The 57028-nt window shown below is 72.4% G+C and carries 51 protein-coding genes (1 of these 51 cut by a window edge); 19 read left to right on the top strand and 32 right to left on the bottom strand.

The window, feature by feature from the left end:
* Window positions 1-237: the beginning of an ABC transporter permease gene (locus tag AB0A65_RS19910; RefSeq protein WP_359953141.1), read on the bottom strand. 591 nt of this gene lie to the left of the window's left edge; the window shows 237 of its 828 coding nt (coding positions 1-237); its start codon is at window positions 235-237; its stop codon lies off the left edge, out of view.
* Window positions 234-1187, bottom strand: coding sequence for an ABC transporter ATP-binding protein (locus tag AB0A65_RS19905; protein ID WP_359953139.1), 954 nt, complete (start codon window positions 1185-1187; stop codon window positions 234-236). The genes AB0A65_RS19910 and AB0A65_RS19905 overlap by 4 nt, the downstream gene beginning before the upstream one ends.
* Before the next feature lie 324 nt (window positions 1188-1511).
* Between AB0A65_RS19905 and AB0A65_RS19900 the strand changes: the two genes are divergently transcribed.
* Window positions 1512-2471: an acyl-CoA desaturase gene (locus AB0A65_RS19900; RefSeq protein WP_359953137.1), complete on the top strand. Its 960-nt coding sequence runs from the start codon at window positions 1512-1514 to the stop codon at window positions 2469-2471.
* A gap of 45 nt (window positions 2472-2516) precedes the next feature.
* Here the strand turns inward: AB0A65_RS19900 and dnaG are convergent, their stop codons facing one another.
* Window positions 2517-4382 (bottom strand): DNA primase, encoded by a 1866-nt coding sequence (gene dnaG / locus AB0A65_RS19895; RefSeq protein WP_359953135.1) that lies wholly within the window; start codon window positions 4380-4382, stop codon window positions 2517-2519.
* A 342-nt stretch (window positions 4383-4724) separates the two neighbouring features.
* Between dnaG and AB0A65_RS19890 the strand changes: the two genes are divergently transcribed.
* The gene (locus AB0A65_RS19890; RefSeq protein WP_359953133.1) at window positions 4725-7370 is read left to right on the top strand and encodes a hypothetical protein; all 2646 of its coding nucleotides are present in this window, start codon (window positions 4725-4727) and stop codon (window positions 7368-7370) included.
* A gap of 215 nt (window positions 7371-7585) precedes the next feature.
* Window positions 7586-8749: a tRNA dihydrouridine synthase DusB gene (gene dusB / locus AB0A65_RS19885; protein WP_359953131.1), complete on the top strand. Its 1164-nt coding sequence runs from the start codon at window positions 7586-7588 to the stop codon at window positions 8747-8749.
* Between the two features lie 72 nt (window positions 8750-8821).
* Here dusB and AB0A65_RS19880 read toward each other — a convergent pair whose 3' ends face one another.
* A complete protein-coding gene (locus AB0A65_RS19880) occupies window positions 8822-9073 on the bottom strand; it encodes a type B 50S ribosomal protein L31 (protein WP_359953129.1) in 252 nt (83 codons plus the stop codon).
* Complete coding sequence (locus tag AB0A65_RS19875) at window positions 9070-10371, bottom strand: GTP-binding protein (protein ID WP_359953127.1); 1302 nt, start codon at window positions 10369-10371, stop codon at window positions 9070-9072. Before AB0A65_RS19875 ends, AB0A65_RS19880 begins: the two co-directional genes overlap by 4 nt.
* Window positions 10372-10434: 63 nt before the next feature.
* Here AB0A65_RS19875 and rpmB point away from each other — a divergent pair, with 63 nt between their 5' ends.
* The 3 genes from rpmB (at window position 10435) to AB0A65_RS19860 (ending at window position 11374) form a co-directional block, all read left to right on the top strand.
* On the top strand, window positions 10435-10671 hold the full coding sequence (gene rpmB, locus AB0A65_RS19870) for a 50S ribosomal protein L28 (protein ID WP_359953125.1): 237 nt from the start codon (window positions 10435-10437) through the stop codon (window positions 10669-10671).
* A gap of 1 nt (window position 10672) precedes the next feature.
* Window positions 10673-10978, top strand: a complete 306-nt coding sequence (gene rpsN / locus AB0A65_RS19865; protein ID WP_359953123.1) for a 30S ribosomal protein S14 — start codon at window positions 10673-10675, stop codon at window positions 10976-10978.
* Window positions 10979-11167: 189 nt separating this feature from the next.
* On the top strand, window positions 11168-11374 hold the full coding sequence (locus AB0A65_RS19860) for a hypothetical protein (RefSeq protein WP_359953122.1): 207 nt from the start codon (window positions 11168-11170) through the stop codon (window positions 11372-11374).
* Between the two features lie 57 nt (window positions 11375-11431).
* Here the strand turns inward: AB0A65_RS19860 and AB0A65_RS19855 are convergent, their stop codons facing one another.
* The gene (locus AB0A65_RS19855) at window positions 11432-12598 is read right to left on the bottom strand and encodes a hypothetical protein (protein ID WP_359953120.1); all 1167 of its coding nucleotides are present in this window, start codon (window positions 12596-12598) and stop codon (window positions 11432-11434) included.
* Between the two features lie 60 nt (window positions 12599-12658).
* Between AB0A65_RS19855 and AB0A65_RS19850 the strand changes: the two genes are divergently transcribed.
* Window positions 12659-13558, top strand: a complete 900-nt coding sequence (locus AB0A65_RS19850; protein ID WP_359953118.1) for a hypothetical protein — start codon at window positions 12659-12661, stop codon at window positions 13556-13558.
* Here the strand turns inward: AB0A65_RS19850 and AB0A65_RS19845 are convergent.
* The 3 genes from AB0A65_RS19845 to AB0A65_RS19835 all read right to left on the bottom strand — a co-directional run bounded on the left by AB0A65_RS19845 (window position 13555) and on the right by AB0A65_RS19835 (window position 19946).
* Entirely contained in the window at window positions 13555-14931 is a 1377-nt protein-coding gene (locus tag AB0A65_RS19845; RefSeq protein WP_359953116.1) for a glycine--tRNA ligase, read from the bottom strand. The genes AB0A65_RS19850 and AB0A65_RS19845 overlap by 4 nt on opposite strands.
* 217 nt (window positions 14932-15148) lie before the next feature.
* Window positions 15149-18040, bottom strand: coding sequence for a hypothetical protein (locus AB0A65_RS19840; RefSeq protein WP_359953114.1), 2892 nt, complete (start codon window positions 18038-18040; stop codon window positions 15149-15151).
* A 34-nt stretch (window positions 18041-18074) separates the two neighbouring features.
* Entirely contained in the window at window positions 18075-19946 is a 1872-nt protein-coding gene (locus tag AB0A65_RS19835; RefSeq protein WP_359953112.1) for an HSP90 family protein, read from the bottom strand.
* 133 nt (window positions 19947-20079) lie between these two features.
* Between AB0A65_RS19835 and AB0A65_RS19830 the strand changes: the two genes are divergently transcribed.
* Window positions 20080-21327 (top strand): hypothetical protein, encoded by a 1248-nt coding sequence (locus AB0A65_RS19830; RefSeq protein WP_359953110.1) that lies wholly within the window; start codon window positions 20080-20082, stop codon window positions 21325-21327.
* On the opposite strand, the gene AB0A65_RS19825 is transcribed toward AB0A65_RS19830, so the two are convergent.
* The 9 genes from AB0A65_RS19825 to AB0A65_RS19785 form a co-directional block, all read right to left on the bottom strand.
* On the bottom strand, window positions 21324-22316 hold the full coding sequence (locus tag AB0A65_RS19825; RefSeq protein ID WP_359953109.1) for a hypothetical protein: 993 nt from the start codon (window positions 22314-22316) through the stop codon (window positions 21324-21326). The genes AB0A65_RS19830 and AB0A65_RS19825 overlap by 4 nt on opposite strands.
* Window positions 22313-22684: an antibiotic biosynthesis monooxygenase gene (locus tag AB0A65_RS19820; protein WP_359953107.1), complete on the bottom strand. Its 372-nt coding sequence runs from the start codon at window positions 22682-22684 to the stop codon at window positions 22313-22315. The genes AB0A65_RS19825 and AB0A65_RS19820 overlap by 4 nt, the downstream gene beginning before the upstream one ends.
* Before the next feature lie 10 nt (window positions 22685-22694).
* A complete protein-coding gene (locus AB0A65_RS19815; RefSeq protein ID WP_359953489.1) occupies window positions 22695-23093 on the bottom strand; it encodes a Fur family transcriptional regulator in 399 nt (132 codons plus the stop codon).
* A 26-nt stretch (window positions 23094-23119) separates the two neighbouring features.
* Window positions 23120-23437, bottom strand: coding sequence for a metalloregulator ArsR/SmtB family transcription factor (locus AB0A65_RS19810; protein WP_219926487.1), 318 nt, complete (start codon window positions 23435-23437; stop codon window positions 23120-23122).
* 53 nt (window positions 23438-23490) lie between these two features.
* Window positions 23491-24375 carry a metal ABC transporter permease gene (locus AB0A65_RS19805; RefSeq protein WP_359953105.1) on the bottom strand — a complete coding sequence of 295 codons (885 nt, stop codon included), beginning with the start codon at window positions 24373-24375 and terminating at the stop codon, window positions 23491-23493.
* Window positions 24372-25136, bottom strand: a complete 765-nt coding sequence (locus AB0A65_RS19800) for a metal ABC transporter ATP-binding protein (RefSeq protein WP_359953104.1) — start codon at window positions 25134-25136, stop codon at window positions 24372-24374. The genes AB0A65_RS19805 and AB0A65_RS19800 overlap by 4 nt, the downstream gene beginning before the upstream one ends.
* Before the next feature lie 15 nt (window positions 25137-25151).
* The gene (locus AB0A65_RS19795) at window positions 25152-26135 is read right to left on the bottom strand and encodes a zinc ABC transporter substrate-binding protein (protein ID WP_359953102.1); all 984 of its coding nucleotides are present in this window, start codon (window positions 26133-26135) and stop codon (window positions 25152-25154) included.
* Window positions 26136-26285: 150 nt separating this feature from the next.
* Window positions 26286-26993 (bottom strand): TIGR03943 family protein, encoded by a 708-nt coding sequence (locus AB0A65_RS19790; RefSeq protein ID WP_359953100.1) that lies wholly within the window; start codon window positions 26991-26993, stop codon window positions 26286-26288.
* A complete protein-coding gene (locus AB0A65_RS19785; RefSeq protein WP_359953099.1) occupies window positions 26990-27994 on the bottom strand; it encodes a permease in 1005 nt (334 codons plus the stop codon). Before AB0A65_RS19785 ends, AB0A65_RS19790 begins: the two co-directional genes overlap by 4 nt.
* 92 nt (window positions 27995-28086) lie before the next feature.
* On the opposite strand from AB0A65_RS19785, the gene AB0A65_RS19780 reads away from it, so the two are divergent.
* A complete protein-coding gene (locus tag AB0A65_RS19780; protein ID WP_359953097.1) occupies window positions 28087-28938 on the top strand; it encodes an ion transporter in 852 nt (283 codons plus the stop codon).
* Here the strand turns inward: AB0A65_RS19780 and AB0A65_RS19775 are convergent.
* Together AB0A65_RS19775 and recO are read right to left on the bottom strand one after the other, a co-directional pair.
* Entirely contained in the window at window positions 28931-29719 is a 789-nt protein-coding gene (locus tag AB0A65_RS19775; RefSeq protein ID WP_359953095.1) for an isoprenyl transferase, read from the bottom strand. The two genes, AB0A65_RS19780 and AB0A65_RS19775, sit on opposite strands and share 8 nt — an antisense overlap.
* A 75-nt stretch (window positions 29720-29794) precedes the next feature.
* Window positions 29795-30550, bottom strand: coding sequence for a DNA repair protein RecO (gene recO / locus AB0A65_RS19770; protein ID WP_359953094.1), 756 nt, complete (start codon window positions 30548-30550; stop codon window positions 29795-29797).
* An 82-nt stretch (window positions 30551-30632) separates the two neighbouring features.
* Here recO and AB0A65_RS19765 point away from each other — a divergent pair, with 82 nt between their 5' ends.
* The gene (locus AB0A65_RS19765; protein WP_359953092.1) at window positions 30633-31274 is read left to right on the top strand and encodes an MOSC domain-containing protein; all 642 of its coding nucleotides are present in this window, start codon (window positions 30633-30635) and stop codon (window positions 31272-31274) included.
* Here the strand turns inward: AB0A65_RS19765 and AB0A65_RS19760 are convergent.
* From AB0A65_RS19760 to AB0A65_RS19750, 3 genes are all read right to left on the bottom strand, one after another.
* Window positions 31271-31723 carry a hypothetical protein gene (locus tag AB0A65_RS19760; protein ID WP_359953091.1) on the bottom strand — a complete coding sequence of 151 codons (453 nt, stop codon included), beginning with the start codon at window positions 31721-31723 and terminating at the stop codon, window positions 31271-31273. The two genes, AB0A65_RS19765 and AB0A65_RS19760, sit on opposite strands and share 4 nt — an antisense overlap.
* 71 nt (window positions 31724-31794) lie before the next feature.
* Window positions 31795-32448 (bottom strand): endonuclease V, encoded by a 654-nt coding sequence (locus AB0A65_RS19755; protein WP_359953487.1) that lies wholly within the window; start codon window positions 32446-32448, stop codon window positions 31795-31797.
* A 266-nt stretch (window positions 32449-32714) separates the two neighbouring features.
* The gene (locus AB0A65_RS19750; RefSeq protein WP_359953090.1) at window positions 32715-32987 is read right to left on the bottom strand and encodes a hypothetical protein; all 273 of its coding nucleotides are present in this window, start codon (window positions 32985-32987) and stop codon (window positions 32715-32717) included.
* A gap of 168 nt (window positions 32988-33155) precedes the next feature.
* Here AB0A65_RS19750 and AB0A65_RS19745 point away from each other — a divergent pair, with 168 nt between their 5' ends.
* Window positions 33156-34238, top strand: a complete 1083-nt coding sequence (locus AB0A65_RS19745) for an NAD-dependent epimerase/dehydratase family protein (RefSeq protein ID WP_359953088.1) — start codon at window positions 33156-33158, stop codon at window positions 34236-34238.
* Between the two features lie 74 nt (window positions 34239-34312).
* Here the strand turns inward: AB0A65_RS19745 and AB0A65_RS19740 are convergent, their stop codons facing one another.
* The 5 genes from AB0A65_RS19740 to AB0A65_RS19720 all read right to left on the bottom strand — a co-directional run bounded on the left by AB0A65_RS19740 (window position 34313) and on the right by AB0A65_RS19720 (window position 40480).
* Entirely contained in the window at window positions 34313-35005 is a 693-nt protein-coding gene (locus tag AB0A65_RS19740) for a hypothetical protein (protein WP_359953086.1), read from the bottom strand.
* A 78-nt stretch (window positions 35006-35083) separates the two neighbouring features.
* Window positions 35084-36232, bottom strand: coding sequence for a uroporphyrinogen-III synthase (locus AB0A65_RS19735; RefSeq protein ID WP_359953084.1), 1149 nt, complete (start codon window positions 36230-36232; stop codon window positions 35084-35086).
* The gene (nirD, locus tag AB0A65_RS19730) at window positions 36232-36573 is read right to left on the bottom strand and encodes a nitrite reductase small subunit NirD (RefSeq protein WP_359953082.1); all 342 of its coding nucleotides are present in this window, start codon (window positions 36571-36573) and stop codon (window positions 36232-36234) included. Before nirD ends, AB0A65_RS19735 begins: the two co-directional genes overlap by 1 nt.
* A 5-nt stretch (window positions 36574-36578) precedes the next feature.
* A complete protein-coding gene (gene nirB / locus AB0A65_RS19725; protein ID WP_359953080.1) occupies window positions 36579-39062 on the bottom strand; it encodes a nitrite reductase large subunit NirB in 2484 nt (827 codons plus the stop codon).
* Window positions 39059-40480: an FAD-dependent oxidoreductase gene (locus AB0A65_RS19720; protein WP_359953078.1), complete on the bottom strand. Its 1422-nt coding sequence runs from the start codon at window positions 40478-40480 to the stop codon at window positions 39059-39061. Before AB0A65_RS19720 ends, nirB begins: the two co-directional genes overlap by 4 nt.
* 318 nt (window positions 40481-40798) lie before the next feature.
* Here AB0A65_RS19720 and AB0A65_RS19715 point away from each other — a divergent pair, with 318 nt between their 5' ends.
* From AB0A65_RS19715 to ispH, 5 genes are all read left to right on the top strand, one after another.
* Window positions 40799-43267 carry a germacradienol/geosmin synthase gene (locus tag AB0A65_RS19715; RefSeq protein WP_359953486.1) on the top strand — a complete coding sequence of 823 codons (2469 nt, stop codon included), beginning with the start codon at window positions 40799-40801 and terminating at the stop codon, window positions 43265-43267.
* A gap of 466 nt (window positions 43268-43733) precedes the next feature.
* Window positions 43734-44528, top strand: coding sequence for a hypothetical protein (locus AB0A65_RS19710; protein WP_359953076.1), 795 nt, complete (start codon window positions 43734-43736; stop codon window positions 44526-44528).
* 97 nt (window positions 44529-44625) lie between these two features.
* Window positions 44626-46047 carry a family 2B encapsulin nanocompartment shell protein gene (locus AB0A65_RS19705; RefSeq protein ID WP_359953075.1) on the top strand — a complete coding sequence of 474 codons (1422 nt, stop codon included), beginning with the start codon at window positions 44626-44628 and terminating at the stop codon, window positions 46045-46047.
* 74 nt (window positions 46048-46121) lie between these two features.
* Window positions 46122-47135, top strand: a complete 1014-nt coding sequence (locus AB0A65_RS19700) for a polyprenyl synthetase family protein (protein ID WP_359953073.1) — start codon at window positions 46122-46124, stop codon at window positions 47133-47135.
* Entirely contained in the window at window positions 47132-48070 is a 939-nt protein-coding gene (ispH, locus tag AB0A65_RS19695) for a 4-hydroxy-3-methylbut-2-enyl diphosphate reductase (protein ID WP_359953071.1), read from the top strand. Before AB0A65_RS19700 ends, ispH begins: the two co-directional genes overlap by 4 nt.
* A gap of 71 nt (window positions 48071-48141) precedes the next feature.
* Here the strand turns inward: ispH and AB0A65_RS19690 are convergent, their stop codons facing one another.
* From AB0A65_RS19690 to AB0A65_RS19680, 3 genes are all read right to left on the bottom strand, one after another.
* Complete coding sequence (locus tag AB0A65_RS19690; RefSeq protein WP_359953069.1) at window positions 48142-49245, bottom strand: alpha/beta hydrolase; 1104 nt, start codon at window positions 49243-49245, stop codon at window positions 48142-48144.
* Window positions 49246-49366: 121 nt separating this feature from the next.
* On the bottom strand, window positions 49367-51415 hold the full coding sequence (locus AB0A65_RS19685; RefSeq protein WP_359953067.1) for a molybdopterin oxidoreductase family protein: 2049 nt from the start codon (window positions 51413-51415) through the stop codon (window positions 49367-49369).
* Window positions 51416-51594: 179 nt separating this feature from the next.
* Entirely contained in the window at window positions 51595-53004 is a 1410-nt protein-coding gene (locus tag AB0A65_RS19680; protein ID WP_359953065.1) for an MFS transporter, read from the bottom strand.
* A 144-nt stretch (window positions 53005-53148) separates the two neighbouring features.
* Here AB0A65_RS19680 and AB0A65_RS19675 point away from each other — a divergent pair, with 144 nt between their 5' ends.
* Both AB0A65_RS19675 and AB0A65_RS19670 read left to right on the top strand, forming a co-directional pair.
* Entirely contained in the window at window positions 53149-54066 is a 918-nt protein-coding gene (locus AB0A65_RS19675; protein WP_359953064.1) for an ABC transporter ATP-binding protein, read from the top strand.
* The gene (locus AB0A65_RS19670; protein WP_359953062.1) at window positions 54063-55169 is read left to right on the top strand and encodes an ABC transporter permease; all 1107 of its coding nucleotides are present in this window, start codon (window positions 54063-54065) and stop codon (window positions 55167-55169) included. The genes AB0A65_RS19675 and AB0A65_RS19670 overlap by 4 nt, the downstream gene beginning before the upstream one ends.
* Here AB0A65_RS19670 and rsmI read toward each other — a convergent pair.
* A complete protein-coding gene (gene rsmI, locus AB0A65_RS19665) occupies window positions 55150-56007 on the bottom strand; it encodes a 16S rRNA (cytidine(1402)-2'-O)-methyltransferase (protein WP_359953060.1) in 858 nt (285 codons plus the stop codon). The genes AB0A65_RS19670 and rsmI overlap by 20 nt on opposite strands.
* Window positions 56008-56340: 333 nt before the next feature.
* On the opposite strand from rsmI, the gene AB0A65_RS19660 reads away from it, so the two are divergent.
* Window positions 56341-56898 (top strand): restriction endonuclease, encoded by a 558-nt coding sequence (locus AB0A65_RS19660; protein ID WP_359953058.1) that lies wholly within the window; start codon window positions 56341-56343, stop codon window positions 56896-56898.
* Window positions 56899-57028: the final 130 nt, after the last annotated feature.

The raw sequence follows: 57028 nt of genomic DNA, 5'->3' as shown, positions 1-57028 counted from the left end.
GATGAACTGGGCGTATTCGAGGCCGCCGAGGGAGGACGGGTCGATGTAGGCGCCGACGCCGATGCCGATGGAGACCATGTAGAGGATCGGCAGGAGCACGGACGTGAAGATGGTGCCGTGCCAGACGTGCTTGAAGAGGGCGAGCTGGAGGGTGAAGGCGCGCCAGGCGCCTTCGAGGGCGGTGGGGGCCTCGCGGTCGGCGGTCGCCTCGGCGGTGGTGGCTGCGGTGGTGGTCACGCCTCGTCCTCCACGAGGGCGCGGCCGGTGAGGCGGAGGAAGACGTCTTCGAGGGTGGCGCGGCGGGCGAGGACCGAGGACGGGTGGATGTCGCGGGCTTCGAGGGCGGCGCTGGTGTCGTCGGCGTCGTCGGTGTAGACGAGGATCTTGTCGGGGAGGGGCTCGATCTGGGCGCCGACGCCGTCGAGGGTGTGGGCGAGGGCGGCGAGCTCGGCGGTGTGGGCGGTGCCGAAGCGCAGTTCGACGACCTCTTTGGTGACGTGGGTGTCGATGAGCTCGCGGGGGGAGCCGGAGGCGATGATGCGGCCTTCGTCCATGACGACGAGGCGGTCGCAGAGCTGCTCGGCCTCGTCCATGTAGTGGGTGGTGAGGAGGATGGAGACGCCGCGGTGCTTGAGCTGGAAGAGGCGCTCCCAGACGAGGTGGCGGGCCTGGGGGTCGAGGCCGGTGGTGGGCTCGTCGAGGATGACCAGTTCGGGGTCGTTGATGAGGGACCTGGCGATGGCGAGGCGGCGCTGCATGCCGCCGGAGAGGTCGGAGACCTGGTCCTTGGCGCGGGCGGTGAGCTGCACGAAGTCGAGGAGTTCGGCGGCCTTCTCGCGGGCGGCCTTCTTCCTGATGCCGAAGTACCCGGCGTAGACGACGAGGTTCTCGAAGACGGTGAGCATGTCGTCGAGGGTGTTGTCCTGGGGGACGACGCCGAGGCGGGCGCGGATGGCGGCGCCGTCGGTGTGCGGGTCGCGGCCGAAGACCTCCAGGGTGCCGCCGGTGGGTTGCGAGACGCAGCCGATCATCCGCATGGTGGTGGACTTCCCGGCCCCGTTGGCGCCGAGGAAGCCGAACGCCTCCCCGCGGCGGATGGCGAAGTCGACGCCGCGGACGGCCTCGTGCTCGCCGTAGCTCTTCCGCAGGTCGGCGGCGCTGACCAGGATCTCGTTGTCATCAGGCATGCCTTCGAGCCTAGATCCCTCATGTGACATCGTTCCACTCCTTACTCTTCGTGCGGTCCCTTACGCGATCCGGAGTCGGCCCTTACGCTGCGCTGACCGAAGCTGGGAGGGAGCTGGGAAAGGTAGGGCAAGCACTACCCCTATTGACGGGTCAGCGGTAGCGACTTGCGGGCGCCGAACCGGGAGGCTTAGAGGGTCGTGAACGACCCCGACAGAACGGAAGCTCCCATGACGATGACCCTGCCCGTGGCCGAGGCCCCGGCTCCCAAGCGGAGCGGTAGCGACTTCGCCGAACTCGGACGGCGTATCAACGAGGCAGGGTTGATGCAGCGTCGCCCGGCGTACTACGTGATCCGGTTCGCGGCGATGACCGCGGTCTACGTCGGCACATGGGTGGCCTTCGTCATGATCGGCGACACCTGGCTCCAGATGTTCACGGCGGCCTTCCTGGCGCTGGTGAGCACCCAGGTCGCGTTCATCGGCCACGACCTGGCGCACCGCCAGGTGATCCGCAGCCGCGCCACTTCCGAGCGCCTGGGCTGGTTCACCGGCAACCTCGCCAACGGCATGGGCTACGGCTGGTGGAACGACAAGCACAACCGCCACCACGCCAACCCCAACCACGAGGAGCTCGACCCCGACGTCGCCCCTGGCCTGTTCGTGTGGTCGAAGCGCCAGGCGGGCTTCGCGCAGGGCATCGCCACCTGGTTCGGCAAGTACCAGGCGCAGCTGTTCTTCCCGATCCTGCTCCTTGAGGGCCTCAACCTGAACTGGTCGGGCGTCAAGTCGGTCCTGAAGCCGGGCCTGAAGAACCGCGGCTGGGAGGCCCTGTTCCTCGGCCTCCACTGGGCCGCCTACCTGAGCGCCCTGTTCATCGTGCTCTCCCCCGGCAAGGCCGTCGTCTTCCTCCTGGTGCACAAGGCCGTGTGGGGCCTGTACATGGGCTCGGTCTTCGCGCCGAACCACAAGGGCATGCCGACGCTGGTCGGCGAGACCGAACTCGACTTCCTGCGCAAGCAGGTCCTGACCTCCCGCAACGTCAACGGCGGCTGGTTCACGAACTTCGCCCTCGGCGGCCTGAACTACCAGATCGAGCACCACCTCTTCCCGGCCATGCCGTCGGTGAACCTGAGCAAGGCGCAGCCGATCGTGGAGCAGTTCTGCAACGAGAAGGACATCCCCTACCACTCGACGGGCCTGATCGCGTCGTGGAAGGAAGTCCTCGCCGAGCTGCACGCCCACGGCGAGCCGCTGCGCAATCCGCAGCCCGCACCCGCGGCGTAGACCGAATCTTCTAGGCCGCTCCCGGCGACGGGGGCGGCCTTTCGGCTACTCGAAGGCGTTCGCGGCCTGGTCGCGCAGGGACCGCACGTGCTGTTCGAGGCCCATGAGCTGCCCGAACAGGGACATGTACTGGTCCTTGTCGGTGCTGGGGTTGATGCGCTGGAGGCGGCGCTTGAGGTCGGCGACCTCGGCTTCGACGACGGGCCGCTGGATGCGCGCGAGGATCGTGCGCACGTACAGCGCGTCGGGTTCGCCCGCGAGCCGCAGCTCCTCGACGGCGAGTTCGGAGACGAGGGCCCCGGCGGCGATCTCGGCGCACGCGGCCTGGACGGCGGCGACCCAGTTCGGGCCGGCCGTGGCGTGGGCGGCGCCCCCGGCGGCGGCGACGGCCTCGCGGACGGCCCGGTAGTTCGGGTCGGTGTAGGGCGCGGCGTCGACGGCGTCGAAGTAGGGCCCGGCGACCTGCGGCTGCTGCAACGCGACCTTGAGGACCTCGCGCTGGGCGCGCAGCTGCATCGAGTCGGCGCGGGACTCGCGGCGCGGCTGCGGCGGGGCCTCGGCGGGGGCCTGCCCGGCGGCGGCGCCCTGGACGGCGCGGCGCAGCTCGGCCTTCTCCTTGCCGAGGCGCCCGGCGTACACGCCGAGGTACTCCTCGACGAGGCCGCGGTCCTTGACGCGCGCGAGCAGCGGCGCGATGGCGCGGGTGGCGTGGAGGCGGCCCTCGGCGGTGTCGAGGTCGTGCTTGGCGATGGCGCGTTCGATCGCGAACTGCACGAGGGGCGTGTGCCGCTCGATGAGCTCGCGCACGGCCGTGTCGCCCGCGGACTGGCGCAGCTCGCACGGGTCCTGCCCGCCGGGGGTGACGGCGATGTACGTCTGGGAGACGAACCGCTGCTCCTCGTCGAAGGCTTTCAGGGCGGCCCGCTGGCCCGCCTCGTCGCCGTCGAACGTGAAGATGATCCGCCCGTCTGCGGACTCGGAGTCGAACAGGAACCGGCGCAGCACCCGGATGTGCTCGGCGCCGAACGCGGTGCCGCACGTGGCGACCGCCATCGGCACGCCCGCGAGGTGGCAGGCCATGACGTCGGTGTACCCCTCGACGATCACGACCCGGCCGGTCTTCGCGATGTCCTTGCGCGCCAGGTCGATCCCGTAGAGCACCTGCGACTTCTTGTACAGGGGCGTCTCGGGCGTGTTCAGGTACTTCGGGCCCTGGTCGTCGTCGAAGAGCTTGCGCGCCCCGAAGCCGATGACCGAGCCGGACGAGTCGCGGATCGGCCACACCAGGCGGCGGCGGAACCGGTCGATGAGGCTGCCGCTGCGCGAGGGCTTCGCCAGGCCCGCCTGGGTCAGCTCCTCCGCGGTGAAGCCCTTGGCGCGCAAGTGCTTCGCGAGCGCGTCCCATCCGTCGGGCGCGTACCCGCAGCCGAAGGTGGCCGCCGCGTCCCGGTCGAAGCCGCGCGCGGACAGGAACTGCCGGGCCGTCATCGCCTCGGGGGCCAGGAGCTTCCCGGTGTAGAACTCGGCGGCCGCGGTGTGCGCGTCGAGGAGCCGCTGCTTCATGCCGGGCGCGCCCGAGGGGCCGCGCTGCACGCGCCCGTCGATGTCCTCGTACGTGAGCTTCAGCCCGGCCTTGCCCGCGAGCCGCTCCACGGCCTCCACGAACGTGAGCCCGTCGAGCTCGGTGAGGAACGTGATCGCGTCGCCGCCCACACCGCAGCCGAAGCAGTGGTACACGCCCCGCGCGGGGGTGACGTTGAAGCTCGGCGAGCGCTCGTCATGGAAGGGGCACAGCCCCTTGAGGTTGCCGCCGCCGGCGTTGCGCAGGGTGACGCGCTCGCCGATGACCTCGGCGATGTCCACCCGCTCGCGCACGAGCTGGATGTCGGCGTCCCGGATTCGCCCCGCCACTGTTCACCTCTTTCGCTGCCTTCACCATTCTGCCCGGTGGGTCCGACACCGCGGCGGCGGATGCGGCGGTTGTGAGGCGACCGGACGACACGCCCGCGGCGAAGGTCACGTCCCCTTCGGGCATCCCCGAACCGCTTGGCGCCGAAGAACATCCAGGTGGGGGCCCCGCTGTACCATGTTCCTCGTCAACATCTTTCCCGACCACGCCTCACGGTTGCGCGTCCCGATCAGCTAGAGTCGCCTATCATGCCGGACCCATCGCCCGAGCAGCCGCCCTCCTGGCCTCCCACCAGCGAACCCGCGGCCACACCCACGAATCCGCCCCGAATCACCGCGCGCGGGGTGGGTCACCTGCCTTCCGCAGCGCCGGATGAAGAGGCGTCCGATCCCCGTCAGCCCGCGGGCCCGAACCTGTTCGGCGAACCCGCGGCCCGCGACGACCTCGATCCCGAGGCCCGGCGGAACGAGTGGTCGGCCGACCTCGGCGGCGAGCCGCCGCGCGTCGGCGAGGTCCGTGGAACGCTCTTCGAGACCCCGGGCGCGCCCGCGAGCGCGCCCCCGCAGCAGCAGGGCGACTGGGGTGAGTCCGCCGACTGGCCGCCCCGCTCGAACCAGGACTGGATCTCCCAGCAGGGCCACACCCCCCGCGGCCTCTCCGGCGGCGGCGCGGCATGGCCCCCGCCGGGCGTCCCCGGCCAGGCCGGACCCGCCGACCCGGGCGCCGCCCCCGCGTCCGGGCCGGGCTTCAACGCCCCCGAGCCGCAGCAGCAGGGCGGGAGCCTGGAATTCCCCGAGCTGCGCGCCGACCCGTACGAGGCCGACGTGTACGGCCAGACCCAGTACCGCGGCGACTCCGGCGGGCAGGACCTCTACCAGTCCGACCCGTACCAGGCCGACCGGCTCGCGGCCGAGGCCCAGGCCGCCCGCGAGGCGTACCAGGCCGAGCAGCAGCAGTACCAGGCCGACCCGTTCCCGGCCGCCCCCCAGGGCGCGTACCCGGAGCAGCCGCAGTACCAGGAGCAGTACCAGGAGCAGGGCGCCTTCGGGCAGACCCCGCAGGACGCCTACCAGCAGGACCTGGCCCCGGCGCCGGCCCCGAACGCGTTCCAGGAGCAGCCCCAGGGCGCGTTCCAGGAGCAGGCGTTCGGCGGCGGGCAGCAGCAGTACGGGGAGCAGCCGCCCGCGGCGTTCCCCGAACCGCCGCAGAGCTCTTACGGCGCCGAGCGGTTCCCCGCCGACGCCCCGCAGCCCTTCGGCGAGCAGGCCGCGGTCACCGAGACCGTGCCCGCCGAAGCGGTCCCCGCGCAGCGCCGCAGCGAAGAGACCGCCGCCGAGCCGGAGCCCTCGCAGGCTCCGCCGGTGCGCGCCGCGCCGCCGACGCACCGCGGCGTCCGCTACGCCATCTACGGCATCGGCGGGCTCATCACGCTCGGCCTCATCATCGGCATCGTCCTCATGCTGGGCGCGGCCCCGCCGAGCGAGCCGTCCAACCCCGGCGACGAGTCCAGCGACGGCGGCGCCAGCGAGAGCCCCGGCGCCGACGAGGCCCTGAGCGCCGAGCAGTACGCGCAGCTCGCCGGAGCCGCGGGCACCGCCGAGTGGTTCGCCTGGCGCTACGGCGAGGCCGGCGCCCCCTCGGGCGCCGAGGAAGTGGCCGCGACCGGCGGCGACGCCCTCGCCACCGCGCCGCTCCTGGGCGACGCGGACCGCAGCGTCCAGGGCCAGCTCGGGTACCTCACCGACGAGTCCGGGCTCAGCGGCATCGACCACGTCACCGCCGTCGAGTCCACCGACGACCTCATCGGCCTCACGCCCCGCGCGGGCGGCCGGTTCTCCGAGGACGGCGCGCCCGAACTCGAACTCCAGGAGGGCTCGACCGCCGAGTGCATCGCCGGTCTCGGCGTGGACCTCGGCCGCCCGGTCGCGCTCGCGCGGCCGGAGCAGAGCGACGAGGTCAGCGCGCACTCGGTGATCGCGTTCTCGTCCGGGGTCATCGCGACCGCGGGCATCTCGGGGGCGCAGGGCGGCACGTGCCTGCTCCTGCCCGACGGGCAGGTCCCCACCGACGTCGCGCTCACCGACGGGAACGAGCTGGCGCTCGTGACCACCTGGAACCCGGCGTCGCAGACCGGCGCGCTCGTGGTGATCGCCATGGGCGACAAGAGCGGCTCGTACTCGTCGAGCTGGTCGGAGTCCTACCCCGGCCTGCCGAACCCCGGGCACTTCGCCACGGCGCAGGTCCTCGGGACCGTCGCGCTGCCGTTCACGGCGCCGACCTCGGTCGACGCGTGGTCGGACTCGGCCGGCTCGCTCGCGCTGGAGCGCGGGACCGTGGAGGACGGGGCGCAGCGCGACACGGTCGCGGGCTCCGGGTACGCGGTCGTCGGCGACCTGAGCGCGAGCCAGGTCGCGGTCGTGGACCTGACCTCGACGCTGCAAGGAATCGCCGCGCAGTACTACGACGGCACGGCGCTCGCGTTCGACGCCGTCGCCGGTGAGGCGCTGCCGTTCGACGGCGGCGTGGCCGACGTCGCGGCCGCGGAGGCCGGTCCGGCCGTCGCGACGAGCGACGGGACGGTCCACGAACTGGACCGGGAGCTCGCGGAGACCGCGGCCACGGAGGTCGGGGCGAACCCGACGTGCCTGGTCGTGGGCGCGCAGAGCGGCCAGTTCATCGCGACGAGCCGCGGCACCGGGACGATCAGCTGGGTCGCGGGCGGCGAGGTCGCCAAGCAGCTCGCGGACTCGCGGCTGACCGACCCGCTGTGCGCTTCGGAGACGCCCGCGCTCGACGTGAAGAACTACGCCGGGACCGCCGCGGTGGTCCTGGTCTCGGACTTCGAGGGCCAGAAGCTCCACGCCTACCTCGACGGCCAGGCCACGATCCCCGGCGGCGCGGCCGTCGGCGGCGACGGCTTCAGCTACGCGGGGGCCTACGAGGTCGCCGGAAAGCCCTGGGCCGCCTCGGTCACGGTCGACCTTGAGTAGCACCGATGAAGAGCTGAAGGCAGTAGACCGTCCCTAGCCCCCACCCTCCCAGAGGGGACCGTGGGTGCCAGCTTTGCTCGCGGGTCCGACAAGAATCGGGCCCGCGAGCGTTCTTGTCCCCCGAAAGAGGTCGCCTGCCCCAGGGGCGCCGCTCCGCGGCGGCGGTCACGCCGCCGGGTTTTGGCACTCGGCGCCGACGCTGGGATAATCGACCGGTGACGAATCAGCTCTCGCTCGCGGGCAAGCCCGTGTCCCCGCCCGTGGTCCTGGCGCCGATGGCCGGGATCACGAACCTGCCGTTCCGGAAGCTCTGCCGCGAGCAGGGCGCGGGGATCTACGTGTGCGAGATGATCACGACGGTGGCGCTCACCGAGCGGAACCCGAAGACCATGCGGCTCATCGAGTTCGACCCGGACGAGGAGACGCGCAGCCTCCAGCTGTACGGCGTGGACCCCGAGGGGGTGCGCAAGGCCGTGCGGATGGTCGTGGAGGAGGACCTCGCCGACCACGTGGACCTGAACTTCGGCTGCCCGGTCCCGAAGGTGACCCGGCGCGGCGGCGGTTCCGCGCTGCCGTGGAAGCGGCGCCTGTTCAAGGAGATCGTGACCGCGGCCGTGGACACCGCGGCCGAGCGGGGGATCCCCGTCACCGTGAAGATGCGCAAGGGCATCGACGACGACCACCTCACCTACCGGGAGGCGGGCCTGATCGCGCAGGACGCGGGGGTCGCGTGGGTGGCGCTGCACGGGCGCACTGCGGCCGAGCGGTACTCCGGGACCGCCGACTGGGACGCCATCGCCGACCTCAAGGGACTGCTGGACGTGCCGGTGCTCGGCAACGGCGACGTCTGGGAGGCCGACGACGCGGTCCGCATGGCCGCCCAGACGGGCTGCGACGGCGTCGTGGTCGGCCGGGGCTGCCTGGGTCGGCCCTGGCTCTTCGGGGACCTTGAGGCGGCGTTCAGCGGGCGGGAAACGCGCCTCATGCCGTCCCTCGGGGAGGTCGCGAAGGTCATGCTGCGGCACGCGCAGCTCCTCGTGGAGTGGATCGCGGGCGCCGAGTCCTACGAGGCGCGGCGGAACATCAATGCAGAGGAGCACGGCTGCCGCGAGTTCCGCAAGCACGTCGCCTGGTACCTCAAGGGGTTCCCGGTCGGCGGCGAGCTGCGCCGCGAGCTGGCGATGGTCTCCAGTCTCAACGAGCTGGAGGACCTGCTCGGGAAGCTCGACGCGGACGCGCCGTTCCCCGAGTCCACGATCGGCAAGCCGCGCGGGCGCACCAACTCCCCCGGCAAGGTCTCGCTGCCCGACGGGTGGCTCGACGACCGCGACGACCGGACGGTCCCCGTGGGGGCCGAGATCGACTCCTCCGGCGGCTGAGCCGCCTATACCTGCGGACACGACAGCAGGGGCCTCCCGGTGCCGGGGAGGCCCCTGCTGCGGTCGCTGCCGCTACTTGCCCTTCTGGCCGTAGCGCTTGTAGAACTTGGCGACGCGGCCCTCGTCGTCCATGACGCGGCTCTTGCCGGTCCAGAACGGGTGCGAGGCCGAGGAGATCTGGACGTCGATCACCGGGTAGGTCCGGCCGTCCTCCCACTCCACGGTCTCGGCCGAGGTGGCCGTGGACCGCGTGAGGAAGGCGAAGTCGGCGCCGCGGTCGCGGAAGACCACGTAGTCGTAGTTCGGGTGTATGCCTTGCTTCATTCCTGAATCCCTTCCTTGCCATCGAGACAACCCTCGAACGGGTCTGCGTATTCCCGCCATGCGTCCGGACCGGCGGCGGCCTCCTCGTCGGTGAGGAGGCACGCGTCGAGGACGGCGGCCAGCTCGTCGGCCGCGAAGTGCAGGCCGACGAACGCGAGCTGGACCTCCCGGTCGCCGTAGTCGGCGTCCCAGTGCAGGTCGGCGTTGACGCGGCGCTCGGGGCTGGACTCGTCCCACTCCGCGTCGGGGGTGGCGGCGAGCCAGCGGCCGAGGCCGCCCATGGCGACCCCGCCGCCGCTCGACTCCCAGGCCGCGATCGCGTCGGGCTGGGACGCGAGCCACAGGTGGCCGCGGCCGCGGAGCGTCGAGCCGGCGATCTGCGGGAGGGCCTCGTGGAAGCGGCCGGGGTGGAACGGGCGCCGGGCCCTGTAGAGGACGGCGACGACGCCGCAGTCCGGTTCGGGCTCATGACATCCGACGGCGTAGCCCTCCAGGCCGCGGCCGTAGGGCTCGGGCCCGTCGGGGTCGAAGCGGCCGCTGCGGCGCAGGCGCGCCGACAGCGCCTCCGAGTGCGCCGCGCGCAGTGCCGCGGCCTCGGGGCCGGGGGCCGCGGGCTCGTCGTGGTCGGCGACGAGGTGGCGGGCCCAGGGGTTGAGCCGCTGGAGGAGGACCGCGAGGCGGGTGTGCTCGAAGTCGGCACCGGTGCCGGGGGCCCAGAGGAGGACGGTGTCGGCGTACTCGATCTGGCGGGCGGCCGTGTCGGCGACGGAGCGGGCGTCGTCGGCGGCGGCGTGGAGGCCGCGGTCGGCGAGGTCCTGGTCGGAGTCGAGGGTGTCGAGGAGGGTCGCGGGGTCGCAGACGGCGACCACGGAGTCGATGCGGACCGCGTCGGTGACGGGCCTGCCGTCGATCTCGCACCAGGCGCACGCGGCGGTGACGGTGTCGGGCTCCATGGACGGCGGCAGGACCAGCGCGATGTCCGAGCCGGGCCGCTCGCGGGCGAGCCGCACGAGCGCCGGGAGGAGGTCGTCGCGGACGGTGCAGGACAGGCAGCCGTGGGCCAGGACCGTGCGCTCGTCCTCGATCGTGCCGCGGCCGTCGCGCACGGTGCGGCGGACGGCCCCGTCGGCGGCGAGCGCGGTGAGGTCGTAGCCGACGACGAGGAGGGTCGGGTCGGTGCGGGCGAGCAGGTCGGCGGCGGCACGGACGGCGCCGGGGGCGAAGCCGGTGAGGAGCGTCAGGGCCGGGCGCAGGTCGGCGCGGGTGCCGGCGGGTCCGGGTTGAGCGAGCTGGGACATGGGACCTCCGATCTAACTGAAAACGATTGTCATTATAGTGGTGATGATCGAGAGGAGGGCACCGTGTCCAGAACTTGCGACGTGACCGGGGCCGGGCCGGGCTTCGGCAACAACGTGCCGTGGTCCAAGCACAAGACCCGGCGCCGCTGGGACGTGAACCTGCAGACCAAGCGGTACTACCTGCCCAGCGAGGGGCGGCAGGTGCGGCTGCACCTGTCCGCCAAGGGGATCAAGATCGTCGACCGCGACGGCATCGAGGCCGTCGTACATCGCATCAGGAATCAAGGAAGGAAGGTCTGAGATGGCGAAGAAGAGCGCGATCGCGCGGCAGCGGCGGCGCGAGGTCCTGGTGGACCGGTACCGGGAGCGGCGGGCGGAGCTGAAGCGCCTGGTCGCGGCCCCGGGGACGGCGCCGGAGGAGCGGGCGGCGGCGGTGCGGGCGCTCCAGCGGCTGCCGCGGGACTCCTCGCCGGTGCGGCTGCGGAGCCGCGACGCCGTGGACGGGCGGCCGCGTGGCGTATACCGCAGGTTCCAACTGTCGCGTGTCCGACTCAGGGCGATGACGCACCGCGGAGAATTGCCCGGAATACGGAAATCGTCCTGGTAGGAGCCTCACCTGAACGGTTGATAAGGCGACCCTGACCTGCACCCCCGGCGATCCATTGGCATGAAACCGTTATGTGCCCGTCGCCGGGGGGCGCTAATCTGGGCGGTGCGAGTGCGCTGTGAGACTGCTCTCAAGCCCGGAACCATGCGAGCCGTTTCTGCGTTTGACTCGGATAGAGACTAAGGAGCGATGAACGCAATGGTCCAGCAATTGGAGACCGCCCCGGCCGAGGCGCCCGAACCCGTCGAACTCTCGCACGAGGTCGAGGCCACCGTGCCGGCGAGCCCCGCGTCCCTCTGGGCGTCGGAGAGCCGCGGCCACTACTCCATCACCCACACCGACCGCGCCGCCGCGCCCGCGTGGGTCGACTGCGACTGCGTCATCCACAGCGACTGACGTCCCGGGACGACTGAGCTGCGCGGCCTCCGGGCCGCACGGTCGCTGCGCCGCGCCTCAGTCCACTTCCACGAGGGAACTGCACCGTTCGAGCGTCGTGCCGTCGGGCCGGTGGATGGCCGCGCCCCCCGCGAAGTCCAGGTCCGCGTAGAGGCCGTCGGCCCAGACCGGGCAGCTCGCCACCGCGTCGCGGGGCGTCCCGTCCTCGGTGACCACGACCGGGATGCGCGCCTCGCCGGGCACGGTCGTCACCAGGATGAAGCCCTGGAGCAGCTCGTACCCCCACCACTGCGCCCGGACCTCCGGGTAGGCGGTGATCTCCCAGACCGCGCCGGGCGCGGGCGCGACGGTGCGGGACGCGTCGTCGGGGAACGCGAACGGGCAGTCCACCGGGTCGGGGTCGATCGCGCAGCGGTCGAGGTGCGCGCGCAGCGCCTCCTCGATGAGCGCCTCCCCCTCCGGCGAGACCGTGGGCCACGGGATCGGCAGCCACTCGTCCGCGTACTCGGCGCCGAGCGGGATGAACCGGTTCCCGAGCGTCAGCAGGACCCCCTCGGTCTCCAGCTCCATCGTGGACGGCAGCTCGGGGTAGAACTCGTAGATCCCCGGCAGCAGCACGATGTTCGTGATCCCCATGGCCTCGTCCACGGGGACGGTGACGCCGTTGACGTCGAGGTGGTCGAAGGCCGGGTACGCCTCGGAGCCGCTGAGCGCGTTCTCGATGCGGACCTCGCCGTCCTCGATGCCCACGAAGTACCGGAACCCGACCCGGGTCCCGTCGAACGCCTCGATCTCGGCGTACACCTGCGACACGTACCGGCCCTCGCGGGCGCTCGGCGCGCTCGCGACCTGCCCGACCTCCACGATGCTCCAGCGGGTGTCGAGCGCCTCGTCCACGAGGAAGTCGCCGGTGGCGTGCGGCTGGTCGGTGAAGGCCAGGGCCCCTTCGATGTCGCCCGCCTGCGCGGCCTCCAGGAACCCGGTGACGACGCTCTCCGCGTCGTGCTCGCCGAACGGGGCCCACTTGGCGACGGCGACCGCGCCCGCGGCGAGGAGCAGCAGGACCGCGGCGAACGCCATGGCGGCGTTGGGGAAGCGGAAGCGGCGCTTGGGGGGCTCCGCGGGGAGCGGGGCCGGGGCGGCCTCGTCGGGGGGCGCGTCGACCGCGCCGAGGTCGATCGAGTGCTCGTCGCCCCAGCGGTCGGGTGACGCCGCTCCGGACACTCTGGCTCCTCGACTGCTACCGTGGTCCACAAAGTGTAGCGTTCTCACACGGGACCCCCGATGCCCTCGACCAGCTGGATCAGCGCCCCCGCAAGGCGACTGCGGCGGTTCGCGGCGCGTGTCGTCCACCGGACCGCGCCCATGCCGCACCTGCCGTTCGCGGTGGCGCTCGCGGCCTGCGCGGCGGCCCTGGCGGTGTCCCTCGAATGGCAGCCGCTCCCCGACGACGGCGTCGCCGACGTCTCCGAACTGGGCACCTCCCCCGCGCTCGCCCCCGACTTCACCTCGGGGCCGCAGGTCGAGTTCGAGATCCTGGAGTACGGGTTCAGCCCCGTCGTCGACGAGCTGGGGACGCCGCGGGTGATCCTCGGCGCGGTCCTGCGCAACCCGTACGACACGGCGATGCTCACGCCCGGCTCGCTGGACGTGTGGGCCGTCGCCGCCGACGGCACCGAGGACGACCTGGAGAGCTTCTACCCCAACCCGATCCCCGCCGACACCACCGTGCAGCTCGGGTTCGTGCTCTCGGCGGCCCTGTTCGACCTGCCCGTGGAGAGCCTGCGCCTGACCTCCCGCGAGCCCTCGTTCCTCGCCCCCGAACCCGCCGACCTCACCCCCGAGCAGCAGGACTGGGTGTACGTCGCGCCCCTCCCGGAGCTGTCGGTGCTCGCGGTGGACCCGCTGCTCAGCCCCGACGGCTACCGCGTCCACTACTCCGTGGAGAGCGCCGTCGAGCAGGAGATCCGGGTGTCGATCATGTTCCGCGACGAGGAAGGCGTGCTCATCGGCGGCCTCCCCGCCGGGCAGGACCCGTTCTCGTTCGACCTCGGCTCCGCGGGCTGGCGCACCGTCGCCGCGGGCGAGTCGGTGCAGGAGCTGGACCTGCACGCCTCCTGGATACCCGAAGGGGCCGACCTCGACAGGATCGAGATCGGCCCCCGGACGATGGGCGGCGGTTAGAGCCGTTCGAGGAGGTAGCGCTCGACCTGGTCGAGGGCCACGCGCTCCTGCTTCATCGAGTCGCGGTCGCGGATCGTCACGGCCTGGTCCTCCAGGGTGTCGAAGTCCACGGTGATGCAGTACGGCGTGCCGATCTCGTCGGCGCGGCGGTAGCGGCGGCCGATCGCACCGGCGTCGTCGAAGTCGACGTTCCAGTGGCGGCGCAGGCGCGCGGCCAGGTCCTTCGCCTTCGGCGACAGGTCCTCGTTGCGGCTCAGCGGCAGCACCGCGGCCTTGACGGGGGCCAGGCGCGGGTCGAAGCGGAGCACCGTGCGCTTGTCGACGCCGCCCTTGGTGTTCGGGGCCTCGTCGACGTCGTACGCCTCCAGCAGGAACGCCAGCACCGAGCGGGTCAGGCCCGCCGCGGGCTCGATGACGTACGGCGTCCACCGCTCGCCCTTGGCCTGGTCGAAGTACGACAGGTCGGCGCCCGAGTGCTTCGAGTGCGTCGACAGGTCGAAGTCGGTGCGGTTCGCGATGCCTTCGAGCTCGCCGAACTCGCTGCCCGCGAAGTTGAAGCGGTACTCGATGTCGACGGTGCGCTTCGAGTAGTGCGACAGCTTGTCCTGCGGGTGCTCGAAGCGGCGCAGGTTCGCCTCGGACAGGCCGAGCCCGGTGTACCAGTTCCAGCGCTCGTTCAGCCAGTACTCGTGCCACTCCTCGTCCGTGCCCGGCTCGACGAAGAACTCCATCTCCATCTGCTCGAACTCGCGGGTGCGGAAGATGAAGTTGCCCGGCGTGATCTCGTTGCGGAAGCTCTTGCCGGTCTGCGCGATGCCGAACGGCGGCTTGCGGCGCGAGGCCGTCATCACGTTCGTGAAGTTCACGAAGATGCCCTGCGCGGTCTCCGGGCGCAGGTAGTGCGTGTTCTCGGAGTCCTCGACGGCGCCCAGGAACGTCTTCATCATGCCGTTGAACATGCGCGGCTCGGTGAAGGAGCCGCGGGCCCCGCAGTGCGGGCACGCGAGGTCGGCGAGGCCGCCCTCGGGCTCGGCGCCGTCGTGCTTCTCCTGGTACGCCTCGACGAGGTGGTCGGCGCGGAAGCGCTTGTGGCAGGACTGGCACTCGGTGAGCGGGTCGGTGAACTCCTCCAGGTGGCCGCTGGCGACCCACACCTGGGGGTTGAGGACCACGGCGGAGTCGAGGCCGACGACGTCGTCGCGCTCCCGGACCATCGCGTTCCACCACTCGCGGCGGATGTTCTCCTTCAGCTCCACACCGAGCGGGCCGTAGTCCCAAGCAGAGCGGGTGCCTCCGTAGATCTCCGAACTGGGGAAGACGAAGCCGCGGCGTTTGGACAGGCTGATGAGCGCTTCGGTGCGGTCCTGGGACACGATGATTCCTCTCGATCCGGCTGGCGGTCGGTGAGACTGCGGATAGGTTCCGCGAACAGACTGTTCGCTTTTCGGCGGATGTTCAACCCAGTTTCGACCAGGTGCTGAACGTTCGGACACACCAAGTGTGCGCCCATGCCGCCAGTGCGCAAGCGTACCTCGCGCGGGCGGCCCCGCCGCCGTCAGGCCCGCCGCGTCACGCGACCGCGCCGCCGCGTCAAGCCCCCGCCGCGCCCCCGCGCAGATCCGCGAGGTGCTGCACGAAGCCCTCCCGGGCCTCCGCGTGTTCCGGCGACGCGAGCCAGCCCAGGGCCTCCTCGCCCGTCTCCACCGCGCCCGCCGCGTCCCCCAGCTCCGACAGCAGCCACATCGTCTGGTGCGCCGTCAGCGACGCCCGCTCCAGCAGCAGCGGGCCGTCCCGGAACACCGCGAGCGCCCGCCGCTGGAGGTCGAGCACCGGCTCGGCCTCGTCGCGGCGCAGCCCCGGGTCCCCGGCCTGCGACTCCAGGAACTGGAACGTCAGCTGCGCGTGCTGCCGGTAGGTCTCCCCCAGCTCGAAGCGGGCCGCCTCGCGGACCTCATCGGGCAGGTCCCGGTCGGCGCGCTGCGCGATCAGGCCCGCGGCGATGTGCGCCATCGACTGGAGGCCCTCGCCGAACGCGGCGTCCCCGGAGATCGTGCGCAGCAGCCACACCCGGGCGCGGCTCACCCGCGCCCACGACGTGAGGTCGCCGATCTCCTCGGCGGCCTCGGCGGCGCGCGTGTACACCTCCAGGGCGTGGTCGTGCTCGCCGAGCTTCTCCAGCAGCTCCCCGGTGAGGAACAGCGTGTCCGCGTAGAGGGGGGCGCGGCCGAGCTCGGGGCGGGTCTCCATGAGCGCGAGCGCGGCGAGGCCGTGCTCGACGCCGCGGCGGGTGTCGTCCTGCTTGTCGTACGCCTCGGCGAGGTTGAAGCGGATGTTGCAGGCCCGCCACGCCTCCGCGTCGGGGAGGTCGTCGAGGGCCGCTTCGAGGATCGGGACGGCCTCGGCGCGCCGGTCCAGCTCCACGAGCGCGGTGCCCATGAGGTGGCGGGCGACGGCCCCGGGGACGGCCATGCCGACCGCGTCGCAGTGCACGGACGCGGCGAGGGCGTGCTCGTAGGTGCCCGCGTGGTCGCCGCGGCGCATGCAGAACTCGGCGGCCTGGAGGTGGAGTTTCGCGGCGATGGTGCGGCTCGGCTCGTCGCCGAGGGCGGTGAGGCCGTCGCGGGTGACGGCGTACGCCTGCTCGAAGTCGCCGGCGAGGCCGATCTGGTCGGCGAGGTCGGCGCTGGCGCGGGCCACGGCCCATCCGGCGTCGGCGGCGCGGGCGACGTCGCGTTCGGCGGTGAGCAGCCAGGTCTTCGCGTCGGTGTCGTCGGTGAGGCGGGCGCGCAGGTCGAGGAGGTCGCAGCGGCGGATGAGCGCGTAGCGGCGGTCGGGCAGGTCGGCGAGTTCGGCGTCGAGGGCCTCGGCGCGGGCGTCGAGGTCGGGGGCGGGGTCGCCGGTGAGGTACTCGGCGCGCATGGCGAGGACCTGGCTGGTGTGCAGGCTGCGGTCGTCGATGCGGTGCTCGCCGCGCAGCCGCTGTGCCGTGGCGGCGACCTGCGCGGCCCCGGCCTTCACCTCGGCGGGGGCGGCCTCGGCGCGGTGGATGAGCAGGAACGCCTCGGCGACGAGCGCGCGGCCGGGCTGGCCGGCGGTGCCGAAGAGGGCCACGGCGCGGCGCAGCCCCGCCTCCACGGCCTCGGGGTCGTCGGCGCGCGCGGACTCGGCGTGGGCGATCTCGGCGCGGTGCTCGGCGATCAGCTCGATGCCCAGCCGGTCGGCGATGGCGCCGACCTTCAGCCAGGCCTTCCACGTGTCCGGGGAGCACGCGTCGTACGCGGCGTACGCGGCGTCGATGGCCGCGTCGAGCGCGGGGCCCTCGACGGGCTCGTCCGCGGGCAGCTCCACGCGGGCCTCGACGGCGCGGGGCTCCTTGAGACCCAGGTGGACCGGCTCGTCGTAGGGCGTGGACTCCACGACGCACGCGGACATGCGGGAGTGGTGGTCGCTGCCGTTGCGGGCGTCGAAGCGGGCGCAGATCGCGGTCCGCTCGGCCTCGGCCCAGTCGTGCAGCCCGGCGGCGGTCCACTCGCGCCCGCCCGGGCCGGGCACGGCCGCGTCGGCGAACCCGAGGGCCGCGAGGCGGCGGCACGTGAGCACGGCGACCTCCAGGAGCCGCTGGCGCTCGCGGACCCCGAGGTCGAGGTCGAAGAAGCGGGCGTGGTCGGCGAGGATCTCCACGGCCCGGTGCTCGTTCCCGGTGAGCGCGCAGAACTCGATGTGCAGCGCGATCATGGGGACCATGTCCTCCTTGCCGCGGCACATCTGGTAGCCGCGCAGGTGGTTCGCGCGGGCCTCGCCGGGGCGGCCCAGCTCCACGAGCGGCAGCAGCGACAGTGCCAGCCCGTAGTGCGGCTCGTGGGCGCACGAGTGCTCGCCCGCGAGGACCGGTTCGAGCATCTCCATGGCCGCGTCCGCGGAGTCCTCCTCGGCGTAGAACACGATCGTGGCGAGGGTCGTGAACTGGCAGGCGGTGCAGTCGGACATGTCGTCCTCCTCGGCCTCGCCGAGGGCCTCGATCGCGCGCGCGACCCGGTCGTAGTCGCCGGTGTGGAACGCCAGCTGCATCTCGTAGGCCGCGGGCGCGTGCATCGAGTACCCGGCCTCGGCGTAGCGGCGGCGCATCTCCTGAAGCCAGTGCTCGATCGATTCGAGCGGCACGTCCGGCTGCTCGATCATCGAGTCGACGATCCACTTGAACGTCCAGTACAGGGAGCGCGTCAGGTACGCGTCGAAGTGCTCGGGCCGGGTGTCGAAGGAGCGCAGGAGCCGCGCGAACGGCACGAGCAGGCGCGTGGAGTCGCGGGAGAACTCGTAGGCGTCGACCAGGCCGTTGAGCGCGTAGTTGACCAGCTCTGGGTCGCCGACCGCGTCCGCGGCCTCGACGGCCCGCTCCAGTGCCGCGACCTTCGCCTCGCCGGCCTCCTCGAAGCGGGCCTCGTTGAGCAGACGCCAGATCGCGTCGGGGTCGGGAGTGGCCATCGCGGGTCCTCGGTCTTTCTCGGCGGGGGTTCGTCTAATCCTTTGTAACGTGTTCCAGCAGGTTCATGAAGGAGCGGTTGAGGAGCGCGGTATCGGCGCTGCGCAGCGGCCGGTGGCTCATGAGCAGGGCCTGCCCGTACAGCGACTCGACGGCGGTCCCGGCCAGGTCCGCGTCGGCGATGCCGCTGACGCGCCGCACGGTGGGGTTGCGGTGGTTGAGGACCAGCTGCGCGCGCGGCGCGTGCTGCTTGATGGAGGCGAGGATGCCGCCCCACAGGTCGTCGGCCTGCGCCTCCGCCTCGGCGCGCTGGCGTTCGCGGCGGGCCTCGCGGTCGTCGAGGAGCAGCGCAGGCACCGAGACGGGGTTGAACTCGCGCACGACCACGTCGACGTCCACGGCGTCGAGGCGGGCGCGGGCGGCGGCCAGGAACGACTGGAGGGCCAGCTCCTCGCGGGCGGGGACGGGGTCGAGGCTCGCGGAGATGACGCCAGGCTGGAGGTTCTCGATCTTCACGTCGGGGTCGAGGCGCGGCAGGGCCTGCACGAGTTCGGCGTCGTAGGTGTAGCCGCCGTTGACGACGCCGATGCCCTGGGCGGCGGCGATCTGGGCGACCTGGCGGAACTCGTCGACCGTGGAGGCGAGGTAGACCGGCTGGTAGGCGCGGGCGAACTCGGGGAGGCTGGTGCGCCCGGCGGTGGTCTCGAACCGCAGCCACGGGAGCATCGCGGCGAGCAGCTCCTCGTCGTGGCGGGCGAGGGCCTTGACGCCGAGCTCGTGGACGGCGAGGAACGCCTCCAGGCGGCTCGGGTCCTCGGCGGCGAGGCGGGAGATCCACTCGCGGATCTGCGCGCCGATCGCGTCGCGGGCCACGGCCAGGGCCTCGTCGTCGTAGAGGGACTCGCGGGACGCGGTGGGGCGCAGGGAGTCCGTGTCCACGACGCAGCGGACGAAGAACGCCCACTCGGGGACCAGGTTGTCGGCGGTCTCGGTGAGCAGCATCCGCTTGAGGTGCACGCGGTGCGCGGGCCGGGCGGAGGGGGACGCGGCGTGCGGGAGCACGAAGGCGACGCCCTTGAGCCCGGAGAGCGGCACGTCGAGGTCGATGACGTCGAGGGGCGGGAAGCCCATGACGTTCTCGCAGTAGCGGTTCAGGGCGACGCGCCGCGCGGTCGCGTTGGGGTGCTGCCGCTCCCACAGCGGCGGCGTGTCGGTGATCCGCTCGGGGGCGCCGCCGCCGGACACGGTGACGTCCACCGGCAGCAGGGAGCCGTACTCGCGGGCGAGCTGGACGACGCGGTGCGGCTGGAGCCAGTCCTCGCCGGGGCGGCCGGTCAGCTCGACCGTGGTGCCCGGCTCGGGGTGCTCGGCGTCGGGGACCTCGGTGACGGTGTAGGAGCCGTCGTCGCGCGCGGACCAGCGGACCACGGGCGCGTCGGGGTCCTTCGCGGACTTGGAGGTCACGGTGATGACCGACGCCACGGTGAAGCACGCGAGGAGGCCGATCCCGAACTGCCCCAGGAAGTCCCGGCGCGCGCCCTCGATCTCCTCGTCCCGCTTGGACGAACCGCCGATCGTGGCGAGGAGCTTGTGGACCTCCGCGACCGTAAGCCCCACACCGGGATCGGTGATGAGCAGCCGCGCACCCTCGGCGGTGATCCGCACCGGGGCGCCCTCGGCGGCGAAGCCGGGGTCGATCTGGCGGCGCGCGGTGACGGCGTCGACCGCGTTCTGGAGGAGCTCGCGCACGTACACCTTCGGCGAGGAGTACAGGTGGTGCGAGAGCAGGTCCACCAGTCCGCGCAGGTCCACTTGGAACGTATGGGAAGTGGGCGTTGTCTCAGACACGGCGCGTCCTGCTCTGATCGGAGGTCGTTCAGCGTCAGTCAGACTAGCAAACCGCCGCATCCCCGGGACGCGTGAAAACCCCGCTCCGAGCGGCCACCCCCGCTGGTCCGCTTCCGGTAAGGTGGCCGCTACCGAACCGCCCGGCCGCGTCGCAGACGACCGTGCCGTCCACGACCGCGAGGAACCCGCCCCGATGACCTTCCCGCCCCCGCCGCCCGACCGGATGCACCTCCAGCACCAGCCGGCGTCCCCGCCCCCGCAGCAGCAGGCGGGCCCCGGCGGCGCCTACGGCCCGATGCAGCAGCGCCCCGACCAGCCGATCCCCGGGCAGGCCCCGCCGCCCGCGATGACCATGGCGAAGCCCGGGACGATCACCGGCATCCAGGTGATCCTGTGGATCTTCACGGCCCTCGCGGGCATCGGCGACATCGGCTCGGCGATCGGCCTGGTCAACTACTTCAACCCGTTCAGCCTCATCGGGCTCGCGTTCGCCGTGTACTCGACGGTCCAGGCGCTCACTTCCGGCATCCACATCACCCGCGGCAAGCGGTGGGCGTGGATCTGGTCGCTGGTCTCCGCGATCCTGGGCCTCGCCATCAGCGCGGTCGCGATCGTCTTCGGGATCGTCTTCATCGAGACCGGCTGGGTCTCGCTCCTCGTCGGCATCGTCCTCGGCGGCCTTTACGCGACGCTCCTGGGCCTCCTGTGTTCCAAGTCCGCGCGGCAGTGGATCCTCATGCACCGCATCCAGAGAGGCGAGGTGCAGCTCCCGGGCGCCCCCGGCGGGTTCGCCCAGGGCGCGGCCCCCGAGCGCCCCGCGACGCGGCCCGGTACGGCGACGTTCGCGGCAGTCCTCGCGGGCCTGGTCCTCGCCGTGGCCGCCTGGACCGCGTTCGGCTCGATCCGGTCGCTCATCGCGCTCAACAACGGCGGCTTCGGCATCGAGTACGTGGCCTCGTCGTACGGCACCGGGATGATCCTCATCCTCGCGGTGGCAGGGGTCCTCACCGTGGTCTTCGCGTTCATCACGCTGCTCGGCGTCCTGCGCGGCTCGTTCGGCGCGCGCGTGTTCACGACCGTGTGGACCTCGGTCCTGGTCCTGCCGTGGGGGCTCATCGGCGTCGCGCAGACGATGGACTACGTCAGGTACAGCCGGTACGCGCTGCCACCGGACAAGACGCCGTGGCTGATCGGCGTGGGCCGCCAGGACCTGACCGCGCTGCTCGTCATCGTCCTGTTCATCGCGGTGCTCACGCCCAGTGTGCGGGCCTGGACGCCGGGGAAGGGCGGGACGGCGCTGATCGTGGTGGTGCCGCAGGCGCAGTACGGGATGCCGCCGCAGGGCCAGTACGGGCCGCCGCAGCAGTACCCGGGACCCCAGCAGGGGCCGGGAGGCCAACCGCCGCAGCCGTATTCACCGCAGCCGCCGTACAGCGGCTAGTCCTCGACGGTGTACCAGCCGCAGACGCTCGTGCCGATCGTCTGCGCGGTCTGCTCGACGGGGACGACGAGCGCGATCTGCGAGCCGTCCGCGAGGCGGACCCGCACGTCGAGTTCGTTGTAGCCAAGCGGCTGGACCTCGGCGGAGGCCGCGTCCCAGGACTGCCATTCGGCGATGTAGTCGTCGGCGGGGCGCTCGCGCATGTCGGGGCAGAGCATCGCGTACGCGCCGTCCCAGTCCTCGTCGGCGAGCTCGGCGACGAAGTCCCCGGCCGTGGCCTCGATCTGGTCGGTGACGGAGTTCGTGAAGGTCGCGAACGCCATGAACAGGGCGATGACGACCGCGGTCACGAGGATCGTGCCGCCGCCGATGCCCAGGACCAGCTTGAGCGCGAAGCGCCCGCCGTTGCGCTCGGTGGGCGGGGCCGCGAACGGCACCGGGACGCCCGTGGGGGGCGGCGGGGGCGCGGAGGAGACCACGGGCGGCGTGGGCTCGACGGCCGCGGTGGTCGGCGGGAGCGCGAGCGTGTCGGCGGTCCCCAGGTCGGTCCCGGTGTCGGCGCCGCTGTTCAGTGCGACCTGCACCTCTGCGGGCTCGGGGACGGACGGCTCGGGCTCGAACGGGATCGGGGCGGCCCCGGGCTCGGGGGCGACCTGCGCGGGCGCGGCCGGTTCGGCGACGGCCTCGACGGAGGTGTGCGGCTCGATCTCGATCGGCCCGGTGTCGTGCGTGGCGGGCGCCTCCGGCTCGGGCGCGGGCTCGCGGTCGGGGACCGGTTCGAGCGGCGGCTCGACGTGCTCGACGAGCTCGGGCTCGGGGGCGGTGTTCTGGACCCGCTCGGGGGCGGTTTCCTGCACCGGTTCGGGCCCGGGCGCGGCGTCCCGTACTTCCTCGGGGTTCTGGACCTGCTCAGGGGCCGGGTCTGCGGGGACTGCTCCAGGGTCGTGCGGCGCGGCCCCGTCGGGGCGCGCGGCGTCGCGGTCGCTCATCGGGCGGCCTCCCGGCGGGCCGCCTCGGGGTCGGCCTCGCGGTCCGAGTCGGTGCGGTAGGGCGTCCCGCCCGGCGCGCATTCGGCGAGGACCTCGAAGCCGGACGCCTCGGGCAGCGCCCGGGACAGGAGCGGCGTGGACATCTTGACCTGGAAGTTCGAGAGGGAGCGGCGGTAGGAGCCGACGTCGTCCCACTCGGTCCACAGCATCCAGACCGGGTCCGCGGCGTCGAAGTCGTCGAGGGCGCGGCCGAGCCCGCCGCGCACGTAGCCGCCGCAGGAGGCGAGCGCCGCGAGGGCGTCCTCGGCGTCGCGCGAGAAGCTCTCCGTCTCGCCTTCGGTTACGGCGAAACGATATACAACCAGCACGGTGCCTACCCTACTGTCCGGCCGCGGTACGCGAGCAGTCGGCGCAGAGGCCGTGGAGTTCGAGCGTGTGCCCGACGTCGGTGAACCCGTGCTCGGCCGCGACCTTGTTGGCCCAGCGCTCCACGGTCGGCCCGGCGACCTCCGCGGTCTTGCCGCACGAGCGGCAGACCAGGTGGTGGTGGTGCTCCTCGGCGGCGCACAGCCGGTACAGGTGGTCGCCGCCGGGCAGGCGCATGACGTCCACGATGTCGGCCTCGGCGAACGCCTGGAGGGTGCGGTAGACCGTGGTCAGGCCGATCTTGGACCCGGCGTCGCGGAGGATCGCGTGGAGGTCCTGGGCGCTGCGGAAGGCGTCGTCGTGTTCGAGCAGGTCGAGGATCGCGGTCCGCTGCTTCGTGGACCTGGCCATGTTCTCGGCCGGGGGCTTGGTGGCCACTAGTGCTCCTCCCTGGCGTGGTTGACGGCGTCGGTGACGATGTGCGCGATGTGGTCGTCGATGAGCGAGTACGAGATCTCCCGGCCCGACCGGGTGCCGCGCACGATGCCCGCGCCGCGCAGGACCCGCAGGTGCTGCGAGACGAGCGGCTGCGTGACGCCGAGCGTCTCGACGATCTGGTGCACGTACTTCGGGCCCGCGGCCAGCTCCATGACGATCGCGATCCGCAGCGGCGCGGCCAGCGCGCGCAGCAGCTCCCCCGCCGACTCGTAGTCGGCGGGCGTGGATTCTTCGGCTAGCTCGGTCTCGGTCCGCACTCCGCAAAAATATCGCGTCGCCGGGCCCGGTGAGGTCCCAGGTGCCGCGGCGGTCATGCTTTCGCGGGCAGTTCGACTTCGAGCGGCTCGCCTTCCGGGGGCAGATGGCGGCGCCGGGTCTGGCGGACGCGGCGGGTGAGGGCCGCGATGACGGCGGTGGCGAGGAACACGGCGACCCCGATGAGCACGATGGTCGCGCCCGGCGGCACGTCCTGGGCGGCGGAGGTGAGGACGCCCGCGCCGGAGATGAGGAACCCGGCGGCCATGGACGCAAACATGGTGGTCTTGAAGGAGCGCGTGAACTGCTGGACGGTGACCACGGGGATGACGAGGAGCGCGCTCACGAGGAGGATGCCGACCGCGCGCATGGACACGGACACGGTCACCGCCGTGGTGATGAGCAGGAGCAGGTTGAGGGCGGCGACGGGGAGCCCCGAGACGCGGGCGTACTGCTCGTCGGCGCAGATCGCGGTGAGCCAGGGCCGCAGCACGAGCATGAGGACGGCGACGGCGGCGCCGCCGATGACGATGGTCCAGACCTCGGACCACCCGGCGGTGAGGAGCGAGCCGAACAGGTACTGCTGGAGGTTCGCGATGCCCTTGTCTGAGGCGATGCCGGTGAGGTAGACGCCGCCGGCGAGGCCGCCGTAGAAGAGCATGGCGAGGGCGACGTCCCCGGAGGTCTTGGACTTGGCGCGGAGCAGTTCCATGACGACGGCGGCGGCGACGGTGACCGCGAGGGTCGTCCACACGGGGGCGGCGCCGGTGAGGAAGCCGACGGCGACGCCGGTGAGGGCGACGTGGCCGAGGCCGTCGCCGATGAGCGCGAGGCGCTTCTGGACGAGGAACACGCCGACGGTGGGGGCGCAGAGGCCGACGACGAGCGCGCTGAGGAGGGCGCGCTGCATGAACTCGTACTGGAAGTACTCGAAGATCACTTGCCGCCCCAGAGGTCGTCGGTGCCGTTGTGGCCGTTGGCGTGCGGATGGGCGTGGTCGTGCGCGGGGTCGGCGTGCTCGCCGACGGGCCGCGGGGGCGCGCCGTCGTGGACGACCTTCCCGTCGGCGAGGACGACGGCGCGGTCGAGGCGGTCGGTGAGCGGGCCGAGTTCGTGGGTGACGAGGAGGACGGCGCATCCGGCGTCGATCCGGTCGGCGACGACGGCGGCGAGCGCGGTCTGCGTCTCGGCGTCGACGCCCACGGTGGGCTCGTCCATGATGAGCAGTTCGGGGTCGGTGGCGAGGGCGCGGGCGATGAGGACGCGCTGCTGCTGGCCGCCGGAGAGCGTGTCGACGGAGCAGTGGGCGTGGTCGGCGAGGCCGACTTCGGCGAGGCTGCGGGCGACGGCGTCGCGGTCGGCGCGGCGTGCGGGCATGCCGAGCGTCCGGTGGGCGAGGCGTCCTTGGGAGACGACTTCGGCGGCGGTGGAGGGGACGCCGGAGGCGGCGCCGGTGCGCTGGGGGACGTAGCCGATGCGCTTCCATTCGCGGAAGCGCTTCTGCGGGGTGCCGAACAGCTCGATGGTCCCGCCGGCGAGGGGGACGAGTCCGGCGACGGCCTTGATGAGCGTGGACTTCCCGGAGCCGTTGGCGCCCATGAGGGCGACGGCCTCTCCGGGGGCGACGGCGAGGTCGGCGCCGCGCACGACGGCGCGGCCGCCGTAGGAGACGGTCGCGCCGCGGACGGTGAGGACGGGCATCTGGGTAATGCTGCCTTACGCCGCGCCCAGGGCGGTCTGCAACGCGGCCAGGTTCTCCCGCATCACAGTGAAGTAGTCGTCCCCGGCGTCGGCCTGGTCGTCGGTGAGCCCTTCGAGGGGGTTGAGGACGGCGGTGGTGGCGCCGGACTCGGCGGCGAGGGTGTCGGCGATGTCGGGGGACACGAGGGTCTCGAAGAAGATGGTGGTGACGGCGTTCTCCTCGACGTAGTGGGCGACGTCGGCCATGCGCTGGGAGTCGGGCTCCTGGTCGGGGCTGAGGCCGGAGATGGCGACCTGGGTGAGGCCGTAGCGGTCGGCGAGGTAGCCGAACGCGGCGTGGGAGGTGACGATGGCGTCGCCGGTGCGGGCGGCGAGGCCGTCGGTGAACTCGGCGTCGAGGTCGGCGAGGTCGGCGGTGAACTTGTCGGCGGCGGTGGTGTAGTCGGCGGCGTTGGCCTCGTCGATCCCGGCGAGGCCGTCGGCGATGGCGGTGCCGATCTGGGCGTAGCGGGTGGGGTCGAGCCAGACGTGGGGGTCGGTGCCTTCGAGCTCGTCGTGCTCGTGGTCCTCGCCCTCCTCTTCGGCGTGGTCCTCTTCGGCGTGGTCGTGGTCGTCCTCGGCGAGGGCCTGGGTGGCGTCGTAGCCGATGGTGTCGACGGCGGTGGACACGTCGAGGGCCTTGTCGGAGGCGTACTCCTCGATGGCGGCGTCGAGTTCGGGGATGAAGCCCTTGAGGTAGACGATGTAGTCGGCCTCTTCGATGGCGGCGATGTCGGAGGGGGCGAGTTCGAGGTCGTGGGGCTCCTGGCCGGCGGGGGTGAGGTTGGTGACCGAGACGTCGTCGCCGCCGACCTGCTCGGTGGCGTAGGCGAGGGGGTAGAACGCGGCGACGACGCTGGTGGTGCCGTCGTCGGAGCCGCCTTCCCCGCCGCACGCGGCGAGGGTGCCGGCGGCGGCGAGGCCGGCGATGGGGAGGATGAGCAAGCTGGATCGGCGCATGTTTGAACCCTGCTCCGTCATGACAATCATTGTCAACATCTAATATGAGCGGCGCGCCGCGGCCGGTCGGCCGCGAGCTGCGGGAATGCCTCACGTTCAGGGTCGCACGCCCGCGGCCGCATGACCCGGATCACGCGAAAGAGTGACGCGCTACTGGTACTCGTTGTCGGGGGCGGGGATGCCGGTGACCGACTCGACCTCGATGTACGGAACGAGCTCGCCGTTGATCTCGTCGCGGCCCTGCCGCGGGGTGTACTCCCCCACGACCTCGACCCACTGGTCCGGCTCCAGGCCGGCGGGGACGTCGCCGTCGAAGCCGATCTTCACGGGCCGGGCGTCGGCGGCGCAGCAGGAGACGACCATGCGCGCGAGCTGCGGCTCGTCGCCCTCGTAGAGGATGAAGCCGCGCAGCTGGATGCGGTGGCCCTCCAGGGTCTGACCGTCGTCGAAGATCGCGCGGGCCGCGTAGTCGAGGAGCGTGAGCGGCACGGGGTCCACGTCGTCGGGCAGCTCCGGGTAGCTCGACCGCGACTCCTCGGCGCCGACCACGGTGCCCGTCCGCTCCGCCTCGTACGACCCGAGCGCGTCGGGGGCCACCAGCAGCATCCCGACCACCGGCGCGAGCAGCAGCCACGCCACCTTCGGCTCGCCGTGCCCGTGGCCGTCGTCCGCCTCCCCGCGGTCCCGCCACGCCTGCACGCCCGTGATCGCGGCGACCGCGACGAGGAGGATCCCCGCGGGCACGATGAGCCAGAACGCGTACGGCTTCACGTAGTCGAGGTAGTCCCCGGTCCAGGCCAGCCGCAGCATCCCGCCCCCGACCAGGAGCAGGACCACCGCCTGCGCGTCGCGTCTCACAGCCAGACCACTCCCATCAGTGCGGCGGCGGCGAGCGCCGCGAGGAACGCCGCCGGGGCGAAGCGGGCCGCGAAGCGGCGGCCGAACGTCCCGGCCTGCATGGCCGCGAGCTTCACGTCGATGAACGGGCCCACCACCATGAACGCGAGCTTCGCGGTGGGCGAGAACTGGGTCAGGGACGCGGCCACGAACGCGTCCGACTCCGAGCAGATCGACACGAGCACCGCGAGGACCGCCAGCGCCAGGACGCCGAGGACGGGGCTGTCGGCGATGGGCGCGAGCCACGTCTCGGGGACGAGGGTGTTCAGGCTGGCGGCGATGGCCGCGCCGATGACGAGGTAGCCGCCGGCGTGGAGGAAGTCGTGGCGGATCGCGGCCCAGTACGCGGCCCACTTGCCGTCGTCGTGGTGCCGGTGCTCGGGGAGGCGCAGCCACTCGGTCTTCCCCAGCTTCGCCCACAGCCACCCGATGCCGATCGCGGCGACCAGCGAGGCGCACACGCGGGCAGCGACCATCTCGGGGTCGCCGGGGAAGGCCACGAACGTGGAGACGACGACGATCGGGTTGATCGCCGGGGAGGCGAGCATGAACGTGAACGCGGCCGCGGGGGCGACGCCGCGGCGCACGAGCGCCCCGGCGACGGGCACGGAGGCGCATTCGCACGCGGGGAGGACGGCCCCGGCGACGCCCGCGACGGGGACGGCGAGCGCGGTGCGCTTGGGGACGACCCGGTGGAAGAACCCGGCGGGCACGAAGGCGCTGATGGCCGCGGAGAGGGCGACGCCGAGGACGAGGAACGGGAACGCCTGGACGCACACGGCGACGAACCTCGCGGCCCACGCCTGGGCGGCGGGGGCGGCGAAGAGGTCGGTGAGGCCGGGCCTGGCGGTGAGGCCGAAGACGAGGAGCAGCCCGAGGGCCTCGATGGAGGTGAGCCCGCGGCGGGCGCGCGGGGCGCGCTCGGCGGCGGGGGCGTCGGTGTCGGCGAGGTCGGCGCTCACGGCCCCATTGTGCGGCATGGGGTGCGCCGAACGCGTCACCGGCCCGCTCACCTCCGCAGTCGACGGGTGTACCGGCTTACTACTCTTGTGCGGTGCGCGTTCCCACCCTAGGTACCGACCCCAGTCGTATCCCCGCCGCCTGCCGGGCGCTGCTGGCGAGCCCCCGGTTCCAGATGGTGTCGATGGTGGTCATCCTCGTCAACGCGGCGGTGCTGGGGGCGATGACGTTCCCGCACTCGGCGGCCACGGCGGAGTTCCTGCACTGGGTGGACTACGTGTGCCTGGGGTTCTTCACGTTCGAGGTGCTGGCGGGGCTGGTGTCGTTCGGGCGGCGGCCGCTGCGGTTCTTCAAGGACGGGTGGAACGTCTTCGACTTCGTGATCGTCGTGGCGTCGTTCATGCCGGGCCTGCGCGAGAACGTGACGATCCTGCGGATGCTGCGGCTGGCGCGGATCGTGCGGATCTTCCGGTCCCTGCCGTCGCTGCGGATCATCCTGGTCGCGGCCGGGAAGGCGCTGCCGAAGTCGGCGGGCGTGTTCGCGCTGACGGGCGTCGTCATGTACCTGTGGGCGATGGTCGGCTGGATCGCGTTCTCCAGCTCCGACCCCGAGCACTTCGGCACCGTCGGGAAGACGCTGCTCAACCTGTTCCAGCTGGTGGCGTTCGACGACATGGGCAACGTCATGCGCAACAGCATGGAGCACAACATGTGGACGCTGCCGTACTACCTGGTGTTCATCCTGTTCGGCGCGTTCGTGCTGGTGAACCTGCTGCTCGGCGTGGTGCTCGCGTCGATGGAGGAGGCGCAGCGCCTCGACGACCTCGACAACCAGGTCTCGGCGGACACCGCGCTCATCCTGGAGCGGATCGACCGGCTCCAGACCACCGTCGACAAGCTCCAGGCCGACCAGGAGCGCGGCCGGGGCTTCACGCCGTTCAGCTAGCGGCGACCGGGTTCGGCACGGCGCCGCCGAAGCGACGGTCGCGGCGGGCGTAGATCTCGCACGCGCGCCACAGGTCGCGGCGGTCGAAGTCGGGCCACAGGACGTCCATGTAGACGAGCTCGGCGTACGCCGACTGCCAGGGCAGGAAGTTCGAGGTGCGCTGCTCCCCGGAGGGGCGCAGGAACAGGTCGACGTCGGGCAGGTCCGGGTTGTAGAGGTACCGGGCGAAGGTCTTCTCGGTGACGCGCTCGGGGTTGAGGCGCCCGGCCTTGACGTCGCGGGCGAGGGCCGCGGCGGCGTCGGCGATCTCGGCGCGGCCGCCGTAGTTCACGCAGAACTGGAGCGTGATCTTGTCGTTCCCCTTCGACATCTCCTCGGCCACTTCGAGTTCCTTGATGACGCTCTTCCACAGCTTGGGGCGGCGCCCGGCCCAGCGGATGCGCACCCCCATGGCGTTGAGCTCGTCGCGGCGGCGGTGGATGACGTCCCGGTTGAAGCCCATGAGCCACCGCACCTCGTCGGGGCTGCGCCGCCAGTTCTCGGTCGAGAACGCGTACGCCGAGAGGGTGCCGACGCCCATCTCGATCGCACCCTCGATGGTGTCGAACAGCGACGCCTCGCCCATCGTGTGGCCCTCGGTGCGCTTGAGCCCGCGCTCCTTGGCCCAGCGGCCGTTGCCGTCCATCACGAGCGCCACGTGCTTGGGCACCAGGTCGCGCGGCAGCTCGGGCGGCACGGCGCCCGACGGGTGCGGCTTCGGCGGCTCGTAGGTGCGGCTCACAGGACCTCCAGGTCGACGGGGACCCCGCGGGTGCGGCGGCGCCCGGCGGGGGCCTCGATCGTAGTCCGGGCCCGTTCAGAGGCCGCCGCGGCCGTGGGGGACGTACTTGAGGGTGCGCAGGTGCCGTTCGGAGTGCCACTGGAAGTGGGCGGCGATGAGGCCCGCGGCCTCGCTGCGCTGGCGGGGGTCGGCGGCGACGGCGTTCCCCCAGTCGCCGGACTCCAAGGCGCGCATGAGCTCCAGGGACGAGGGCGCGGGGACGGAGGCGCCGCCGGGGCGGCAGTCGCCGCAGACGGCGCCGCCCGCGGCGACGGCGAATGCGCGGTGGCGGCCGTCGGCGCCGCACACGGCGCACTGGTCGAGCGAGGGCGCCCAGCCCGCGGACTTCATGCCGCGCAGCAGGTACGAGTCCATGACGAGCACCGGCGGCAGCTCGGTCTCGGCGAGCGCCCGGAACGCGCCGAGGGTCAGCTGGAACACGTCGAGGTCGGGCTGGTGGTCCTCGGGGACGAGCCGCTCGGCGGCCTCGGCGATGACGCACGCGGCGGTGTACGCGGCCCAGTCGGAGCTGATGGCGCCGCCCGACAGGTGCAGGCCCACGGCCTGGGTGACGGTGTGGAGTTCGGCGCGGCCCTCGATGAGCTGGAGGTCCACGTGGCTGAACGGGGCGAGCCGGGCCCCGAACTTCGAGGACGTGCGGCGCAGGCCCTTCGCCATGGCCCGGTAGCGGCCGCGGGTGCGGCCCAGGAGCGACACGATCGCGTCGGCCTCGCCGAGTTTGAAGGTGCGCAGGACCACCGCGTCGTCGCGGAACAGCTTCCGAGTGCTCACCCCCACGCCGCAAGCCTAGCGGGGGGCACCGACACCGCAAATGCGGTTGAGGCGCCCGCCGCGCGGGGATACGCTCCGGCGCGTGAAGATCCTCTCGGTGAACGTGGGCCGCCCGCGGGAGAACCCGTGGAAGGGCCTGACGGCCACCTACATCGACAAGCGGCCCGTGGACGGCCCGGTCCCGGTGACCTCGCCGGGGCCGAAGGGCGACGGCTCGGTGGGCCTCGCGGGCGACCGCGTCGGCGACGTGCAGAACCACGGCGGGACCGACCAGGCCGTGTACGTGTTCGGGAGCGAGGACTACGCGCACTTCGGGGCGCTCACGGGCCGGGAGTTCGGGCCGGGCGCGTTCGGGGAGAACCTGACGACCGGCGGCTACGACGTGAACGCGGCGCTCATCGGCGAGCGGTGGGCCGGGCCCGGCGGGCTGGTGCTCCAGGTGACCGGGGCGCGCATCCCGTGCGGCACGTTCCGCGGCTGGATCGACGAGCGCGGCTGGCTGAAGACGTTCACGCGCGAGGCCCGGCCGGGCCCGTACATGCGGGTGGTCGAGCCGGGCCACGTCGAGGCCGGTGCCGAGCTCGAAGTGGTGCACCGGCCCGACCACGGGGTGACGGCCGCGATGTTCTTCCGCGCCGCCATGGGCGAGCGGGACCTCGTCGAGGAGGTCGCGTCGGTCCCGGACCTCGCGCCCGCCGACGCCGCCTGGCTGCGGACCCGCTAGGCCGCGACGGCCTCGGCGGGCCTGCGGAAGTAGGCGTTCGCGCTGGGGCTGAACATGACGATCGTCGCGGTCAGCACGGCCGCGACGTGCAGCATCCGGGCGACGAAGATGCCCATCATGAGCTCGCCGTCGCCGCCGAACGCTTCGAGGAACGGGGCGCCGTCCATGAGCTGCTGCGCGGGCTCGACCACGAGCGAGGCGAGGCCGATCACGGACAGGAGCCCGGCGAGCGCCCAGCGGGCCCAGCGGCGGCCGGTCGCGAAGACGACGATGAGCGCCATGACGGCGAGGTAGATCAGGCCGCGGACGGCGACGGCGGTCCAGATCCCCGAGTCGAGCCCGGTGTCCTGGGCGGTCTGGCTGACGACGAAGACGGCTTCGATGACGCCGGCGACCACTGCGGTCGTCCACAGCAGGGCGGCGTTCGTGACGGACTGGGGTTTCTCCATGCCCTCAACGGTAGGAGGAAAGCCCACCGGTCGCGATCCGGTGGGCGGGCCGGTCGGGGGTGGGGTGGGCCCTACCTCATCTCGGCGAGTCGCTTGCGGCCCAACTGGTCCGCGGCGCGGATGGGCTCGGGGAGCCGGTAGCGGGGCGCGAGTTCGAGGATGAGGTCGCGGGCCGAGGCGAGGGTGCGGCGGTGGCCCACGGACACGAACACGGGCTTGACGCCGTCGCGGGTGCGCAGCGCGCATCCGACGGTCTCCTCCCCCGCGGCGATCGGCGACCAGTCGCCGCGGGCCGGGCCGGGGTCGGCGACGGGCAGGTGCGGCGGGTTCTTCGCGACGCCGATCGCGGGCGCGTCGAGCACGACGCCGAGGTGGCACGCGAGGCCGAAGCGGCGGGGGTGGGTGAGCCCGTAGCCGTCGCACACGTACAGGTCGGGGGCGACGGTGAGCGCCTCGATCGCCTTGAGCAGCAGCGGGAGTTCACGGAACGCGAGGAGCCCGGGCACGTACGGGAAGTCGGAGGTGCCGTGGACGACGGCCTCGTCGAGGACGGCGAGGTCCCCGCGGCGCAGGACGACCGCGGTGGCGACCGCGGTGTCCGAGGCGGTGTCGTAGGCGATGTCAAGGCCCGCAACGGTGTCGATGGGTCTGTCGTCATCGGCGACGACCACGCACCCCGCGAGCTCGGTCTGCATGGCGACCGCCTCGGCCTCGTCCCGAGGCATGCGCACGTGTGCTGCTATTTCCATCCCTAACCCCCACCCACCCGGGGACCGTAGGGGCGAGCCTCCCCCGGGGGTACGACAAGATCCGGTGCTCCCGGCGATCTTGTCACCCGAAACAGTGACACCACCCCCCGGGTCGGGCCGGGGCCCGCGAAGCGGGCGCGGCCGGGGCAAACGCGAGGATTGCGCGGATTCGCTGTCGCCCCCGCTTTCAAGCGTGCCCGGGGGGACCGACAGCGGGGGCGGAGCGGGCCGCGATGCGGCGGTCAGGCTTCGCCGCCCACGTCGAAGTCGAGGTCGAACGGGAAGTCGGCGTCCGAGAAGTCGTCAGGGGCGGTCGGGTCGGACGCGTCCGCCGGGTCCGAGGCGGCGGTCTCGAAGCTGCCGTCGCCTTCAGCCTCGTAGAAGTACTCGTCGGCGCCGTCGGCGCCGAAGAGGTCCGCGGCGCCCGTGTCGGCGCCGGGCGCGGACTCCAGGTCCGCGAAGAAGTCCTCGCCGAAGCCGCCGTCCTCGGCCGCGGCGTCCCAATCGTCGGTCATGGCGCCCTCCCCGGGTCTCTTCCCAGCATATTGAGCCCGCGCGCGCCCCGCCGCAAGACCGCCGCGATGCCATCCTGAATCGCCGGGCGCCCCGCCCGCTGCTGTGAGCGGATGCGCCGTGGGCGAACGCCCTTGCCCGCCGGCCGGTCGGCCGCCATGCTCAAGGGCATGAGCACGCAACCGAAGCGGATCCTCGTCCTCGGCGGGACCGTCTACCTGTCGCACAAGATCGCCGCGCTCGCACTCGAACGCGGCCACAACGTCACCGTCGCCTCCCGCGGCGCCAGCGGCGAGCCGCCGAAGGGCGCCGAGTTCGTCGCCGTCGACCGCAGCGTCGAAGGCGGCGTGGAAGCCCTGCGCGGCAGGGAGTTCGACGCGGTCTTCGACGTCGCGCGCATCCCCGCGCACGTCCCGCCCGTCCTCGACGCCCTCGCCGACGGCGCCGGGCACTGGTCGTTCATCTCCTCGATCTCCGCCTACGCCGAGCACGCCACGGTCACCGACGAGGTGTACGAGCCGGCCCCGGACGACTCCACCGACCCGTCCGTGGAGGTCTACGGCGCCAGCAAGGTCGCCATCGAGAACATGGTGCGCGAGCGCCTCGGCGACCGCGCGCTCGTCACCCGCCCCGGCCTCATCGTCGGCGCCGGGGACCCGGTCGACCGGCTCGGCTACTGGCCGCTGCGCTTCACCGAGGGCGGCGAGATCCTCGCCCCCGGCCCGCGCGAGCGCCCCGTCCAGTGGATCGACGTGGAGGACTACGCGAACTGGCTCCTCGACGCCGCCGACGCGGGCCTCACCGGCACGTACGACGCGATCGGCGACCACATCGGCATGGAGGCGTTCTTCGACGGCATCGCCGACGCCCTCATCGAGCAGGGCGTCCTCAAGGAGCGCCCGAACCTCACGTGGGTGACGCAGGAGTTCATCCTCGAACAGGAGGTGACCGCCTGGGCCGGACACGAGTCGCTCGGCTTCTGGGCGCCCTCCCCCGACTACGACGGGCACGGCAGCCGCCCCTCGGCCGGAGCGGTCGCGGCCGGGCTGCGGCTCTCGCCGCTCGCGACCACGATGGAGCGGTGGTGGAACGCCAACGCGGCCGCACCCAGCCTGCGCGCGGGCTTGAGCCGCAAGCGGGAGGGCGAACTGCTCGCGGCCTGGCACGGGACGGAGCCCGACACCGAGGCCCTGGAGCGGTACGACCGCGAGCGCACGTTCCAGGTCCCGCCGCCCACCGCGCCCCCGGGTTAGCCTCCACGGCAACGGAACACGGAACGGCCCCGCCGAATGGCGGGGCCGTTCTCGGTATGTCTCTCGTTGCGCCGCTAGGCGGTCGGCGGCCCGGGCGGCTGCTGGCCGTACGGCGGCTGGCCAGGCTGCTGGCCGTAGGGGGGCTGCTGGTACGGGCCCGCGCCCAGGTCCTCCTTGCGGAAGAACTCGTTCGAGGCCGGGATCGCGAGCAAGATGACCACGAGCAGCGAGCCGACGATGAACATGAGGATCGTGACCCAGTCGAGGGTGTTCACCCACACCGGCGTCGCGTTCTCCACCGCCGTCGTCATCTCGTCCTGGTACTCGGTGCCGTTGACGTTGTAAGTGGTCTCGCCGATCTTCCCGATGAGACCGAACAGGCCGCAGCACAGCAGCGCGATGCCCGACAGGATCCACGACAGGATGCGCCCGGCCCGGTTGCCCTTGGAGTTCAGGATGCCGAGGATCACGTAGAACACCGCGAACAGCAGGTACACGCCCGCGACGGCCGCGAACGTGACGGTCATGATCGTGGAGATGTCGTCGGCCGTGATGCCCGCGTCGGAGAGCGACGGGTCGTTGAGGACCTCGTCGCTGACGACATCCTTGACCGACGACATGACCGAGAACATCGCGATGCCGGTGATGACGAGGAGCGCCGCCGTCAGGTACTGGACCCACACCACGGCCGTGACCGACCCCGGCCTGGTCTTCGGTCCCTGCGGCAGCGGCTGCTGCGGGTACTGGGGCGCTGGCGGGTACGCCATGGCGTCCTCCGATTCAGATTGCAGGCGGTTACTCGGGCTCCCTCATCGTACAAAGGGAAGCCCCTCGTCGCACACCCCTCACACTTCGAGGTTCAAGCGGTACCCGCGCTTGATCACGGTCTCCACACAGGACCGCAGGCGCACGGCGTCGCGCAGCCGCGTCACCGCCATCTCCACGGCGTGGCCGTCCGCGCCGCGCGGCAGGTGCCCGAGCAGCTCCGCTCTGGAGAGGACCTTCCCGTTCGCGGACGCCAGCGCCCGGATCACGGCCATCGGCGCGGGCGGGAGCTGGAACGGCTGGTCGTCGAGGAGGACCATGTGGCCGCGCAGCTCGATGCGGTGCCCGGTGGCGAGCTGGAGGCGCCGGGAGCGCTTGGGGAGCGCGGAGGCGACGGTGCGCACGAGCGAGCCGAGGCGGGCGCGCTGCGGCTGGACCGTGTCGACCCCCAAGCGGGACAAGGGGGATGCGGTGACGGGTCCGACGGCGACGGGGAGGACGCCGTTGTCCTCGGCGGGGGCGCGGAACGCCTCCAGCATGTCGGCGGCCTGGTCGCCCGCGATGCGCAGGAGCGCGTTCGCGGCGGGCGCGGAGGTGAACGTGACGGCGTCGATGCGGCGCGCGCAGATGGCGTCCACGAGGCGCTGGACCGGGGTGATGTCGGTGGGGAGGGTCCAGCGGTAGACGGGGACGGGGACGGCGGCGCCGCCGCCGGCGCGGACGGTGCGGATGAAGTCCTCGGCGGGGTCGCCGTGGAGCTGGATGGCGACCCGCTGGCCGTTGACGCCGCGTGCGCGGAGGTACTCCACGACTTCGTCGCCGGTCTCGGAGGGCGCGGTCCACTCCTCGGTGAGCCCGGCGGCGCGCACGGCGCCGAGGGCCTTGGGGCCGCGGCAGAGGATGCGGGCGCGGGCGAGGACGTCGAGCAGGTCCTCGCCCATGCCCCATCCCTCTGCGGCCTCCAGCCAGCCGCGGAAGCCGATGCCGGTGGTGGCGACGACGAGGTCGGGGGCCTCGCGGATGAGTTCGACGGTGGCCGCGCGGAGGGCCTCGTCGTCGGGGAGCGGGACGATCCGCAGCGTCGGGGCGACGATCGTGCGGGCGCCGCGGCGCTCCAGCAGGGTCGCGAGCTCGTCGGCGCGGCGCTGCGCGGTGACGGCCACGGTGTAGCCGGTCAGGGGTGCGAGCGTCGTCTCGGCCTCGCGGACGGGGGCTCCGGCGGCGGCCATCAGGCGGCGACTTCCGCTTCGGAGCGGGCGCCCACGCGGATCTCGCCGTCGCGGACTTCCACGGCGTAGACCTCCAGGGCGACGTCGGCGTCGTCGAGGCAGGCGCCGGTGGTGAGGGAGAACGCCTGCTTGAGGAGGGGACTGACGACGACGGGTTCGCCGCCGCGGTCGCCCACGAGCCCGCGGGAGAGGACGTTCGCGCCGGTGAACGGGTCGCGGTTGGCGACAGCGTGGAGGCTGTCGTCGAGGAGGCGGAACAGGGCGACCTGGGCGCCGTCCGCGAGGAGCGCGGCGACGCCGCGCCCGGGGACGAGCCGGTCGAATGCGCAGATGGGTTCCACGTGGATCACTTCCCTTGGGACGAGCGGATGACGGGCGTGCCGAGCAGGACGGGCCGGGAGCGCTCGGTGCTCCCGGCGGGGAACTTCTGGCCGCGGACCTCCTCGAACTCGATGGAGGGGTCGGGGGTCTCGGGGGCGTTGACGAAGGACACGAACCGCTGGAGCTTCTCGGGGTCGTCGATGACGCCCTTCCACTCGTCGGCGTAGTGCTCGACGTGCTTGACCATCATGGCGTCGAGGTCGGCGCAGATCCCGAGCCGGTCGTCCACGACGACGCCGCGGAGGTAGTCGAGGCCGCCGTCGAGGGCCTCGACCCATTTGGAGGTGCGCTGGAGGCGGTCGGCGGTGGAGATGTAGAACATGAGGAACCGGTCGATGGTGCGGACCAGGGTCTCGGAGTCCACGTCGGACAGGAGGAGGTCGGCGTGGCGGGGCGTGAAGCCGCCGTTGCCGCCGACGTACAGGTTCCAGCCGTGCTCGGTGGCGATGACCCCGAAGTCCTTGGAGCGGGCCTCGGCGCATTCGCGGGCGCACCCGGAGACCGCGGACTTGAGCTTGTGGGGGCTGCGCAGGCCGCGGTAGCGCAGTTCGAGGTCGATGGCCATCTTCACGGAGTCCTGGACGCCGTAGCGGCACCAGTCGGTGCCGACGCAGGACTTGACGGTCCGCAGGGCCTTCCCGTAGGCGTGGCCGGACTCGAACCCGGCGTCCACGAGCTTGCGCCAGATCTTCGGGAGGTCCTCGACGCGGGCGCCGAACATGTCGATGCGCTGGCCGCCGGTGATCTTGGTGTAGAGGTCGAACTCCTTGGCGACCTCGCCGATGACGATGAGCTTGTCGGGGGTGATCTCGCCGCCGGGGATGCGCGGGACGACGGAGTAGGTGCCGTTGCGCTGCATGTTGGCGAGGAAGTGGTCGTTGGTGTCCTGGAGGGCGGCCTGCTCGCCGTCGAGGATGTGGCCGTTGGAGAGCGACGCGAGGATGGAGGCGACGGCGGGCTTGCAGAGGTCGCAGCCGGAGCCGGCGCCGTGGCGGGCGATGAGCTCGGAGAACGTGGTGATGCCGGTGACCTTGACGATGTCGAAGAGTTCGGCGCGGGACTGCGTGAAGTGCTCGCACACGGCCTTGGAGACCTCGACGCCGCCTTCGGCGAGGAGCTGCTTGAGCATGGGGATGCAGGAGCCGCAGGAGGTGCCGGCCTTGGTGCAGGACTTGAGTTCGGCGACGTCGTGGCAGCCTTCGTGGATGGCGCCCATGATCTCGCCCTTGGTGACGGCGTTGCAGGAGCAGACCTGCGCGCCGTCGGGGAGGGTGCCTTCGACCTCGCCGCCGCCGAGGAGGTCGGCGAGCTTCCCGGGGACCTTCCCGCCGACGCTGGCGCGCAGCAGCGGGTACGGCTCGGCGTCGCCGACGAGCATGCCGCCGAGGAGGGTCTGGGCGTCGTCGGAGAGGACGAGTTTCGCGTAGGTGCCGTTCGCGGGGTCGAGGTAGGTGGTGGCGAGGGGCCCGTCGAAGGCGCCGAACTGGGCGACGTCGACGCCGAGGAGCTTCAGCTTGGTGGACATGTCGGCGCCGGGGAACGTGGCCTCGCCGCCGGCGAGCCGGTCGGCGACGGTCTCGGCCATCGCGTACCCGGGGGCGACGAGTCCATAGCAGACGCCTTCCATGGCGGCCACTTCTCCGATGGCGTACACGTCGGGGTCGGAAGTGGCGCAAGAGGAGTCGGTGACGATGCCGCCGCGCTCGCCGACCTCGACGCCGCAGTCGCGGGCGAGCTGGTCGCGGGGGCGCACGCCCGCGGCGAAGATGATGAGGTCGGTGTCGTAGGCGACGCCGTCGCGGTTGGTGTCCATGCGCAGGCGCCCGTCGACCGCGGAGATCTTCGTGCCTCCGGTGCCGCAGTCGACGCCGATGCCGAGCTTCTCGATGTGCTGCTTGAGGACCCCGCCTCCGGCCTCGTCGAGCTGGCGGGCCATGAGCCAGGGCGCGAACTCCACGATCTGCACGTCGAGGCCGAGGAGCTTCAGGGCGTTCGCCGCTTCGAGGCCGAGGAGGCCGCCGCCGATGACGGTGCCGTGGCGGCGCCCCTCAGCGTGGGCCTTGATCCCTTCGAGGTCCTCGATGGTGCGGTACACGAACACGCCGGGCAGGTCCGCGCCCTCGACGGGCGGGACGAACGCGTACGAGCCGGTCGCGAACACGAGTTTGTCGTACGGGTACTCTCCGGTCGCCGAGCGGACCACTTTGGACTCGCGGTCGACTTCCGTCGCGGCCTCGCCGAGGCGCACCTCCACGCCGTCGAGGTCCGAGGCGAGCGAGAGCTCCTCGGCGCTGACGCCGTCGAAGAACGCCGACAGGCGGACCCGGTCGTAGGCGGGGCGGGGCTCCTCGCACAGGACCGTGACGTCCCATGACGGGTCGCGCTGGGCGACCGCCTCCAGGAACCGGCGGCCGACCATGCCGTCGCCGATGACAACGAGTTTGCTCATGCTGACACCTCATCGAGTTGTTCCGCGGCCTGGCCGAGGCCGGCGACGGTGCCGGCCAGCCACTTGCAGAGTCCGGCGACGTCCTCGGTGCAGGTACCGCACCCGGTGGACGCCTGCGTCGCGTCGGACAGGGCCTGGGGCGTGCGCGCGCCGTTGAAGAACGCGGTGCGCAGCTCCCCCTTCGTGACGTTGTTGCAGCGGCAGACCACGACCTCGTCGGGCATGGACGCCGGGGTCTCGGGGGCCACCGACACGGATTCGCCGGGGCGGCCCATGAGAAGGGTGCGGCGGTCGTGCGGCACCGGGTCGCCGGTGTCGAACAACTGGACCACCTGGCCCACCATCGGGTTGTCGCCGAGCATGACCGCGCCCGCGAGGCGGCCCTCGGCGTCGATGACCAGCCGCGCGTACGTGCCGCGCCGCGGGTCGGCGAAGGAGACGACCTCGTCGCCGTCCACGTCGCCCATCGCGGCCAGGTCGATCCCGGCCGCCTTCAGGCGGGTGACGAGGCGCGAGCCCTCGTAGGCGGCGTCGGGGTTGACGCCGGAGAGGAGGTCGGTGACGACGTCGGCCTGCTCCCACGCGGGCCCGACGAGCCCGTACGTGCCGCCGCGGTGCTCGGCGCAGTCGCCGACCGCGAACACGTCGGGGCTGGAGGTGCGGCACTGGTCGTCGATGACGACCCCGCGGCCGGTCTCCAGTCCCATCGCCTGCGCCAGTCCGATGTTCGGGCGGATGCCGCAGGAGACGACCATGAGCTGGCCGGTGACGGTGCGCCCGTCGGCGAGGACGAGCGTGAGCCCGTCGTCGCCGTGGACGATCTTCACGGTGCGCGCGTCGGTCACGGAGTCGACCCCGAGTTCGGCGTACGCGTCCGCGAGGACCCGCGCGCCGAGGGAGTCGAGCTGGCGGTCCATGAGGTGGCCGCCGGAGTGGACGACGGTGACGTCCATGCCGCGCCCGGCGAGGCCCCGCGCGGCCTCCAGGCCGAGGAGGCCGCCGCCGAGGACGACCGCGCTGGCGCGGTTCGCGGCCTCGTCGAGGATCGCGCGGGCGTCCTCGATGGTGCGCAGGACGTAAGCGCCGGTGGGAAGGGGATCGAGGCCGGGGACCGGGGGGACGAACGCCTCGGCGCCCGTGGCGAGCACGAGCTTGTCGAAGGGCGTCCCGTTGACGGTCTTCGCCTCCAGGTCGACGGTCTCGACGGCCTCCCCGAGGCGCAGCTCGACGTGGTCGGGCGGCACGGGCAGGGCGATCTCGGCCTCGGTCTGCTTGCCCGCGATCATGCTGGAGAGCAGGATGCGGTTGTACGCGGCGTCCGGCTCGGCGCCGAAGACGGTGACGTCGACGCCGCGGCGGCCGAGCTCGCGGGCGATGCGGGCCCCGGCCATGCCGTAGCCGACGATGGCGACCTTCACGCGCTGGACCTCCAGGTGCTGGGCTGACTGCGGACTCGGCCCGGGGGCGGGAAGCGCCCCCTGCGGCCGGGCCGTCGGAGCGACGGCGCTGTCAGCCCCCGACTGGCGTCCAGGTTCGCCCGGGGCTGTTTCGCGATCGGGCGGGCAATGTTTCGCGCGTGCTAAGTAGTGCGCACGCTTCGGCGCCTCGGCCTGGACGGTTCGTGCACGTCACCCGACGGGGTGTAGCGACGGCCTCACCGTTGCACCTACAGTGAAATCTGCCTTGCAGGACAGGTTTCACCCAAAGGGACACGTATGACAGAAAATCACCCGTTCGTGTTGCCGACGTTCTATCTCCCCTACCCCGCCCGGCTGAATCCGCACGTCGAGGGCGCCCGCGCCCACGCGCGGACCTGGGCGAAGGAGATGGGGATGCTCGACGCCCCCGCCGAAGGGGGCGGGGTGATCTGGGACGAGGCCGAGCTCGACCGCCACGACTACGGGCTGCTGTGCGCGTACACGCACCCCGACTGCGGCGCGCCCGCGCTCGACCTGGTCACCGACTGGTACGTGTGGGTGTTCTTCTTCGACGACCACTTCCTCGACGCGTTCAAGCGCACCCGCGACAAGGCCGGGGCGAAGGCGTACCTCGACCGCATCCCCCTGTTCATGCCCCTGGACCTGGGGCCGAGCCCCGAGCCGGAGAACCCGGTCGAGCTGGGGCTCAGGGACCTGTGGGACCGGACCGCGCCGTCGATGTCCATGGGCTGGCGCGAGCGCTTCCTCGTGTCCACGGTGAACCTGCTGTTCGAGTCCCTGTGGGAGCTCGACAACATCACGTCGGACCGCGTCGCCAACCCGATCGAGTACATCGAGATGCGCCGCAAGGTCGGCGGCGCCCCGTGGTCGGCCGGGATCGTCGAGTACGCCGTGGGCGCGGAGGTCCCCGACCAGGTCGCGGGCTCGCGGCCGCTGAAGGTCCTGCGCGACACGTTCTCCGACGCCGTGCACCTGCGCAACGACCTGTTCTCGTACGAGCGGGAGGTCACCAGCGAGGGCGAGAACGCGAACGCGGTCCTCGTCTTCGAGCGGTTCCTGGGCCTGGACACGCAGCCCGCGGCCGAGCTCGTCAACGACGTGCTCACCTCGCGGCTCCACCAGTTCGAGAACACCGCGCTCACCGAGATCCCGGTGCTGTGCGCCACCGAGGGGGTCACGCCGCCCGAGCAGCTCGCGATCGCCCTGTACGCCAAGGGGCTCCAGGACTGGCAGGCCGGGGGCCACGAGTGGCACATGCGCTCCAGCCGGTACATGAACGACGCCGCCGACCGGGTCCTCAGCGGGCCCAACGGGATCGGCACGTCCCAGGCGCGCATCGCCGCGTCCGGGCTGAAGCAGCACGCGCGGTCCCCGTTCAAGAAGGTCGGGCCGACGGCGCTGCCCGCGTTCCACCAGCCGTTCGCCTTGCGGCTCAACCCGAACCTCGACGCGTCCCGCGAGCACGCCGTGGAGTGGGCCGCGGCCATGGGGTTCCTCGCGCCGGACCCGGCCCTGCCGGGCTCGGGCCTGTGGAACCGGCGCCAGTTCCTCGGCTTCGACTTCGCGCTGTGCTCGGCCGGGATCGACCCCGAAGGCACCGCGGAGGAGCTCGACGCCTCCTCCGACTGGCTCTCGTGGGGCACCTACGGCGACGACTACTACCCGGCTGCGTTCGGGCGCGGCCGCGACCTCAGCGCCGCCGTCGCGCAGCACCGGCGGCTCCTGGAGTTCATGCCCGTCGACCTCGGCGCAGTGCCCGTGGCGGTGAACCCGCTGGAGCTGGGCCTGGACGACCTGTGGCGGCGCACCGCGCCCGCGTTCGACGAGCGCGGCCGCGGCGAGTTCCGTGCGGCCGTGGAGAAGATGCTCGAAGGCTGGCTGTGGGAGCTGCACTCCGAGGGCCAGAACCGCGTGCCCGACCCGGTCGACTACGTGGAGATGCGCCGCGACTCGTTCGGCTCGGACCTGACGATGTCCCTCGCGCGATTGCGCGCCGGACGCGAAGTGCCCGACGAGGTGTGGCGGTCGCGGCCGCTCCAGTGGATGGAGGCGTGCGCGATGGACGCGGTGTGCCTGCTCAACGACGTGTGCTCGTACCACAAGGAGGTCGAGTACGAAGGGCAGCTGGCGAACGGCGTCGTCGTCATCGAGGAGTACCTCGGGGTCGGCCGCGACGAGGCCGTGCGCATCGCCGCGGCCCTCGCGGACGCGCGCATCGAGCAGTTCCAGATGGTCGAGGCGAACGACCTGCCCGGCCTGGCAGAGGAGCACGGGCTCGACGCCGCCGCGCAGACCGCGCTCGCGTCCTACGTGGAGGACCTGAAGAACTGGATCGCCGCGATCCACAAGTGGCACCTGGACGGCACCGACCGGTACGACGAGGCGGCCCTGCGGCGCCTCGGCGACGCCTCCCCCGGTTCCACTGCGGCCCACGGGGTCGGGCGGTTCCTGGAGGCGGGCGGGCCCGACGGGCCCCCGGTCCCGGCGCGGTACCGGGTCCCGGGGCCTCCGTCGTGGCGCGACTACCTGCCCGCGCGGCCCGAGAACGCGGCCCCGGCGCCCATCGCGGCGACGAACGCGAGCATCGCGGCCGCCATGCGCTTCTTAAGGACCTCGGAGCCGTCGTCCTCCTCTTCGGGGACCGGCGCCGCCGCTTCCTCGACCGCCAGCCCGCCGGGCAGCGGCCCGGGGTCCGGCGGCGGCGCCTCGGACTCGGACTCGGGCGCGGCGCTCCCAGGGGGCTCCTCACTGGACGGCACCGGCTGAGCCGGGGCCTCGGACTCGGACTCGGAAGGGGACGGCGATGGCTCGGGCGACTCGGGCGCCGGAGGCGCGGGCGGCGCGGCCGAAGGCGTCGGGCTCGGCGGCGGTTCGGCGGGGCTCGACGGCTCGGGTTCCTCCGTCTCGCAGTGCGGGTGCGGGGGATGCGGCGGGTGCGGGGGATGCGGTCCGGCGAAGGTCGGATACGGCGGGTACTCGGGATAGGTCCAGCACGGGTACCCGGGGAACGTCGGATAGCCCGGGTACGTCGGGTGGTCCGCGTGCCCGGCCTCGTCCGCTTCCGAAGGCGTCCAACCGTAGTCGAGGGCCAGCGCGACCCCGGAGAAGCCCATGAGCGCGACGGCCGCGATGACCAAGGCCACTAGGCGCCGCACGTATCCCACCGCAATCTTCTGCGTTGTTCATCACTGTTCATGCCTTTTATTTTGCTTTACGAAGTTTGGTGAGGTCAATGCCCATCTGGCTCCAGGGACTCCTGTTCACCCTCATGGTGGTCGCGGCCGCCTGCGTGGTCATCGCACTGCTCCAGCGGTTCGCGCCTCCCACGAACCGCGCGCACAACAACGAGCTCGGGACGACGATCTTCGAGCTGCTCACCGTGCTCTACGCGATCGTCCTCGCGTTCGTCCTCATCACCGCGTGGGAGAACAAGGAGGAGGCGGGGCAGGTGACGTACCAGGAGGCGAACGAGCTGGTCGACGTGTACTGGTCGGCGGCGGCGCTCGACCCGGAGCAGCGGGACCAGGTGCGGGAGGCCGTGCGGGCCTACACGGACGAGGTCATCGAGGAGGAGTGGCCGGCGATGCGCGACCAGGAGCCGGTGTCGGCGGACGGGCTGATGCTGCTCGACGCGATGCGGGCGCCGGTCGCGGGAGCGCAGACCGACGACGACGTGGTGCAGGCGCGGCTGACGGACGCTGAGGACGGGGTCCTGGCGATCACCGAGTTCCGCACCGACCGGCTGCTCCAGGCGCAGCGGGGCCTGAGCGCGGCGATGTGGACGGTGCTGGTGCCGGGCGCGATCCTGGTGTTCGCGGTGATGCTGACGCTGGGGACGCCGACGCGGAAGTACCAGTACGTGCTGGTGGGGCTGATCTCGGGGATGGTCGCGCTCATGCTGTTCGCGACGTACCAGCTGGAGTACCCGTTCAGCCGCAGTGGGGCCAGTGATCCGGTGGCGTACCAGACGGCCGTGGAGCGCTTCGACTACATCGATGCGAACTATGCTCCCGATGAACTCTTTTGAGTGATTTATTGGGATTTACCACCCGGTAGTAAATAAGATGCTATTCGAGCCTTAACCGCCTCGAAGCGAGACCTCGTAGCAAGAAGGACGTGTTCACATGACCGACGCAGTCGTCAGCAACCCGGCAGTCCCCCAGCAGACCTCCAACGGACAGCACGCCCAGACCAGCCTCAGCACCGCCGCCGCCCGCAACCTCGCCACCACCACCAAGTCCGTCCCCCAGATGCAGGAGATCACCTCCCGGTGGCTCCTGCGGGTGCTCCCGTGGGTGCAGACCCAGGGCGGCGCCTACCGCGTCAACCGGCGCCTGACGCACGTCGTCGGCGACGGCCGCGTCGAGTTCACCTCCGAAGGGGACGCCGTGCGGGTGATCCCCACCGAGCTCGGCGAGATCGCGCAGCTGCGCGGCATCGACGACGAGGAGGTCCTCGCGGCCCTGGCCGACCGGTTCGAGCAGCGCGAGATCCGCGCCGGCGAGCACCTCGCGCAGCAGGGCGCACCGGTCGACGGCCTGCACCTGGTCGCGCACGGGCGCGTCGAGCAGTTCGGCGAGGGCAAGTTCGGCGACCGGTTCTCCCTCGGGGTCCTGGTCGACGGCGACCACTTCGGCGAGGAGCTGCTCACCGAGTCCGGGCCGGTGTGGGGCCACGACGTCATCGCGGCCACGCCGGCCACGGTCCTGACGCTGCCGACGGCCGCGGTCGCCGAGCTGGTGGAGCGCATCCCGGCGCTGGCGGCGCACCTGGAGCGGTACCGGGCGGGCCGGTCCGCGAAGCAGAACAAGCACGGCGAGTCGGCGATCGACATCGCCGCGGGCCACACCGGGGAGCCGGACCTGCCGACGACGTTCGTGGACTACGAGCTGGCGCCGCGGGAGTACGAGCTGGCGGTGGCCCAGACGGTCCTGCGCGTCCACACGCGCGTCGCGGACCTGTACAACCAGCCGATGAACCAGATGGAGCAGCAGCTCCGGCTCACCGTCCAGGCCCTGCGCGAGCAGCAGGAGGACCAGATGGTGAACAACCGCGAGTTCGGGCTCCTGCACAACGCGGCGCTGAGCCAGCGCATCCCGACCCGCTCGGGCCCGCCGACCCCCGACGACCTGGACGAGCTGATCTCGCGGCGCCGGGACACGCGGGTGATCCTGGCGCACCCGAAGGCCATCGCGGCCATCGGGCGCGAGTGCAGCAAGCGGGGCCTGTACCCGACGCCCGCGGAGTACGACGGGCACCACATGCCGGCGTGGCGGGGCGTCCCGATCCTGCCGTGCAACAAGATCCCGATCACCGCGGCGGGCACGACCTCGATCATGGCGATGCGCCTGGGCGAGGACGAGCAGGGCGTGGTGGGCCTGCACCAGACGGGACTGCCGGACGAGTACGAGCCGGGGCTCTCGGTGCGGTTCATGGGGATCGACGAGAAGGCCGTCATGTCGTACCTGGTGAGCGCCTACTTCTCGGCGGCCGTGCTGGTGCCCGACGCGCTCGGCATCCTCGAACACGTCGAGATCGGACGCTAGTGAGCCCCGGGCGGCCGCGGAGCGCACCGCCGCGGCCGCCCGGGCCCGTACCCCCGAGATTGGGAGGCCCCCGCATGACCGTCCTGACCGACCAGTACACCGCCGAGCGCGAGGCCATCGACGCGGGCCTGCGGGCCGCCGCGAGCAGGCTGCCCGCACCGGCCGCGCGGATCGCGGCCTACCACTTCGGATGGACCGACGAGGCCGGGAACCCGGTCGAGGCGAACTCCGGGAAGGCCCTGCGCCCGCTCCTGACGCTCCTGGCGGCGAAGACCGTCTCGGGCGACTGGCGGGCCGCCGTCCCGGCCGCCGTCGCGGTCGAGATGGTCCACAACTTCTCCCTCATCCACGACGACATCATCGACCGCGACGGCCTGCGGCGGCACCGCCCGACCGCGTGGAAGGTCTTCGGGGTCAACGACGCGATCCTGGTCGGCGACGCGCTGCACGCGCTCGCGTTCGAGGTGATCGCGGAGGCGGGCGGCGACCGGGCCCCGGCGGGCGCGGGGCTGCTCGCGCAGACCGTGCGGGCGCTCATCGAGGGGCAGCTGGCGGACACGCGGTTCGAGGGCCGCGAGCACGTGGAGCTGGCCGAGTGCGTGGCGATGAGCGAGGCGAAGACCGCGTCGCTCATGGGCTGCGCGACGGCCCTCGGCGCCCTGTTCGGCGGCGGCACCCCCGAGCAGGTGGAGGCGCTGCGGGACTTCGGGTCCCGGCTCGGGCTGGCGTTCCAGCACGTGGACGACCTGCTGGGGATCTGGGGCGACCCGGCGGTCACCGGCAAGGCCGTCTACTCGGACCTGCGCAACCGCAAGAAGTCCCTGCCGGTGACGGCCGCGCTCGGTTCGGGGCACCCCGACGCGCCCGAGCTGGCGGCCCTGTACCGGGCCGGGGTGCCCTTGGACGAGGACGGGCTGCGGCGCGCGGCGGCGCTCGTGGAGTCGTGCGGGGGCCGCTCGGCCAGCCAGCGCGCGGCCGAGTCGCTGACGGCGGCGGCCGCGCGCGGGCTGGCGGACCGGCGGCTGCACGGCGGGGCGGTCGCGGAGCTGACGAGCCTGGCCGCGAGCACCGTCGGCAGGGCGTGGTGACCGCGGTCCGAAAAGTCCTGCTGCCGTCGCCGCGGTCGTTCTGCGCGGGCGTGGAGCGGGCGATCGAGATCGTGGAGCGGCTGCTGGAGCGGCACGGCCCGCCGGTGTACGTGCGCAACCAGATCGTCCACAACGCGCAGGTCGTGGCGGGCCTGGAGGCGCGCGGGGCGGTGTTCGTGTCCGAACTGGACGAGGTCCCCGCGGGTGCGCTGGTGGTGTTCTCGGCGCACGGGGTGGCCCCGGCGGTGGAGGCCGAGGCGGCGCGGCGGGGCCTGGACGCGGTGGACGCGACGTGCCCGCTGGTCGCGAAGGTCCACGCGGAGGCGAAGCGGGCCGCGGACGCGGGCGACACGGTGGTCCTCATCGGGCACGAGGGCCACGAGGAGGTGGTCGGCACGATGGGGGTGGCGCCGGACCGGACGGTCCTGGTGGAGAACGCCACCGACGTGGCGGCGCTGCGCGTCGCGGACGAGCGGCGGGTCACCTACCTGAGTCAGACGACCCTCGCGGTGACGGAGGTCGACCAGATCGCGGCGGCCCTGCGGGACCGGTTCCCGCACATCAGGGGCCAGGGGGCCGAGGACATCTGCTACGCGACGAGCAACCGCCAGGCCGCGGTCGCGGCGGTCGTCGGGGAGGCGGACCTGGTGCTCGTGGTCGGGTCGGCGAACTCGTCGAACTCGAACCGGCTCGTGGAGCTGGCGCGGGCCGCCGGGGTGGCCGCGCACCTGGTCGAGACGGCCGCGATGGTCGATCCGGCGTGGCTCGACGGTGCGGCGGCGGTGGCGGTGACCGCGGGCGCCTCGGCGCCGCCGCGGCTCGTGGACGAGGTGGTGGCGATGATCGCGGCCCTCGGCCCGGTCGAGGTCACCGAGCGGCCCGTTGCGGAGGAGACGCAGGAGTTCCTCCTCCCCCAGCGGCTCCGGGGGGCGTGAGGTCGGCCCGGCCGCGCGCGGTGCGCGGCCGGGCCTCCTGGTTTCCCTTGCGGGTCTTACGGGTTGTGGCTCTACTGCATCTCGAACGCCAGCTCCGGCCACTCAGCGGTGGGCCCGTCGAGGACGGGTGCGTCCTCGCAGCCCAGCTCCTGGTCGGCGAAGGCCGTCACGACCGCGCGGGTGAGTTCGAGGGCGCGGTCGCCGTCCATCTCCTGGAGCGGGACGCCGAGGTCCTTCGCGAACGGCGCGAGGTCGGTGAAGGACGAGTGGGTGGTCTGCTCGGCGCGGATCCACCGCTTCCAGTCGCCCATCTGCGCCCACGCGTTGCCCCAGGACTCGTCCACGCCGGGGACGGCGTTGGAGGCGTTGCCCAGGAGCAGGAACGGGACGTCCACGGGGGCGTCCTCGTCGTCGTGCATGGACCCGTCGAGGTTGAACCCGGCGGCGAACCGGTCGTCGGTCTGGACGGCGGCGTGCGCGGCCGAGCCGCCCATGGAGTGCCCGCCGACGACGACCCGGCCGGCGTCGAGGTGGCGGCGCCACTCGGAGCCGCGGGCGGTCAGCTCGTCGAGGACAAACGACAGGTCGGCGGCGCGGTTGGCGGTGACGGTGGGGCCGTCGGGGTTCGCCTCGCAGGCGAGGCACGGGTTCGTGGTCCCGTCCGCGAGGGTGATGGGGGCCTCGTAGTTGTGGCCGACGGCCGCGACGGCGTAGCCCTGGCTGGCGAGCTCCTCGGCGAGGCCGGTGAGCGTGGCGCGCGGGAAGCTCCAGCCCGGCGAGAGCATCACCAGGGGGAGGCGCCCGCGGACCGGTTCGGCCCCGGCGACGGCGTTGGTGGCGACCTCGGCGAAGTACCCGTCGGGGCCGGGGTTCCCGACCTGGCCCATGAACAGGGCCGACTCCTCGGGGGTCAGGTACGGTGCGGCCGTGCCGGTCTCGTCCGTGGGGTACCACATGGTGACCATGAGGGTCCGGTCCTCGCCGGGGACCCACGGGTCGGCGCGGTCCTCGTCGGTGAGTTGCAGGACCGTGGAGCCGACGGCGCTCGGCCCGGTGGGCGCGGCGAGCGTGAACGACGGGTCGGCGGGCTGGGCGACCGCGGGGACGGCCCCGAGGCCGACCGCGGCCGCGGCGGCGGCCGCGACGAGGACGGTCCGTCTCGTGCTGCGTTGCAAAGGAGGTCCAATCGGTGGGAGGTCCGCGGCCCGGTATCGGGCCGCCCCACCACCGTATGGACGCGGGGGCCTTCCCCGCCTGGGTCTTTCGACCGGTCCGGGTCGGTCGTTCGACCGGTCTTCAGCGCGGGCCGGGCGCGGGCGCGATCTTGACGGCGCAGACCTTGAACTCGGGCATGCGGGAGATCGGGTCGAGCACGTCCGAGACGGCGGCGTTCGCGTTGGCGGCGCCGGGGAAGTGGAACGGGCTGAACACGGTGTCGGGCCGGATGTCGGCGCTGAGCCGGGCCGGGGCGGTGTAGGAGCCGCGCCGGGAGGTGACGCGCACCAGGTCGCCGTCGCCGATGCCGTGGCGCACGGCGGTGTCGGGGTGGATCTGGAGGAACTGCTCGCCGTCGAGGGAGCCGATGCGGCGGGTCTGGGCGCCGGACTGGTACTGCGTGAGGATGCGGCCGGTGGTCAGGTACAGCGGGTACACGGAGTCGCGGCGCTCGGCGGGGTGGCGGTGGTCGACGGCCGTGAACCGGGCCCGGCCGTCGGGGGTGGGGAACGCCAGGTCGGCGAACATTCGCGGCGTGCCGTCGTGGTCGGGCGCGGGGACCGGCCACTGGAACGACTGGGTCTCCATGCGCCCGTAGGTGATCCCCGAGTAGTCGGCCTTGCCGCCCGCGGAGGCGCGGCCGAGTTCGGCGAAGATCTCCTCCGGGTCGGTCGAGTACGTGCCGGGCGCGTCGAGGCGCGCGGCGAGCTCGCGCATGATCCACAGGTCGGAGCGGACCTCCCCGGGGGCGGGGCGCAGGGACCGGCGGCGGATGACGCGGCCTTCGAGGTTCGTCATGGTGCCGTCCTCCTCGGCCCACTGCGTCACGGGCAGCACGACCTCGGCGAGGCGCGCGGTCTCGGACATGACGAAGTCGAGGGAGACGAGGCAGTCGAGGTCCTTGAGCCGGTCGGCGACCCGCGCGGCCCGCGGCGCCGACACGACCGGGTTGGAGCCCAGCACGAACAGCATCCGCACCTCCTCGCCGCACTTGCGCAGCAGCTCCACGGCCGAGACGCCGGGCCCGGGGATCGTCTCGGGGTCGACGCCCCACACGCCCGCGACGTGCTCGCGCGCAGCGGGATCGGTGATCATCCGGTACCCGGGCAGCTGGTCGGCCTTCTGCCCGTGCTCGCGCCCGCCCTGCCCGTTCCCCTGCCCGGTGAGGCACCCGTACCCCGAGGACGGTCGCCCCGGCAGGCCCAGGGCCAGCGCCAGGTTGATCCACGCGGTGACCGTGTCGACGCCCTTCGCGTGCTGCTCGGAGCCGCGCGCGGTGAGGATCGCGGTCCGCTTGCCCGCGATGAGGCGGGCGGCGGCGTACAGGTCGGGGACGGAGACGCCGGTGATCCGCTCGACGAACGCGGGCCAGTACCCGGCGGCGGTCTGGCGGACCTCGTCGAAGCCGGACGTGTGGTCGGCGATGTAGGCGCGGTCGAGGAAGCCCTGCTCGATCGCGATGTGCAGCAGGCCGTTCGCGAGCGCGAGGTCGGTGCCGGGGGCGGTCTGGAGGTGGAGCTGCGCGGCCTCGGCGGTGGCGGTGCGCCGCGGGTCCACGACGATCAGCTCGGCGTTCTGGAGGAACCGCATGAACGGCGGCATGGTCTCGGCGGGGTTCGCGCCGACGAGGACCACGACCTCGGCGTCCTTGAGGTCCTCGGCGGGGAAGGGGAGGCCGCGGTCGATGCCGAACGCGCGGTTGAGGGCCGCGGCGGCCGAGGACATGCAGAACCGGCCGTTGTAGTCGATGTGCCTGGTGCCCAGGGCGAGTCGGGTCCACTTGCCGAGCTGGTAGACCTTCTCGTTGGTGAGCCCGCCGCCGCCGAAGACGCCGACGGCGTCCTTCCCGTGCGCGGCCTGCACGGCCTTGACGCGGTCGGCGACGTGGTCGAGGGCCTCGTCCCAGGACACGGGCCTCCCGTGCAGGAGCGGGGCGGTGATCCGGTCGGGGTGGTCGAGCAGCTCGGGGGAGGTCCACCCCTTCTTGCACATGCCGCCGCCGCGCGGCGCGGCCGTGACCGTCCCGTCCGCGTCCTCTTCGAGCCGCATGCCGCACTGGAGCGCGCAGTACGGGCAGTGCGTGTCGGCGCTGCGGAGGACGGGGAGGCGCGTGCGGGAAGAGTCCTGCATGGCGGAGCCATTCTGGTTTGGGGAAGCGAGCGAAGCGAGCGGCTGGGCGGGGCGACGGGCGCGGGACATTCGGCGAGTGTGCCCAGGGGTCGTTACGCGGCCGCACTGGTGATGTTTCAGGAATGCTAAGTGGCCCGCAATCGCCGGGAGGCGGCGATTGCGGGCCGTGCCGTGCAGGGTCAGACCTTGGCGTACGCGAGGCTCGGGGCCTTCGCGACGAGCACGGTGCGCTGGTAGCACCACCAGTTGAGGACCAGGAAGAACGCGTACGCGCCGACGAACGCCCACATCGCGGGGACCACCGACCCGGTCGTCTCGTTCGCGATCCGGAAGCCCTGGTTGATGAGGAACCCGCCGAACGCGCCGATCGCGGAGATCCACCCGAGGGCCGCGGCGGTGATCTTCTTGGCCTGCAGCACGTCCGCTTCGCTCGCGGTGCCGCCCGCCGCGGCGGCGGCCTCGGCCTGGAAGATCGCCGGGATCGACCGGTACGTGGAGCCGTTCGCCACCCCGGAGCAGACGAACAGGACCATGAACGAGGCGAAGAACAGCGCGAACGAGCCCGCGTTGATGCCCCAGATCGCGCCCATCGCGCCCACGGCCATGAGCGCGAACGCGCCGGAGGTGATCGGGGCGCCCGCGAGCCGGTCGGCGAACCAGCCGCCGACCGGGCGCACCAGGGAGCCGACGAGCGGGCCGAGCGCAGCGATCCACAGGGCGTTGAACTCCGGGAACGCGAGCTTGATGACCAGCGGGAACGCGAACGAGTAGCCGATGAACGACCCGAACGTGCCGATGTACAGGACCGACATGACCCACGTGTGGCGCTTCGCCAGCGCCGGGACCTGCTCGCGCAGCGGCGTGCGCGACACCGACAGGTTGTCCATCGCCCGCCACGCCATGACCGCGGCGAACACGGCCAGGAGCAGCCACAGCAACGGCACGTTGTGCAGGTAGAACGCCTGCCCGGTGTCGGTGGTCCCCTGCGAGGTGCCGAGGACCGCCGCGCCGATGACCAGGGGCCCGAAGAACTGCACGGCCGCGACGCCGATGTTCCCGCCCGCGGCGTTGACGCCGAGCGCGGAGCCGCGGTGGCGCTCCGGGTAGAAGTACGAGATGTTCGCCATCGACGACGCGAAGTTCCCGCCGCCGAACCCGGCCGTGACGCCCGCGACGACGAACAGCCAGTAGGGCGTGCCCGGCGTCATCACGCAGTACGCGAGGAGCCCGGTCGGGATCACCAGGAGCGCCGCGGAGACGATCGTCCAGTTCCGGCCGCCGAACAGGGCCACGGCCGCGGTGTAGGGGATGCGCAGGAACGCGCCGACGAGGTTCGGGACCGCGGTGAGCCAGAACAGCTGGCTGACGGTGAACTCGTACCCCGAGGCCGCCAGGTACGGGGTGATGATGCTGAACATCGTCCACACCGAGAAGCCGAGGTGCTCGGCCAGCACGGACCAGATCAGGTTGCGCCGGGCCGTCCTGCGGCCGGTCGACTGCCAGAAGCCCTCGTCGTCGGGGCGCCAGTCCGAGATCCAGCCTCTGCGGGGGGCGGCCGTGCCGGCCGGGGGCGTCAGTGTCGAAGTCATGGCCACAGCCTCTGCGGGCGGCGTTGCCTGGACGTGCGCCCGCCGTGCCGGGCCCGTGAAGTTCACCTCACGGTCCTGTTACGGACGGTGTGAACGCCGGGCCGAGAACCCCGTCACACCGGCCCATGGCCTAGGTTGGCGCATATGGACGCCGCCATCGAGGTCGCCGACCTCCGCAAGACCTACCGCGGCCGCCGGACCGGCGAGGTCCGCGCGGTCGACGGCGTGAGCTTCCGCGTCGAACGCGGCGAGTTCTTCGGCATCCTCGGCCCCAACGGGGCCGGGAAGACCACCACCCTGGAGATCGTCGAGGGCCTGCGCAAGCCCGACTCCGGCGACGTGCGCCTCCTCGGCCGCTCGCCGTGGCCCCACTCCCCCGAGCTGACCCGCCGCCTCGGCGTGCAGCTCCAGGCGTCCTCGTTCTTCGAGTTCCTCACCGTCGCCGAGCAGATCGGCACCTTCGCCGAGCTGTACGGCGCCTCGAAGGCCCGCGCCGCCGAGATGCTCGACCTGGTCGGCCTCGCCGAGCACGTGAACATGCGGTGCGAGAAGCTCTCCGGCGGCCAGCAGCAGCGCCTCTCCATCGCGTGCGCGCTCGTCGGCGACCCCGAGCTGGTGTTCCTCGACGAGCCGACCGCCGCGCTCGACCCGCAGGCCCGCCGCAACCTCTGGGACCTCATGCGCGCCATCAACGACGAGGGCCGCACCGTGGTCCTCACCACGCACTACATGGAGGAGGCCGAGGCGCTCTGCGACCGGGTCGCCATCATGGACGCCGGGCGCATCAAGGCCGTCGACTCCCCCGCCGAGTTCGTCCGCAAACTCGACGCGCCCACCCGGATCACCGTCGCCGCAGGGCAGCTCGACGACGCCCGCATCGCCGAGCTTGCGATCGACGGGACGGTCACCGCCGCCGACGGCGCGGTCGTGTTCGAGACCCGCGACCCGCGCAAGCTCTTGACCGCGCTGGCCTCCGACGGGGCCCTGGAGGGCCTCGCGGTGCGCACGGCGAACCTCGAAGACGTGTTCCTGCACGTCACCGGACGGGAGTGGCGCGGATGAGCGCGGTGACCGAGGAGCGCACCGGGCGCGAGGCCCCCGCGGGCACGCGGGGGAAGGCGTTCTGGAGCCTGTTCAAGGCCTTGGGCCGCGGGTGGATCCGCGACCGCAGCCAGATCTTCTTCACGATCCTCCTGCCGCTCATGTTCATGGTACTGCTCGCGAGCGTCTTCGGCTCCGGCGACACCGCGGCCTCCCGGATCGTCGCCGTCGGCGACGTCGCGCTCCTGGAGGGCGCCGATCCGGACGAGTTCGACGTCTCCGAGGCGGCGGACCTGGACGCGGCCCTGGAGATGCTCCGCGAGGGCGACGCGGACGCCGCGGTCGTCCAGGACGGCGCGACGGTGCGGATCTACCCGTCGGCCACGAGCTCCACGTCCGGTGCGATCGCCGAGGGGCGGCTCTCCGCGCTCGTCGACGACGTGAACGTCGAGGTCCTCTCCGCTGCGGCCCCGGACGAGCCGGTGCTCGCCACGGACGTCGAGGAGGCGGACGGCGGTGCGCTCCAGCCGATCCAGTACCTCGCGCCGGGCATCCTCGCGTGGGGCGTCGCCATCTCGGGCGTGTTCGGCGCGGCCGGCACGATCGTGGACTGGAAGCGCGACAAGCTCATGCGGCGCCTGCGCCTGACCCCCGCCTCGGTGGGGACGTTCCTGGGCGCGAAGGTCTCCGTGAACCTCGTGGTCGCGGTCGCGCAGACCGCGGTGTTCCTCGCCGTCGCCGCGCTCGGGTTCGGGTTGCAGTTGTCGGCGTGGACGTGGTTCGCGGCGCCGCTGGTCCTGCTCGGCACGTTCGCGTTCCTCGCGATCGGCGTGGTCATCGGCGGCATCGCCCAGACCAGCCCGGCCGCGGCGGGCCTGTCGAACCTGGTGACGATGCCGATGGCGTTCGTCTCCGGCGCGTTCTACCCGCTCGCGCTGTCGCCGCAGTGGGTCCAGTGGCTCTCCTACGCCTCGCCGATGCGCTACCTCAACGAGGCGCTCCAGTCGGTCGTCGTCTACGGCGAGCCGCCGACCGCGGTCCTCCCCCAGATCGGCTTCCTCGCGGCCTTCGCCGCCCTGGTCGCCCTCGTCTCCTGGAAGACCTTCAAATTCGACGAGCTGTGAGCACCGCGTCGTAGACGTCCCTGCGGGTGACGCCGAAGCGGCCCGCGACCTCCTTCATGGCGGCCTTGCGGTCGGTCCCGGCCTCTTCCAGGGCGGCGACGGCCGCGGCCATGGCCTCGGGGGTGGCCTCGCTCGCGTCGGGGCCGGTCCAGCCAGAGACGACGAGGGTGATCTCCCCGCGGGGCGGGTCGGCCTCCGCGCCTTCGGCGAGTTCGCCGAGGGTGCCGCGGCGGACCTCCTCGTGGGTCTTGGTGAGCTCCCGGCACAGGGCCGCGGGCCGGTCGGCGCCGAGCGCCTCGGCCATCGCCCGCAGGGTGTCGGCGACGCGGCGCGGCGACTCGAAGAACACCATCGTGCGCTTCTCCTCGGCGAGCTCGCCGAAGAGGCGGCGCCGCTCGCCGTCCTTGCGGGGCGCGAAGCCCTCGAAGCAGAACCGGTCGCACGGCATCCCCGAGAGCGCCAGCGCGGTCGTCACGGCGCTGGCGCCGGGCGCGCAGGTCACGGGTACGCCGGCGTCGATCGCGGCCCGGACGAGGCGGAAGCCGGGGTCGGAGACCGAGGGCATGCCGCCGTCGGTGATGACGGCGACCCTCGCGCCTTCGCGCAGGCGTTCGAGGAGGGTGTCGGTTCGCCCCGCCTCGTTCGCCTCGAAATACGAGGTGATCTGCGCCCCTGGGACCACATCCAGCTCACTGAGCAGACGCCGCAGCCGCCGGGTATCCTCTGCGGCGATGACGTCGGCCCGGGCCAGCTCGGTCCGCAGACGTGATGAGGCGTCCTCTGGATTTCCCAGGGGCGCACCGAGAAGCACCAGAACGCCCGAAGCATGTGTCGACACCGGGACAGTATCCCCCACCAACGGCGGCGGGGGCCTGCGCCGGTGAACGCGCCGCGACGGGCCGCACATGCAGGATGCCGCGTCATGCTGTCGGGTACCGGACATTGCCCTTACGCGTGAGCGAACGGTAACGGATACTCGTAGTGACAACACAGGCGACATAACGCTAACCGCCCTCGGCGACGCTTGCTAGCCGTAAATTTGTCTAGCCCTCTGAACCAAATGGAGGCCGCCTTGTCCGTGATCCTCAGAGTTGGAGCGGGTCTCGCCGCTCTCATCATCGGCTACTACGTTCTGAGTTTCGTAGCGGACCATTGGGCATGGTTCGCTTCGGTGGCGATCCTGTTGGGGGGCACGGCGATAGCGGGATGGGTCCTGTTCCGCAGCCGCGGCCACGAGCACCGCGACCGCACGCTCACCGCCGAGCGCCACGAACTCATGCGCAACGTCGACCGGATGAACATGCCCTCGTTCGACGCGATGGTCGGCCAGCTCCTCGTGGGCCTGGACGCCAAGCGCGTCAAGAAGTTCGGCCACCGCAAGAACGACCTCGGCTGCAACTTCGTGGTCACCTTCAACAACGGCAAGCGCATCATCGTGCGGGCCAAGAAGGACGACAAGCAGCTGCGCCGCCGCAACGGCAACCGCCATGTGCAGATCCTCGGCGGGGAGATCAAGGCCCGCTGGGACTGCGACGCGGGCGTCATCATCACGAACGCGAACCTGCACTGGATGCACCACGCGGCCCGCAACGAAGCGGTCGCGCGCCAGCTGGGGGTCCTCATCGTGGACCGCGACCGCCTCGCGGAGTGGATCGACACCGGCCAGCCGCCGGCCGAGCTGCGCCCCGTGCGGGCCGCGATCCAGGCCGGGACCGGCGCCGCGCAATGACACGGCCGCGGGGGGGCGGCGGCGCCCCCGGCGCCGGCCCCGCCCCGGCGCCCGCCGGGGGGAGGAGGGGGGGGCCGGCGGGGGGCGTGGGCGCGCCGGGCCCCCGCGCCCGTCGGGGAGGGCGTGCGAG

This window comes from Glycomyces sp. NPDC047010 (assembly GCF_040644205.1).
GTDB lineage: Bacteria > Actinomycetota > Actinomycetes > Mycobacteriales > Micromonosporaceae > Glycomyces.
This window is presented reverse-complemented; position numbering and strand designations above follow the sequence as displayed.

Bases quoted from the DNA above. Each gene is read 5' to 3' on its own strand.
- AB0A65_RS19835 (WP_359953112.1), bottom strand. From the start codon at position 19,946: ATGCGGCGGTTTGCTAGTCTGACTGACGCTGAACGACCTCCGATCAGA.
- AB0A65_RS19705 (WP_359953075.1), top strand. From the start codon at position 44,626: ATGACCGACGCAGTCGTCAGCAACCCGGCAGTCCCCCAGCAGACCTCC.
- AB0A65_RS19670 (WP_359953062.1), top strand. From the start codon at position 54,063: ATGAGCGCGGTGACCGAGGAGCGCACCGGGCGCGAGGCCCCCGCGGGC.
- AB0A65_RS19745 (WP_359953088.1), top strand. From the start codon at position 33,156: ATGAGCACGCAACCGAAGCGGATCCTCGTCCTCGGCGGGACCGTCTAC.
- AB0A65_RS19700 (WP_359953073.1), top strand. From the start codon at position 46,122: ATGACCGTCCTGACCGACCAGTACACCGCCGAGCGCGAGGCCATCGAC.
- AB0A65_RS19800 (WP_359953104.1), bottom strand. From the start codon at position 25,136: ATGCCCGTCCTCACCGTCCGCGGCGCGACCGTCTCCTACGGCGGCCGC.
- AB0A65_RS19710 (WP_359953076.1), top strand. From the start codon at position 43,734: ATGCCCATCTGGCTCCAGGGACTCCTGTTCACCCTCATGGTGGTCGCG.
- AB0A65_RS19680 (WP_359953065.1), bottom strand. From the start codon at position 53,004: ATGACTTCGACACTGACGCCCCCGGCCGGCACGGCCGCCCCCCGCAGA.
- rpsN (WP_359953123.1), top strand. From the start codon at position 10,673: ATGGCGAAGAAGAGCGCGATCGCGCGGCAGCGGCGGCGCGAGGTCCTG.
- AB0A65_RS19675 (WP_359953064.1), top strand. From the start codon at position 53,149: ATGGACGCCGCCATCGAGGTCGCCGACCTCCGCAAGACCTACCGCGGC.
- AB0A65_RS19740 (WP_359953086.1), bottom strand. From the start codon at position 35,005: ATGGCGTACCCGCCAGCGCCCCAGTACCCGCAGCAGCCGCTGCCGCAG.
- nirB (WP_359953080.1), bottom strand. From the start codon at position 39,062: ATGAGCAAACTCGTTGTCATCGGCGACGGCATGGTCGGCCGCCGGTTC.
- AB0A65_RS19825 (WP_359953109.1), bottom strand. From the start codon at position 22,316: ATGAGCGACCGCGACGCCGCGCGCCCCGACGGGGCCGCGCCGCACGAC.
- AB0A65_RS19905 (WP_359953139.1), bottom strand. From the start codon at position 1,187: ATGCCTGATGACAACGAGATCCTGGTCAGCGCCGCCGACCTGCGGAAG.
- AB0A65_RS19735 (WP_359953084.1), bottom strand. From the start codon at position 36,232: ATGGCCGCCGCCGGAGCCCCCGTCCGCGAGGCCGAGACGACGCTCGCA.
- AB0A65_RS19760 (WP_359953091.1), bottom strand. From the start codon at position 31,723: ATGGAGAAACCCCAGTCCGTCACGAACGCCGCCCTGCTGTGGACGACC.
- AB0A65_RS19850 (WP_359953118.1), top strand. From the start codon at position 12,659: ATGCCCTCGACCAGCTGGATCAGCGCCCCCGCAAGGCGACTGCGGCGG.
- AB0A65_RS19755 (WP_359953487.1), bottom strand. From the start codon at position 32,448: ATGCCTCGGGACGAGGCCGAGGCGGTCGCCATGCAGACCGAGCTCGCG.
- AB0A65_RS19815 (WP_359953489.1), bottom strand. From the start codon at position 23,093: ATGGCCAGGTCCACGAAGCAGCGGACCGCGATCCTCGACCTGCTCGAA.
- AB0A65_RS19875 (WP_359953127.1), bottom strand. From the start codon at position 10,371: ATGTCCCAGCTCGCTCAACCCGGACCCGCCGGCACCCGCGCCGACCTG.
- AB0A65_RS19795 (WP_359953102.1), bottom strand. From the start codon at position 26,135: ATGCGCCGATCCAGCTTGCTCATCCTCCCCATCGCCGGCCTCGCCGCC.
- AB0A65_RS19880 (WP_359953129.1), bottom strand. From the start codon at position 9,073: ATGAAGCAAGGCATACACCCGAACTACGACTACGTGGTCTTCCGCGAC.
- AB0A65_RS19840 (WP_359953114.1), bottom strand. From the start codon at position 18,040: ATGGCCACTCCCGACCCCGACGCGATCTGGCGTCTGCTCAACGAGGCC.
- AB0A65_RS19830 (WP_359953110.1), top strand. From the start codon at position 20,080: ATGACCTTCCCGCCCCCGCCGCCCGACCGGATGCACCTCCAGCACCAG.
- AB0A65_RS19685 (WP_359953067.1), bottom strand. From the start codon at position 51,415: ATGCAGGACTCTTCCCGCACGCGCCTCCCCGTCCTCCGCAGCGCCGAC.
- AB0A65_RS19860 (WP_359953122.1), top strand. From the start codon at position 11,168: ATGAACGCAATGGTCCAGCAATTGGAGACCGCCCCGGCCGAGGCGCCC.
- AB0A65_RS19900 (WP_359953137.1), top strand. From the start codon at position 1,512: ATGCAGCGTCGCCCGGCGTACTACGTGATCCGGTTCGCGGCGATGACC.
- AB0A65_RS19750 (WP_359953090.1), bottom strand. From the start codon at position 32,987: ATGACCGACGATTGGGACGCCGCGGCCGAGGACGGCGGCTTCGGCGAG.